This is a genomic window from Streptomyces sp. NPDC046859 (assembly GCF_040645135.1).
Taxonomy (GTDB): Bacteria; Actinomycetota; Actinomycetes; order Streptomycetales; family Streptomycetaceae; genus Streptomyces.
Genome location: NZ_JBEYXR010000043.1, coordinates 1 through 42,884, shown reverse-complemented (window position 1 = coordinate 42,884; position 42,884 = coordinate 1). Strand labels below are relative to the sequence as shown.

The 42,884-nt window shown below is 73.0% G+C and carries 40 protein-coding genes, 2 tRNA genes and 2 pseudogenes; 27 read left to right on the top strand and 17 right to left on the bottom strand.

Annotated elements, in window-relative coordinates; all coding sequences use genetic code 11:
- Both ABZ899_RS35280 and ABZ899_RS35275 read left to right on the top strand, forming a co-directional pair.
- Positions 1-170, top strand: a pseudogene (locus tag ABZ899_RS35280) (ABC transporter ATP-binding protein); the annotation flags it as partial.
- Positions 157-1,068, top strand: a complete 912-nt coding sequence (locus tag ABZ899_RS35275) for an ABC transporter permease (RefSeq protein WP_361354663.1) — start codon at positions 157-159, stop codon at positions 1,066-1,068. The pseudogene ABZ899_RS35280 and the gene ABZ899_RS35275, both read left to right, overlap by 14 nt.
- Positions 1,069-1,091: 23 nt before the next feature.
- On the opposite strand, the gene glpK is transcribed toward ABZ899_RS35275, so the two are convergent.
- Positions 1,092-2,606, bottom strand: a complete 1,515-nt coding sequence (gene glpK / locus ABZ899_RS35270) for a glycerol kinase GlpK (RefSeq protein WP_361354661.1) — start codon at positions 2,604-2,606, stop codon at positions 1,092-1,094.
- Positions 2,607-2,645: 39 nt separating this feature from the next.
- Complete coding sequence (locus ABZ899_RS35265) at positions 2,646-3,413, bottom strand: IclR family transcriptional regulator (protein ID WP_361354658.1); 768 nt, start codon at positions 3,411-3,413, stop codon at positions 2,646-2,648.
- 146 nt (positions 3,414-3,559) lie between these two features.
- Here ABZ899_RS35265 and ABZ899_RS35260 point away from each other — a divergent pair, with 146 nt between their 5' ends.
- Complete coding sequence (locus ABZ899_RS35260; RefSeq protein WP_361354655.1) at positions 3,560-3,976, top strand: ATP-binding protein; 417 nt, start codon at positions 3,560-3,562, stop codon at positions 3,974-3,976.
- Positions 3,977-4,067: 91 nt separating this feature from the next.
- On the opposite strand, the gene ABZ899_RS35255 is transcribed toward ABZ899_RS35260, so the two are convergent.
- Together ABZ899_RS35255 and ABZ899_RS35250 are read right to left on the bottom strand one after the other, a co-directional pair.
- Positions 4,068-4,141 (bottom strand) — tRNA-Pro (locus tag ABZ899_RS35255).
- Positions 4,142-4,183: 42 nt separating this feature from the next.
- Positions 4,184-4,435, bottom strand: coding sequence for a hypothetical protein (locus tag ABZ899_RS35250; protein ID WP_361354653.1), 252 nt, complete (start codon positions 4,433-4,435; stop codon positions 4,184-4,186).
- Between the two features lie 320 nt (positions 4,436-4,755).
- Between ABZ899_RS35250 and ABZ899_RS35245 the strand changes: the two genes are divergently transcribed.
- The gene (locus ABZ899_RS35245) at positions 4,756-5,100 is read left to right on the top strand and encodes a cupin domain-containing protein (RefSeq protein WP_361354650.1); all 345 of its coding nucleotides are present in this window, start codon (positions 4,756-4,758) and stop codon (positions 5,098-5,100) included.
- Here the strand turns inward: ABZ899_RS35245 and ABZ899_RS35240 are convergent.
- Positions 5,090-6,094, bottom strand: coding sequence for a LacI family DNA-binding transcriptional regulator (locus tag ABZ899_RS35240; protein ID WP_361354647.1), 1,005 nt, complete (start codon positions 6,092-6,094; stop codon positions 5,090-5,092). The two genes, ABZ899_RS35245 and ABZ899_RS35240, sit on opposite strands and share 11 nt — an antisense overlap.
- A 133-nt stretch (positions 6,095-6,227) precedes the next feature.
- Between ABZ899_RS35240 and ABZ899_RS35235 the strand changes: the two genes are divergently transcribed.
- The gene (locus ABZ899_RS35235) at positions 6,228-7,388 is read left to right on the top strand and encodes a Gfo/Idh/MocA family oxidoreductase (RefSeq protein ID WP_361354644.1); all 1,161 of its coding nucleotides are present in this window, start codon (positions 6,228-6,230) and stop codon (positions 7,386-7,388) included.
- Positions 7,389-7,775: 387 nt separating this feature from the next.
- On the opposite strand, the gene ABZ899_RS35230 is transcribed toward ABZ899_RS35235, so the two are convergent.
- Positions 7,776-8,804 carry a LacI family DNA-binding transcriptional regulator gene (locus ABZ899_RS35230; protein WP_361354641.1) on the bottom strand — a complete coding sequence of 343 codons (1,029 nt, stop codon included), beginning with the start codon at positions 8,802-8,804 and terminating at the stop codon, positions 7,776-7,778.
- Between the two features lie 106 nt (positions 8,805-8,910).
- Between ABZ899_RS35230 and ABZ899_RS35225 the strand changes: the two genes are divergently transcribed.
- The 4 genes and pseudogenes from ABZ899_RS35225 to ABZ899_RS35210 all read left to right on the top strand — a co-directional run.
- Complete coding sequence (locus tag ABZ899_RS35225; RefSeq protein WP_361354639.1) at positions 8,911-10,077, top strand: phytanoyl-CoA dioxygenase family protein; 1,167 nt, start codon at positions 8,911-8,913, stop codon at positions 10,075-10,077.
- 21 nt (positions 10,078-10,098) lie between these two features.
- Entirely contained in the window at positions 10,099-10,875 is a 777-nt protein-coding gene (locus tag ABZ899_RS35220; RefSeq protein WP_361354636.1) for an SDR family oxidoreductase, read from the top strand.
- A 51-nt stretch (positions 10,876-10,926) separates the two neighbouring features.
- The gene (locus ABZ899_RS35215) at positions 10,927-11,931 is read left to right on the top strand and encodes a Gfo/Idh/MocA family oxidoreductase (RefSeq protein WP_361354634.1); all 1,005 of its coding nucleotides are present in this window, start codon (positions 10,927-10,929) and stop codon (positions 11,929-11,931) included.
- Positions 11,928-12,321, top strand: a pseudogene (locus tag ABZ899_RS35210) (Gfo/Idh/MocA family oxidoreductase); the annotation flags it as partial. The gene ABZ899_RS35215 and the pseudogene ABZ899_RS35210, both read left to right, overlap by 4 nt.
- 2 nt (positions 12,322-12,323) lie before the next feature.
- Here the strand turns inward: ABZ899_RS35210 and ABZ899_RS35205 are convergent.
- The 5 genes from ABZ899_RS35205 to ABZ899_RS35185 are packed head-to-tail and all read right to left on the bottom strand — an operon-like array spanning position 12,324 to position 17,287.
- On the bottom strand, positions 12,324-13,349 hold the full coding sequence (locus tag ABZ899_RS35205; RefSeq protein ID WP_361354631.1) for a Gfo/Idh/MocA family oxidoreductase: 1,026 nt from the start codon (positions 13,347-13,349) through the stop codon (positions 12,324-12,326).
- A 24-nt stretch (positions 13,350-13,373) separates the two neighbouring features.
- On the bottom strand, positions 13,374-14,276 hold the full coding sequence (locus ABZ899_RS35200) for a sugar phosphate isomerase/epimerase (protein ID WP_361354628.1): 903 nt from the start codon (positions 14,274-14,276) through the stop codon (positions 13,374-13,376).
- A gap of 1 nt (position 14,277) precedes the next feature.
- Positions 14,278-15,186: an ATP-binding cassette domain-containing protein gene (locus ABZ899_RS35195; RefSeq protein ID WP_361354625.1), complete on the bottom strand. Its 909-nt coding sequence runs from the start codon at positions 15,184-15,186 to the stop codon at positions 14,278-14,280.
- Between the two features lie 5 nt (positions 15,187-15,191).
- The gene (locus ABZ899_RS35190; protein ID WP_361354622.1) at positions 15,192-16,271 is read right to left on the bottom strand and encodes an ABC transporter permease; all 1,080 of its coding nucleotides are present in this window, start codon (positions 16,269-16,271) and stop codon (positions 15,192-15,194) included.
- A complete protein-coding gene (locus ABZ899_RS35185; RefSeq protein WP_361354620.1) occupies positions 16,271-17,287 on the bottom strand; it encodes a sugar ABC transporter substrate-binding protein in 1,017 nt (338 codons plus the stop codon). The genes ABZ899_RS35190 and ABZ899_RS35185 overlap by 1 nt, the downstream gene beginning before the upstream one ends.
- A 296-nt stretch (positions 17,288-17,583) precedes the next feature.
- Here ABZ899_RS35185 and iolC point away from each other — a divergent pair, with 296 nt between their 5' ends.
- From iolC to ABZ899_RS35155, 6 genes are read left to right on the top strand one after another with little or no spacing between them, the layout of a single operon-like run.
- Entirely contained in the window at positions 17,584-18,543 is a 960-nt protein-coding gene (gene iolC / locus ABZ899_RS35180) for a 5-dehydro-2-deoxygluconokinase (RefSeq protein ID WP_361354617.1), read from the top strand.
- Between the two features lie 34 nt (positions 18,544-18,577).
- Positions 18,578-19,456, top strand: coding sequence for a deoxyribose-phosphate aldolase (locus ABZ899_RS35175; protein WP_361354614.1), 879 nt, complete (start codon positions 18,578-18,580; stop codon positions 19,454-19,456).
- Between the two features lie 27 nt (positions 19,457-19,483).
- Positions 19,484-20,389, top strand: a complete 906-nt coding sequence (iolB, locus tag ABZ899_RS35170; protein WP_361354611.1) for a 5-deoxy-glucuronate isomerase — start codon at positions 19,484-19,486, stop codon at positions 20,387-20,389.
- A gap of 8 nt (positions 20,390-20,397) precedes the next feature.
- The gene (iolD, locus tag ABZ899_RS35165) at positions 20,398-22,275 is read left to right on the top strand and encodes a 3D-(3,5/4)-trihydroxycyclohexane-1,2-dione acylhydrolase (decyclizing) (protein WP_361354609.1); all 1,878 of its coding nucleotides are present in this window, start codon (positions 20,398-20,400) and stop codon (positions 22,273-22,275) included.
- Positions 22,276-22,312: 37 nt separating this feature from the next.
- Positions 22,313-23,806, top strand: coding sequence for a CoA-acylating methylmalonate-semialdehyde dehydrogenase (locus ABZ899_RS35160; RefSeq protein ID WP_361354606.1), 1,494 nt, complete (start codon positions 22,313-22,315; stop codon positions 23,804-23,806).
- A gap of 22 nt (positions 23,807-23,828) precedes the next feature.
- Complete coding sequence (locus ABZ899_RS35155) at positions 23,829-24,614, top strand: GntR family transcriptional regulator (RefSeq protein WP_361354603.1); 786 nt, start codon at positions 23,829-23,831, stop codon at positions 24,612-24,614.
- On the opposite strand, the gene ABZ899_RS35150 is transcribed toward ABZ899_RS35155, so the two are convergent.
- The 3 genes from ABZ899_RS35150 to ABZ899_RS35140 form a co-directional block, all read right to left on the bottom strand.
- The gene (locus ABZ899_RS35150) at positions 24,604-25,407 is read right to left on the bottom strand and encodes a DUF427 domain-containing protein (protein ID WP_361354600.1); all 804 of its coding nucleotides are present in this window, start codon (positions 25,405-25,407) and stop codon (positions 24,604-24,606) included. The genes ABZ899_RS35155 and ABZ899_RS35150 overlap by 11 nt on opposite strands.
- Before the next feature lie 157 nt (positions 25,408-25,564).
- Entirely contained in the window at positions 25,565-26,227 is a 663-nt protein-coding gene (locus ABZ899_RS35145; protein ID WP_361354597.1) for an NUDIX domain-containing protein, read from the bottom strand.
- Positions 26,228-26,367: 140 nt separating this feature from the next.
- Positions 26,368-26,441, bottom strand: a tRNA-Pro gene (locus ABZ899_RS35140).
- Positions 26,442-26,555: 114 nt separating this feature from the next.
- Here ABZ899_RS35140 and ABZ899_RS35135 point away from each other — a divergent pair.
- Together ABZ899_RS35135 and cobF are read left to right on the top strand one after the other, a co-directional pair.
- The gene (locus tag ABZ899_RS35135) at positions 26,556-27,080 is read left to right on the top strand and encodes a DUF309 domain-containing protein (protein WP_361354595.1); all 525 of its coding nucleotides are present in this window, start codon (positions 26,556-26,558) and stop codon (positions 27,078-27,080) included.
- A 55-nt stretch (positions 27,081-27,135) separates the two neighbouring features.
- Positions 27,136-27,909, top strand: coding sequence for a precorrin-6A synthase (deacetylating) (gene cobF, locus ABZ899_RS35130; RefSeq protein WP_361354592.1), 774 nt, complete (start codon positions 27,136-27,138; stop codon positions 27,907-27,909).
- Positions 27,910-28,029: 120 nt separating this feature from the next.
- On the opposite strand, the gene ABZ899_RS35125 is transcribed toward cobF, so the two are convergent.
- Positions 28,030-28,785, bottom strand: coding sequence for a cobalt-precorrin-6A reductase (locus ABZ899_RS35125; protein WP_361354589.1), 756 nt, complete (start codon positions 28,783-28,785; stop codon positions 28,030-28,032).
- Positions 28,786-28,970: 185 nt separating this feature from the next.
- On the opposite strand from ABZ899_RS35125, the gene ABZ899_RS35120 reads away from it, so the two are divergent.
- Entirely contained in the window at positions 28,971-30,437 is a 1,467-nt protein-coding gene (locus ABZ899_RS35120; protein WP_361354587.1) for a hypothetical protein, read from the top strand.
- Between the two features lie 15 nt (positions 30,438-30,452).
- Here ABZ899_RS35120 and ABZ899_RS35115 read toward each other — a convergent pair whose 3' ends face one another.
- Positions 30,453-31,226: a sulfite exporter TauE/SafE family protein gene (locus tag ABZ899_RS35115; protein ID WP_361354584.1), complete on the bottom strand. Its 774-nt coding sequence runs from the start codon at positions 31,224-31,226 to the stop codon at positions 30,453-30,455.
- An 86-nt stretch (positions 31,227-31,312) separates the two neighbouring features.
- Positions 31,313-32,500 carry a thiolase family protein gene (locus tag ABZ899_RS35110; RefSeq protein ID WP_361354581.1) on the bottom strand — a complete coding sequence of 396 codons (1,188 nt, stop codon included), beginning with the start codon at positions 32,498-32,500 and terminating at the stop codon, positions 31,313-31,315.
- 271 nt (positions 32,501-32,771) lie between these two features.
- Between ABZ899_RS35110 and ABZ899_RS35105 the strand changes: the two genes are divergently transcribed.
- The 9 genes from ABZ899_RS35105 to ABZ899_RS35065 form a co-directional block, all read left to right on the top strand.
- Positions 32,772-33,254, top strand: a complete 483-nt coding sequence (locus ABZ899_RS35105) for a DNA starvation/stationary phase protection protein (RefSeq protein ID WP_361354578.1) — start codon at positions 32,772-32,774, stop codon at positions 33,252-33,254.
- Positions 33,255-33,293: 39 nt separating this feature from the next.
- Positions 33,294-33,626 carry a DUF3140 domain-containing protein gene (locus ABZ899_RS35100; protein ID WP_361354576.1) on the top strand — a complete coding sequence of 111 codons (333 nt, stop codon included), beginning with the start codon at positions 33,294-33,296 and terminating at the stop codon, positions 33,624-33,626.
- A 276-nt stretch (positions 33,627-33,902) separates the two neighbouring features.
- Positions 33,903-34,772, top strand: coding sequence for a hypothetical protein (locus tag ABZ899_RS35095; RefSeq protein ID WP_361354573.1), 870 nt, complete (start codon positions 33,903-33,905; stop codon positions 34,770-34,772).
- A 133-nt stretch (positions 34,773-34,905) separates the two neighbouring features.
- The gene (locus ABZ899_RS35090; protein ID WP_361354570.1) at positions 34,906-35,715 is read left to right on the top strand and encodes an SAM-dependent methyltransferase; all 810 of its coding nucleotides are present in this window, start codon (positions 34,906-34,908) and stop codon (positions 35,713-35,715) included.
- A 53-nt stretch (positions 35,716-35,768) separates the two neighbouring features.
- Positions 35,769-37,172 (top strand): glutamine synthetase family protein, encoded by a 1,404-nt coding sequence (locus tag ABZ899_RS35085; protein ID WP_361354567.1) that lies wholly within the window; start codon positions 35,769-35,771, stop codon positions 37,170-37,172.
- A gap of 1 nt (position 37,173) precedes the next feature.
- Complete coding sequence (locus ABZ899_RS35080; protein WP_361354564.1) at positions 37,174-38,358, top strand: amidohydrolase family protein; 1,185 nt, start codon at positions 37,174-37,176, stop codon at positions 38,356-38,358.
- A gap of 16 nt (positions 38,359-38,374) precedes the next feature.
- Positions 38,375-38,902 carry an NUDIX hydrolase family protein gene (locus ABZ899_RS35075; RefSeq protein WP_361354668.1) on the top strand — a complete coding sequence of 176 codons (528 nt, stop codon included), beginning with the start codon at positions 38,375-38,377 and terminating at the stop codon, positions 38,900-38,902.
- 1,116 nt (positions 38,903-40,018) lie between these two features.
- The gene (locus ABZ899_RS35070; protein WP_361354666.1) at positions 40,019-42,169 is read left to right on the top strand and encodes an RICIN domain-containing protein; all 2,151 of its coding nucleotides are present in this window, start codon (positions 40,019-40,021) and stop codon (positions 42,167-42,169) included.
- A 104-nt stretch (positions 42,170-42,273) separates the two neighbouring features.
- Positions 42,274-42,884, top strand: a 611-nt coding sequence (locus ABZ899_RS35065) for a lectin (RefSeq protein WP_361354561.1), incomplete at its 3' end; no start/stop codon positions are given.

The window sequence follows — 42,884 nt, the reverse complement described above, 5'->3', positions numbered from 1 at the left end:
AGCTCGCCCAGCGGGTCGTGCTGCTGTCCTCGCGCCCCGGCCGTATCGCCCGGGAGTGGACGGTCGGCATCCCGCAGCCCCGCCGCATCGAGGACACCGCGGTCGCCGAACTGTCCGCCGAGATCACCGAAGAACTGCGTGGGGAGATCCGCCGCCATGGCCGGCACTGACAACGGCGTCGACACCAAGGTCGACACCGGCAAGAACGACACCGAGGACCTGGCCGGGCTGGAGGCCGGGCTCGACGCCCTGGACTCGGTGCGGGTCCGCCGGACGTCGCTGCGCGAGACCCTGATCCGCAAGGTGCTGCCGCCGGTCACGGCGGTGGCGCTGGTGCTGGCGGTGTGGCAGGTGCTCGTCTGGGCGGAGGTCGTCCCCGCCTACAAGCTGCCCTCGCCGTCCGAGGTGTGGGACGAGGTGCGTGACGCCTGGCTCCAGGGCACCCTGCTCGACTACATCTGGACGTCGGTCTCGCGCGGCCTGCTCGGCTTCCTGCTGGCACTCGCGATCGGCACCCCGCTCGGACTGCTGGTCGCCCGGGTGCGGTTCGTCCGGGCCGCCATCGGCCCGATCCTGTCCGGACTGCAGTCGCTGCCGTCCGTGGCCTGGGTGCCGCCCGCCGTGCTGTGGCTGGGCCTGGACAACTCGATGATGTACGCCGTGATCCTGCTGGGCGCGGTGCCCTCGATCGCCAACGGGCTCGTCGCGGGCGTCGACCAGATCCCGCCGCTGTTCCTGCGGGCCGGCCGCACCCTGGGCGCCACCGGGCTGCGCGAGGCGAGGCACGTGGTGATGCCGGCCGCGCTGCCCGGCTACCTGGCGGGTCTGAAGCAGGGCTGGGCGTTCTCCTGGCGGTCGCTGATGGCCGCGGAGATCATCGCGTCCTCCCCCGACCTGGGCGTGGGCCTCGGCCAGCTCCTGGAGAACGGCCGCAACAACAGCAGCATGTCCCAGGTGTTCCTGGCGATCCTCCTGATCCTGCTCGTCGGTATCGCCATCGACCTGCTGATCTTCAGCCCGCTGGAGCGCCGGGTGCTGCGCAGCCGGGGCCTGCTGGTCAGCGGCTGACGCGGGGCCCGCGCCCCGCGGGCTCACGGACGCCGGGGAGTACGGACCCAGCCGAGCGACCGCTCGACGGCATGCTGCCAGGACTCGTACTCCCACTCCCGGCGCTCGGCGTCCATGTCGGGCAGCCACTGCGCGGCCCGGTGCCAGTTGCGGCGCAGGACCGCCAGGTCCGGCCAGTACCCGGCGGCGAGCCCGGCCGCGTAGGCGGCGCCCAGCGACACCGTCTCGGCGACCAGGGGCCGTACGACGGGGACGTCGAGGACGTCGGCGAGGATCTGCATGAGCAGGTGGTCGGAGGTCATGCCGCCGTCGACCTTGAGCTGTTTGAGGGCGAGCTCGGAGTCGGCGTTCACCGCGTCCACGACCTCGCGGGTCTGCCAGCCGGTGGCCTCCAGGACGGCCCGGGCGAGATGCCCCTTGGTGATGTAGGAGGTGAGGCCGACGATGACGCCCCGGGCGTCGCTGCGCCAGTGCGGGGCGAACAGGCCCGAGAACGCGGGCACGATGTAGCAGCCGCCGTTGTCCTCGACGGTGCGGGCCAGCGTCTCGATCTCGGGGGCGCTGTGGATCAGGCCCAGCCGGTCGCGGAACCACTGCACCAGGGAGCCGGTGACGGCGATCGGGCCCTCCAGCGCGTAGACGGTGGGCTGTTCGTCGATCTTGTAGGCGACCGTGGTGAGCAGCCCGTGCTCGGAGCGCACGAGGTCGGTGCCGGTGTTCATGACCAGGAAGCTGCCGGTCCCGTAGGTGCACTTCGCCTCGCCCGGTGAGAAGCAGGTCTGGCCGAACAGGGCAGCCTGCTGGTCGCCGAGGGCGGCCGTGATGGGGACGCCGGGCAGCACGGCGCGGGCCTCGCCGTAGCGCTCGGCGGAGGGGCGGATCTCGGGGAGCATGGTGCGCGGCACCCCGAAGAAGTCCATGAGCGCCCGGTCCCAGGTGAGCGTCCGGATGTCCATGAGCATGGTGCGGCTGGCGTTGGTGGCGTCGGTGATGTGCAGTCCGCCGTCCGTGCCGCCGGTCAGGTTCCAGATCAGCCAGCTCTCGATGGTGCCGAACAGCACCTCGCCGTCCCGGGCGCGCCGCTCGAGTCCGTCGACATGGTCGAACAGCCAGCGGATGCGGGGCGCGGAGAAGTAGGTCGACGGGGGCAGGAGGCAGTGGTCGAGGAAGAAGTCGTCGCCCGGGTCCCGGCGCAGTTCCTCGACGAACGGGGCGGTGCGGGTGTCCTGCCAGACGATGGCCCGGCCCAGCGGGACGCCGGTGCGCGGATCCCACAGGACCGTCGTCTCGCGCTGGTTGGCGATGCCGATGGCGGAGATCTGGTCCGGTGCCACCTGGGCGTTGGCCAGGGCCTCGGGGACGACGCGCTGGAGGTTGCGCCAGATCTCGACGGCGTCGTGCTCGACCCAGCCGGGCTGCGGGAAGTACTGCTGGTGCTCGCGCTGGGCGACGGAGACCAGCCGTCCTCCGTGGTCGAACAGGATGCACCGGGTGGAGGTGGTGCCCTGGTCGATGGACATCACATACCGCTCCACCATGATCGGCCCTCCTTCCGGTGTGTCGTGGGGTGCCCCGGCCTACCAGCGGGCCGCGCCGAGGTCCCTGGAGATCGCGCGAGCCGCCTCGCGCAGCACGGTGATCAGGGCCGGCTGGGGCCGGCCTCTGGTGTCGCAGAGCCGCTCGACGGCGCCGGACACGCCGATCGCCCCCACGACGAGCCCTCCCTGTCCTCGGATCGGCGCGGCGATCCCGGCCTCGCCCATGCTCATCTCCTGCACCTCGGCGCCCCATCCCAGGTCCCGTATCTCGGCGAGCGCCCGGTGGAGGTCGGCGAAGTGGACCAGGGTGTGCCGGGTGTACGCCTCCAGGGTGGTCTCCAGCAGCGGCTCGACGGGGGCGGCGCCGAAGGCCAGCAGGACCTTGCCGAGCGAGGACGCGTGCAGGGGCAGCAGCGCGCCGACGTCCAGGGTCTGGAGGGTGTCGTCGGGCCGGAAGACATGGTGGATGACGAGCACCCTGCCCTCCAGGGGGGTGCCGAGCCGGACGGCCTCACCGCTGCGGGCGGCGAGCGCGTCCGCCCAGTTGATCGAGCGGGACCGCAGTTCGTTGACGTCGAGGTAGCTGGTGCCGAGGTGCAGCAGCGCCGCCCCGAGCTGGTACTTGCCGGTCGCCGGGTCCTGTTCCACGAAGTCGACGTGCTGCAGGGTGCGCAGGATGCCGTGGGCGGTGCCCTTGGCGAGGCCCAGGGAGGAGGCGACCTCGCCGAGTCCCAGCCGCCGGGAGCCACCGGCGAGCAGCCGGAGGATCGCCGCGGCCCGCTCGATGGACTGGACGGGGCCGGCCATGGCATGAGCCTAGTCCGATTTATCCCCTTTGGGACTCTCGTTCGGTAATGCCGACCCAGGTTCGTTGACCGGGTTTGCTTGGCTTTCTACCGTTTTTCATCGACCCAGCTTTTTCACCGGAGGGCTTTCCCCGAGGAGGAGGACCGATGATCACTGCGCTGCCGTGTGCCGCGCCCCAGGGGGAAGTCGAGCACGTGTTCAGCCTGCCGCACGCGCCGGAGACCGCGGGCGGTGTACGCCGCAGGGTACGCGGCGTACTGGCGGACTGGAACCTGACGGCGGACGCCGCCGCGGACGTCCTGCTGGTGGTCTCCGAACTGGTCACGAACGCGATCGTGCACGCCCTGCCGCCCGCGACCCTGCGGGTCTCCCGCGACCCGGGGGAGGCGTGCGTGGCGGTCCGCGTCGAGGTGACCGACACCGGTCCCGCCGCCCTGCCGTCCGCCGTCGACCCGGACGAGCACGGCCGGGGTCTGGAGATCGTCAGCACGCTGGCCGAGCGCTGCGGGGTGCGGGTGCAGTCCGGCAGCACGTGCCGGTGGGCGGAGCTGCGGGTGGACTAGGGGGTGACACCCGCGACGAGGGCCGGCTCCTCGGCGCCCGCCATGCGAAAGGGCCCCCGCGGACTGCTGCCCGCGAAGGCCCTGCACACCGTCGGGACGACAGGATTTGAACCTGCGACCCCTTGACCCCCAGTCAAGTGCGCTACCAAGCTGCGCCACGTCCCGGTGCCCACCACACGGGGAACCGTGTGATCACGCAGGTCAACCCTACCGCATGGGCGGCGCGGCACCGACGGGCGCCTCGTCCGGGGGCACCGCCGCATCCCGGTCGGCCATGGGGTACGCGGGTCGGCCCGCCGGACCCCGGGGGGCGCTGCCGTGCTGCCCCCGGCCGGGACTCCAGGACATGCCCCCGACGAACCCCGCCATCAACACGGTCACCAGCGCGACCACCCACCACGGCAGACCCGCCGTCGCCATGTAGGCGACGACCGCCACCAGCGCGAGAAGTGCCACCACGTCCCGCTCCCCCTTCACCCGTACCTCACCAGCCCCCGGTGTCCCGAAAGCAGCCACGCGTCACAGCGGGCATATGACGCAACAATACGCGAGACCGTCGTACAGCCCACTTCGGACGATCGGTACATATGACAGAGCGGTTCATATGACGGGCGGACCGGGGGGCGCTCGGGTGCGTGGACGCGGTCCAGGCGCCCGACGCCGTTCGCGCGGTCTCGCCCGTCCGCGCCCCGGGCGCGACGGAGTGTCCGTCCGGCGCCTTCGCCACCCCACACTGTGTACGGACCGCACGGTCACCACCCCCGACTAGGGTCGGCCGCATGACGCACAGCTTCGCTCTCCACATCCCCGACGCCGAGCTCGAACCCGAGCCCCTGGCCCCGGAGCAGATCGTCTCCGGGACGCCCGAGGTGACCGGGAAGGTGGTGTGGGAGTCCGCCGACGGACGTCAGGTGCGGGGCATCTGGCAGATCACGCCGGGCGTGGTCACCGACACCGAGGCCGACGAACTCTTCGTCGTGGTCAGGGGATCGGCCACCATCGAGGTGGAGGGCGGACCGACGCTCCGGGTCGGGCCCGGCGACATGGCCGTGCTGCGCGAGGGCGACCGTACGACGTGGACCGTGCACGAGACGCTGCGCAAGGCGTACGCGATCAGTCTGTGAGCGGGGGGCCCGTGGTGCCCCGGATCTCCAGCGCGGGCGCGGCGAGCCGGACCCCGCCCGCTCCCCCGGTGCCGGCGAACCGGTCCAGCAGGCACCGGGCGGCGCGCCGGCCGACCTCGTGGCCCGCGTTGTCGACGGTGGTCAGCCAGACGTGGCGGAGCCGGGCGATGCTGGTGTTGTCGTAGCCGACGACCGACAGGTCGTGCGGCACCCGCAGCCCCGACTCCTCGGCCGCGGACAGCGCGCCGATGGCGCAGATGTCGTTGACCGCGAAGACGGCCGTCGGCCGCCGCGCACGGCTCAGCAGCCGGACCGTCGCCCGGTAGCCGCCCTCCTCGGTCATGTCGCTGCCCTCGACGACCGCCCCGTCCGCCAGGCCGTGCTCGCGCATCACCGCCTCGAAGCTGCGCCGGCGCAGCCCACCGACCGCCCCGTAGCCCGCGATGTGCGCGATGCGCCGGTGGCCGAGGCCGATGAGGTGCTCGGTGACCAGACGGGCGCCGCGCTCGTCGTCGTTGGCCACCACGTCCACCCCTGCGGGCGCCGGTTCGCGCGCCCCGGCGACCACCACCGGCAGCCGCTCGGCCGCCTCGGCGAGCGCCGCCGGATCGGGCAGGGTGCCGACCACGACCAGCCCGTCCACGCGCAGGTCCAGCAGGGGACCCGCGGGGTCCTGGCCGGTACGCCGGTTGAGGCGGGCGTCGGCCAGCAGCATGTGCAGGCCGTTGTCGTGCAGCAGGGAGTTCAGGCCGTCGAGCAGCTCGACGAACCAGGGGTTGCGCAGGTCGTTCAGCAGGACGCCGACCGTACGGGTGCGCTGTTCGCTGAGGCTGCGCGCGGCGGCGTTGGGCCGGTAGCCGAGCTCGCGCACGGCGCGCAGGACGGCCTCGCGCTTCTCCGGGCGCACCTGTTCGGAGCCCCGCAGCACCAGCGAGACCAGCGACTTCGAGACGCCGGCGCGGTCGGCCACGTCGCGGATGGTCGGGGGTCTCATGGGGATGGACCGTTCCATGCGTCCAGGGCGCTTGTCAAAGGCGGACGCCGCGCGGGAAGAGGGTTGACACGGGTCACGGCGGCGACCGAAGGTGACCCGGACAGAGAATGGACCGGTCCAATGAGGGGCTGCAATGGTGGACACGCTCGGCGTCGCCGTCGTCGGATTCGGCTGGATGGGGCGCGTGCACACACAGGCGTACGCCCGCCTCGCGCACCACTACCCGGACCTGCCCCTGCGCCCGGAGCTGGTGACCGTGGCCGAGGAGGTGCCCGGCCGGGCCGAGGAGGCCGCCGCGCGCTTCGGGTTCGCCTCGGCGACCCGGGACTGGCGCGAGGTGGCCGCCGACCCGCGCGTCCGGGCGGTCAGCGTCACCGCGCCGAACTTCCTGCACCGGGAGATCGGGGTGGCGATGGCCGAGGCCGGCAAGCACCTGTGGATCGAGAAGCCGGTCGGGCTGACCGCCGGGGACGCCCGGGCCGTGGCCGACGCGGCCGCCCGGGCCGGGGTGCGCTCCGCGGTCGGCTTCAACTACCGCAACGCGCCCGCCGTCGAGACCGCCCGCGACCTCATCGCGTCCGGTGACATCGGCACCGTGACCCATGTGCGCATCCGCCTGTTCAGCGACTACGCGGCCCATCCGCAGGGGGCGCTGACCTGGCGTTACGAGCGCGAGCGCGGCGGCAGCGGCGTGCTGGGCGACCTCGCCTCGCACGGCGTGGACCTCGCCCGCTTCCTGCTCGGTGACATCGCCGCACTGACCGCCGACACCGCGGTCTTCGTCCCCGAGCGGGCCCGGCCGACCGGCGCCACCGCCGGGCACACCCTCGCGACCGGCGAGCTCGGCCCGGTCGAGAACGAGGACTACGTCAACTGCCTGCTGCGGTTCGCCTCCGGGGCGCGCGGCGTGCTGGAGGCCTGCCGGGTCTCGGTCGGCGAGCAGAACAACTACGGCTTCGAGGTGCACGGCACGCGGGGCGCGGTGTTCTGGGACTTCCGGCGGATGGGCGAGCTGAGGGTCAGCCGCGGCACCGCCTACCAGGACCAGCCGGTCGCCACCGTCCATGTCGGGCCTGGTGACGGCGAGTTCGGCGCGTTCCAGCCGGGTGCCGCGAACGCGATGGGCTACGACGACCTCAAGGTCGTCGAGGCGTACCGGTTCCTGCGTTCGATCGCCGAGGGCACGTCGTACGGGGCCACCCTGGACGACGCGGTGCACAGCGCCGCCGTACTGGACGCGATGGTGCGCTCGGCGGGCAGCGGCACGTGGGTGGACGTGGTGGCGGAGGGCTGAGGGCGCGCCTCGGCGTGCCCGCCGAGGCGCCTCCCGATGGCCACCTCGACGGGCGCCGTCACCAGCCGGAGCCACACGGCGGCCTGGCCGTACGCCGGGGCGAGGGGCACACCGGCGACGAACACCACCACCGTCACCGCGGGGTCGACGAGGAACGGCCGGAAGCCCTCCGGCGGTCCCGCCGTGCCAGGCGGCCAGGGGCGCCGGGCCGGGACGAGGACCACAGCGAGGCCGGCGGCGCCGAGGGCGGCGACCGTCGCCGCGTACCCGGCGACCGACTCTGGCTCCCCGCCGTACTCGGAGAGGAGCTCGGTGGGAGAGGGCAGCAGGACCGCGACCCCCAGGCCGGCCCGGGCGGCGTACGCGCCCGGCCCCGTCCCCCGTCCGTCACCCGACCGGCGCCGGCATGTTGTACGGCGTCACCACCTGGATCGCCGACGGCACCGTCGGGCCGGCCAGCGGCAGCGCGCCGTGCGCCCGCATCACGACGTGGCACACCTCGCGCAGATCGTGCCGCAGATCGTGGTGGAGCACGACGGACAGCCGGTGCTCGCGCAGCAGCCGGGTGTTGTCCCCGTCGAGATCGTGGGCGACGAACACCGCGCACTCGCGTCCGAGGTCCTCGAAGGCGCGCAGGGTGGCGATGTTGCCGCCGCCGATGGAGTAGACGGCGCGGATCTCCGGATCGCGTTCCAGCGCGGCCCGGACCAGGTCGTACTGGGTGGCGTCCAGTCCGTGGCCCTCGGCGATCTCCACGAGGGTGCGCTCGGGGTGCAGGGTCCGCATGGCGCTGCGGAAGCCCATCTCGCGCTCCTCCTCGTTGCGGAAGAACCCGCTGCTGAGGCTGGTCAGCACATTGCCGGGCCGGTCCCCCAGCCACTGGCCCATGAGATAGGCGGCGGTGGCGCCCGCGGCCCGGTTGTCGATGCCGACGTAGGCGAGGCGGGCCGTGGCGGGAAGGTCCGTCACCAGGGTGACGACCGGGATGCCGGCGTCCACGAGCCGGGCGACGGCGGCGGTGACCTCGGGGACGTCCGGGGCCTTGAGGATGACGCCCTGTGAGCCGCGCCGGGCGATGCGGTCGAGCGTGCCGGTCAGTTCCGCGACCGGACCCGTCTCGCGGAAGTGGAAGCGGGAGCGCACCACGGCCGGGTGCAGGGACGGCAGTTCGGCCTCCAGGGCCGCGCGGACGGCCGTCGTGAACCGCTGCGGGGCCTGCACGACCATGTCGACCATGAAGGTACGGCCCTGGAGGCGGACCTGGGTGCGCTGGCGGTCCAGGTCCGCGATGGCCTGGTGGACCTCGCGCGCGGTGCTCTCGCGCACGCCTTTGCGGCCGTTCAGGACCCGGTCGACCGTGGCCTCGCTCAGACCGGCCTGACGTGCGATCTCCCGGATCGGGAAGGGATGGCCCATGCGACGGCTCCTGAGGGGTTTTTGATGGCTTCCTGCTGGTTGTTCGAGGGGATTGTCAGGACAAGAATGGCATCACCGAGCCGCCCCTGTCATCGAGAGGACGACGATGTCTCTCACCTCCTCGCACCGCCCGGTCCGGCTGTCCGAGCGCGACTGCGATCTCGCGGACTTGCGTGAGCTGGTCGAACGGACCACGGATCACGCCGACTACCCGTACGCCCGTGCCGTGGAGCAGGGCGTCCTCGTGTACGACAGCGACCGCCTGCGCGCGGCCGGCGACCCGCGGGACGTGCGGGCCGAGCTGGTGCACGCCCTCGCGGACGGGCCCGGCATCGTGGTCCTGGAGGGCGCCTTCCCCGACCCGGCGGTCGTCGACCGGCTGACCGCTGTGTTCGACGCGCTGATCGCCGAGCAGCGCGCCGCGGGCACCGCCGCAGGCGACCACTTCGCCCGGCCCGGCGCCAACGACCGGGTCTGGAACGCCCTGGAGAAGTCAGCCCTGTACGATCCCGCCGCGTTCGCCGACTACTACGCCAACGACATGCTCGCCCTGGTGTCGACGGCCTGGCTGGGTCCGGGCTACCAGGTCACCTCGCAGGTGAACGTGGTCAACCCGGGCGGCGCCGCGCAGACCGCGCACCGCGACTACCACCTGGGCTTCCTGTCCGCCGAGGCCGCGGCCGCCTACCCGGCGCACGTGCACAGGCTGTCCCCCGCGCTCACCCTCCAGGGCGCCGTCGCGCACTGCGACATGCCGGTGGAGTCCGGGCCGACGATGTACCTGCCCCACTCGCAGCGCTACGAGCCGGGCTACCTGGCCTGGCGGCTGCCCGCGTTCCAGGAGTACTTCGAGGCGCACCACGTGCAGCTCCCGCTCGCCAAGGGCGACGCGGTCTTCTTCAACCCGGCGCTGTTCCACGCCGCCGGCACCAACCGCTCGGCGGACATCCGGCGCACCGCCAACCTCCTGCAGGTGTCGTCCGCGTTCGGGCGGGCCATGGAGACGGTGGACCGCGAGGCCGTGGCCAACGCCGTCTACCCCGTGCTGCTGGACCGGGTCGCCGAGGGCGCCGGCGCGGCCTGGGCGGAGAACGTGATCGCCGCGAGCGCCGAGGGCTACCCGTTCCCCACCAACCTGGACAACGACCCGCCGGTCGACGGGCTGGCCCCGCCGTCCCAGGCGGACGTCGTGCGGCGGGCGCTCGCCGAGGGCCGGACGCCCGAGGCGCTGCGCGCGGAGCTGCGGGCCGGCGCCGAGCGGCGCAAGAGCTGACTGAAAGGACCCGGAACACCCATGGGACTTCTCGACGACAAGGTCGTCCTCGTCAACGGCGGCAGTCAGGGCGTCGGTGCCGCCGTCGCCCGGGCCGCCGTGCGCGAGGGGGCGGTCGTGGCCGTCACCGGGCGCCGCGCGGAGCCCGGTGAGGCCCTGGTGGCCGAGCTGACGGCCGCCGGGGGCAAGGCGCTGTTCATCCGCGCCGACCTCGCGGACGCCGAGCGGGCCAGGTCCTCGGTCGCCGAGGTCGTGGCCGCGTACGGCCGGATCGACTGCCTGGTCAACTCGGCGGGGCTGACGTCCCGGGGCACGCTCCTGGACACCACGCCCGAACTGTTCGACCAGCACATCGCGATCAACCTGAAGGCGCCGTTCTTCGCCATGCAGGCCGCCGTGGCCGACATGGTGGCGCGCGGGGCGCCCGGCACCGTCGTCAACATCATCACGTCCTCCGCGCACGGCGGGCAGCCGTTCCTGGCGCCGTACGTCGCCGCCAAGGCCGGTCTCGTGGGCCTCACCCGCAACGCCGCGCACGCGCACCGCTGGGACCGGATCCGGATCAACGGCCTGAACATCGGCTGGACGGCGACCGAGGGTGAGGACGTCACCCAGCGGACGTTCCACGCAGCGTCGGACGACTGGCGGGAGCGGGCCGCGGCGAAGCTGCCGATGGGCAAGCTCGGACAGCCCGACGAGATCGCCGACTTCGTGGTGCTCCTGCTGTCGGAGCGGTCCGGGGTGGTCACCGGATCGGTGATCGACTGGGACCAGAACGTCCTCGGCGGCCTCGACTAGCAGCGCGGCTCCTCCCCCCTCACTCACCCTGCTCGACAAGGAAGTTGAAGCATGCGTATCGGAATCCTCGGCCTCGGCCGTATCGGCGCCTTCCACGCCGAGACCCTCGCGGGGCTCGACGTGGTGGACTCCCTCGTCGTCACCGACCCGTTCGCGGACGCCGCCAAGGCCGCCGCGGAACGGTTCGGCGCCGAGGTCGTGGACTCACCGCAGGCCCTGCTGTCGGCGGGCGTGGACGGCATCGTCGTCGCCGCCGCGACCGACGCCCATCCCGCGCTGATCCTGGCCGGCGTCGAGGCGGGCGTCCCCGTCTTCTGCGAGAAGCCCGTCGCCCGCACCATGAGCGAGGGCGTCCAGGTCCTCAAGGCCGTCCAGGACAAGGACGTGCCCATCCAGATCGGCTACAACCGGCGCTTCGACGCCGGCTTCGTCGCCGCCCGGGCCGCCGTGCGCTCCGGTGAGCTGGGCGAGCTGCACACCGTGCGGTCGACGACGCTGGACCCGGCGCCGCCGCCGGCCGCGTACATCGCCGCCTCCGGCGGCATCTTCCGCGACTGCTCCGTCCACGACTTCGACATCATCCGCTGGGTGACCGGACGCGAGGTCGCGGAGGTGTACGCGGTCGGCGGCAACAAGGGCGCCGAGTACATCGCGGACGCGGGCGACGCCGACACCACCGGCGCGATCCTCACCCTGGACGACGGCACCATCGCGGTGGTCTCCAACTCGCGCCACAACGCGCGCGGCTACGACGTCCGTATGGAGATCCACGGCTTCGCGGACTCCATCGCGGTCGGCCTGGAGGACAAGCTGCCGCTGCGCTCGGTGGAGCCCGGCGTGACGTTCCCCGCGGGCACCCCGCACGACTTCTTCATGGACCGTTTCACCGACGCCTACCGCGCCGAACTCACGGCGTTCACCGAGGTCGTGGCCGGTTCCCGGCCGTCCCCCTGCACGGTCGAGGACGCCCTGGAGGCGGGCTGGATCGCGGACGCGTGCACGCTGTCGCTGCGCGAGCACCGCCCGGTGACGATCGACGAGGTGCGGCAGGGGTGACCGGGCCCGGACCCGAACCGCTGCGCGTCGGCGTCCTGGGTCCGGCCCGCGTCACCGGGCGCGCCCTCGTGGGTCCGGCCCGCGCGCCCGGCCACCGCCTCGTGGCGGTGGCCGGGCGCGACCGGTCCCGCGCCGATGCGTTCGCCCCCGCCCACGACGTCGAGCGGGTGGCCGCCTCCTACGCCGACCTGCCGGCCGACCCGGCCGTCGAGGTCGTATCCGACCCGCTCGTCAACGGCCTGCACGGCCCGTGGAACCTGGCGCCCTCGCGGCCGGCGAACACGTCCTGACGGAGAAGCCGTCGGCGAGCCAGCCGAGGAGGCCGCCGAGGTGGGCCGGGCGGCGGCGTCCCCGGGCACGGTCTTCACGGAGGCGTTCCCCTGCCTGTTCGGTCAGCGGGCGTACAGCCCCGGCCGCTCCACCAGTTCCACCGGCACCCGCCCGCCCTCCTCCAGTGCCCGTACGCCCGCCGCCGACACCGCCGACACCGCGTAGCCGTCCCAGGCGCTCGGGCCGGTGACCTCGTCCCGGCGGGTGGCGTCGACCCACGCCTGGACCTCGCGGTCGTAGGCGTCGGCGAAGCGTCGCAGGTAGTCCTGGGCGATGGTGCCGCCCCAGTGGCCGGCGGTCTGGGTGACCACGGCGTGGCCGTCGCCGACGCGGGCGGTGCCGCGTTCGCAGACGACCTCGGCCTGGACCTGGTACCCGAAGCCGCAGTTGACGAAGATCTCGACGTCGACGACGGCTCCGCCGTCCGTCTCGAAGACGACGAACTGGGGGTCGCGGACGCCGTCCGGCGCGTCGCCGGACGGCGTCGGGGTGAGCACGGTGACGGCCGTGATCTCGTGGCCGAGGAGCCAGCGGGTCACGTCCATCTCGTGCGCCACGGAGTCCTCGACAAGCATCGCGGACGTCCAGCCGGGCGGGCTCGCCACGTTGCGGTGCCGGTTGTGCAGCAGCAGCGGGCGGCCCAGCCGGCCCGTGTCCAGCAGGGCCTTCAGTTCCCGGTACTCGCTGTCGTAGCGCCGCATGAAGCCGACCTGGACCCGGCGCCGGCCGAGGGAGCACTCGGCCCGGACCACCCGCAGGGCGGCGGCCGGGTCCGGGGTGAGCGGCTTCTCGCAGAGCACCGGCAGGCCGTGCTCGAACGCCGCCATGAGCGCCGCCTCGTGGGCGGGGCCGGGCGAGGCGACGATCACCGCGTCGACGTCGGGCGACGCCATTGCGGCGGCCGGGTCGGTGTGCACGGCGCAGCCGTCGACCCGGGACGCGACGGCCTCGGCGCGTTCCCGGTCGACGTCCACCACGGCGGTCACGCGGGCCCCGCTGACAGTCTCCTGGACGCGGCGCACATGGTCGGCGCCCATCCTCCCGGTGCCGATGACGGCGACGCCCAGGTCGTCCCGACGGTGGGGCATGGAGATCGGCGTCCTCTCGGGGCGTCAGGCGCCGCAGGACCTCAGGAACCTGCGGGTGCGGACCGCGATGGGCAGGGGCTTGTCCGGCTCGCAGGGGTACATGTCCTGCTCGACGATCGCGAACAGGTCGACGTCCAGCTTCTGCGCGGCCTGCAGGACCGAGCCGAGCTCCGGCACACCGGCCGGGGGCTCGCACATGACGCCGCGCGCCACGGCCGGTCCGAACGGGATCCCGTTCTTCACGACGTCCGCGAGGATCTCCGGATCCACCTGCTTGAGGTGCAGATAGCCGATGCGCTCGCCGTAGGTCTCGATCAGTTTGACGCTGTCGCCGCCGCAGTAGGCGTAGTGCCCGGTGTCCAGGCAGAGGTTGACGAGGTCGGAGTCGGTCGAGTCGAGGAACCGTTCGACGTGCGCCTCGGTGTCGATGTGGGTGTCGGCGTGCGGGTGCACGACGATGTCCAGCCCGAACCGCTCGCGCACCTCGCGGCCGAGCCGCTCCATGCCCTGGGTGAGGTGCCCCCACTGCTCGGCGGTGAGCTCGGAGGGCTCCAGGATCTCCGCGGTCTTGTCGTCGCGCCAGAAGGACGGGATGACGACGAGGTGCTTCGCCCCCATGGCCTGGGTGAGCGAGGCGACCTCGCTGACGTGCTCCCAGGTGGAGTCCCAGACGGCGGGGCCTCGGTGCAGCCCGGTGAAGATCGTGCCGGCCGAGACCTTGAGGCCGCGCCGGGCGATCTCGTCGGTCAGCCGGGCCGGGTCGGTGGGCAGATAGCCGTACGGTCCCAGCTCGATCCAGTCGTAGCCGGCCTCTGCGACCTCGTCGAGGAAGCGGTCCCAGGGCACCTGGGCCGGGTCGTCGGGGAACCAGACGCCCCAGGAGTCGGGGGCCGAGCCCACCCGGATACGGTCCAGCGCAGGGGGCATGTCAGGACTTCCCTTCCGAGGGGGCCACGGGTGCGGTGAGGGCGTCGGCTTCCGGGAGCTCCTCCACGTCGACGCCGCGGACCTGCGACAGCTCGTGCTTGAGCGCGGCGAGTTCGGTGCCGCCGGCCATGTGGTTGGTGAGCTCTTCGAGGCTGACCTCGTCGCGGGAGGCGCTGAGCTCCATGGTGCCCAGGCGCAGGACGCTGAAGTGGTCGCCGACCATGTAGGCGTGGTGCGGGTTGTGGGTGATGAAGATGACGCCGAGGCCGCGGTCGCGAGCGGCGGCGATGTACTTCAGGACCACGCCGGACTGCTTGACGCCGAGAGCGGCGGTGGGCTCGTCCAGGATGAGGACGCGGGCGCCGAAGTAGACGGCTCGGGCGATGGCCACGCACTGGCGCTGGCCGCCGGAGAGGGTGCCGATGGGCTGCTCCAGGTCGTCCAGGACGATGCCCATGTTGCGCAGTTCCTCGTCGGCGGTCCTCTTCATCCGCTGGATGTCGAGCCGGCGCAGGGGCCAGGGGCCCTTGGTCATCTCGGAGCCGAGGAAGAAGTTGCGCCAGACCGGCATCAGCGGGACGACGGCGAGGTCCTGGTAGACGGTGGCGATGCCCTTGTCGAGGGCCTCGCGCGGGGTGGAGAAACGCACCGGTGCGCCGTCGACGAGGAACTCGCCCTCGGTGTGCTGGTGCAGCCCCGAGATGATCTTGATCAGGGTGGACTTGCCGGCCCCGTTGTCGCCCAGGACGCAGGTGACCTGGCTGGGGAAGACCTTCAGGTCGACGCCGTGCAGGGCACGGATGTTGCCGTAGGACTTGCCCGCGCCGCGCAGTTCCACGAGCGGGGCGTCCCCCTCGGGGGTCCGGTCCTTCATCACGGCACCCTCGGTGCCGGTTCCTTCGGTGGTCATGTCGGTCACCTCCTGGTCGCCGTGCGCTGGACCCACTGGTTGATGAGGACGGCGCCGAGGAGCATCACGCCGAGGAACGCCTTGAACCAGTCGGGGTTCCAGCCGGCGTAGACGATGCCCTGCTGGACCATGCCGAACATGAAGGCGCCGAAGACCGGGCCGATGGCCGAGCCCGCTCCGCCGGTGAGCAGGCAGCCGCCGATGACCGCCGCCGCGATGTAGATGAGCTCCTGGCCGACGCCCTCGCCGGACTGCACGGTGTTGAACGAGAACAGCTGGTGCATGCCGACGAACCAGGCTCCGAACCCGACCAGCATGAACAGGGAGATCTTGGTGAAGGTGACGGGCACACCGACAGCCCGCGCGCTGTCCTTGTTGCCGCCGACGGCGAAGATCCAGTTGCCGTACCTGGTGCGCAGCAGCACCCAGGTGGCCAGGGCCGCGAAGACCAGCCACCAGACGACGGTGATCTTCACGTTGACGCCGCCGACCTCGAAGGACGAGGCGAAGAGCGCCTTGGCCTGGTCGAAGCCGTCCATGTCGCTGATGTCGTCCGTGGCGACGTTCCCGGTGACCAGCTTGGTCACCGCGAGGTTGACGCCCTGGAGGATCAGGAAGGTGCCCAGGGTGACGAGGAAGCTCGGCAGCCCGGTCTTGACCAGCATCCAGCCGTTGAAGAGGCCGACCGCCAGGGAGACGACGAGGGCGACGATCACACCGACCCAGACGTTCATCGTCAGCTGGTAGCTGACCATGCTCGCGGTCAGGGCCGAGGTGATCACGGCGACGCCCGCCGAGAGGTCGAACTCGCCGCCGATCATCAGCAGGGCCACGGGCAGCGCCATGATCCCGATGGTCGACGACTGGTACAGGATGTTCGCCATCGAGCTGCCGTCGCGCACGGCGGGTGCCGCGATGAGGAAGAAGACCAGCACCGCGACGGCGCCGAGGAAGACGCCCACCTCGGGCCGGGCCAGCAGACGCAGCGCCAGCGGGCGCCGGGCGGTCCGCCCGTCGGTCTCCTTGCCCGGGCCGGGGGCCGGCGGTGTGGTCACCGCCGGCTCAGCCTGTCGGGTCATGCTCATCACCGGGTGCCCTTCGCGGCGAACTTGTCGATGGTCTCGACGTTCGACTTGTCGACGAACGCCGGGCCGGTCAGCACCGGCGCCTCGCCGCCGCCCATGTAGTTGCCGTTGTTCTTGTACAGCCACAGGGAGTCGATCGCCAGGTAGCCCTGGAGGTAGGGCTGCTGGTCGACCGCGAACTCGATGTCGCCCTTGCCGATCGCCTTGGTCAGGTCCTTGTTGAGGTCGAAGGTCGCGACCTTCGCCTTGCTGCCGGCCTCGGACACCGACTGCACCGACGTCAGCGCGAACGGGGCGCCGAGGGCGACGACGTAGTCGATGTCGCTGTCCGTCTTCAGTTTGGCGGTGATCGTGGACTTCACGCTCGGCATGTCCGTGCCATTGACGTTCAGCGTCTCCAGGGAGCCCTCGAACGTCTTCTTCACACCGTCGCAGCGCTGGGTGAGTCCGATGTTGCCCTGCTCCTGGATGACACAGACGGCCTTCTTGGCGCCGGACTCGTTCAGCCGCTTGCCGAGGGCCTCGCCGGCCACCGTCTCGTCCTGGCCGAAGAACTCCGTCAGGCCGAGCTTCTGCCACTCGCTGACGCCGGAGTTCAGGCCGACGACGGGGATGTTCTGCGCCTTGGCCTTGCCGACGACCTCCTTGAGGGCGTCCGGCTTGGCCAGGGTTATCGCGATGCCGTCGACCTTCTGGTCGATGGCGTTCTGCACCAGGTTGGCCTGGCTCCCGGCGTTGGGGTCGGCGGAGTAGATCAGCTTGATGTTGTCCTTGGCGGCGGCCGCCTCGGCGCCCTTGCGGACGATGTCCCAGAAGGTGTCGCCGGGCGACTGGTGCGTCACCAGGGCGACCGTCATCCGGGGCGTGTCGGCCTTGCCCGCAGAGGCGTTCGCCCCGCCCTCGTCGGCCTCCTTGCCGCCGGAGCTGCTGGAGCAGCCTGCGAGGGTGAGCGCGGCCGCGGCGGCCACGGCCACGACGGAGGCCAGCTTGCGCGAGCGGGGGTAAGAGCGGTCCATCTTTCCAGCACCTCACTGTGCGACGGGTGTGCGACGGGGGGAAAGGGTGATCACCGGGTTACACGGTCCGGGCCTTCCCTGGGCCGGGCAGTGTGCCGTGGAACACGACGGTTGCGCTGGGACGGGATCAAATCCCTAGATGCGCCCGCTGTCAATACTTTGTTAAGACATTATTTCAGGCTCAGGTCCGAATGTAAGTACAAAGTATTGACAGCATCGGTCTCCGCGTCCTACACCTGGGAGGCGGCAGGCCCCTCGGGACCCGCACCCCCTGTCCAGCTCTAGGAGCGTCACGCATGGCCGAGACAGCCAAGCCCTTCGACTTGATCACGATGGGAAGAATAGGAGTCGACCTCTACCCCCTGCAGTCCGGCCTCCCTCTGGAGCGGGTGGAGACGTTCGGCAAGTTCCTCGGAGGGTCGGCCGCCAACGTCGCCGTCGCCGCCGCCCGGCTCGGCCGCCGCACCGCCGTGATCACGCGCACCGGAGCCGACCCGTTCGGCGCGTACCTGCACGAGGCGCTGAAGGACTTCGGCGTGGACGACCGCTGGGTGACCCCGGTCGCCGCCCACCCGACCCCCGTGACGTTCTGCGAGATCTTCCCGCCCGACGACTTCCCGCTGTACTTCTACCGGCAGCCCAAGGCGCCCGACCTGGAGATCCGCACCGACGAGCTGGACCTCGACGCGATCGCCGCGGCCCGGGTCTTCTGGATCACCGGCACCGGCCTGAGCGAGGAGCCCAGCCGTACGGCGACGCTCGCGGCCCTCGCCCACCGCGCCAAGGCCGGCGTCACGGTCTTCGACCTCGACTGGCGCCCCATGTTCTGGCGCGACCCCGACCAGGCGCGCCCGTACTACGCCGAGGCCCTGCGGCACGCCACCGTCGCCGTCGGCAACCTCGACGAGTGCGAGGTCGCCACCGGCGTCCGCGAGCCGCAGGCATGCGCGGAGGCCCTGCTCGCGGCCGGCGTCGAGCTGGCGGTCGTCAAGCAGGGCCCCAAGGGCGTGCTGGCGGTCCACCGCGACGGCACCCGCGCCGAGGTGCCGCCGGTGCCGGTGGAGGTCGCCAACGGGCTGGGGGCGGGCGACGCCTTCGGCGGCTCCCTGGTCCACGGCCTGCTGGCCGGCTGGGACCTGGAGCAAACCGTGCGGCACGCCAACGCCGCCGGGGCCCTCGTCGCCTCCCGCCTCGCCTGCTCCTCCGCCATGCCCACCGGGTCCGAGGTCGCGGACCTCCTCGCCCGGGCGTCGTGAGCGCCCGCCGAGCCACCCCTGAACGGAGCTTTCGTTGAGTCTCTCCATCCCCGACCTCACCGCGGTCAGAGCCCGGCACCCCGAGGCGATCGCGGAGGCCGCCGCCCGGCGGGTGCGCCGCCCGCTGATCGGCGCGAGCGGGCGCCTGATGATCGTGGCCGCCGACCATCCGGCCCGCGGCGCCCTCGGCGTGGGCGACCGGCGCCTCGCCATGGCCAACCGGGCCGAGCTGCTGGAACGTCTCTGCATAGCGCTGTCCCGGCCCGGCGTCGACGGGGTCCTGGCCACGGCCGACATCCTGGAGGACCTGCTGCTCCTCGGCGTCCTCGACGGCAAGGTCGTCATGGGCTCCATGAACCGGGGCGGCCTGGCCGGCGCCTCCTTCGAGATGGACGACCGCTTCACCGGGCACCGCGCCGAGGACATCGAGCGGATGCGGTTCGACGCGGGCAAGCTGCTGGTCCGCATCGACCTCTCCGACCCCGGCTCCCTGACCACGCTGGAGGCCTCGGCCCGCGCCGTCGACGCCATGGCCGCGCGCAAGCTGCCGATGTTCGTCGAGCCCTTCGTCTCCCGGCGCGTCGACGGCAAGGTCCGCAACGACCTGTCCGCCGAGGCCGTCACCCGCTCGATCGCCATCGCCTCCGGCCTGGGCGGCACCTCCGCCTACACCTGGCTGAAGCTGCCGGTCACCGACGACCCCGACCACATGGCCGAGGTCCTGGAGACCTCCACGCTGCCCGTGGTCCTGCTCGGCGGCGAGGTGGGCGGCGACCAGGAGGGGGCGTACGACCGCTGGCGCAAGGCGCTCCGGCTGCCCACGGTCCAGGGCATGGTCGTCGGCCGCTCGCTGCTCTACCCGGCCGAGGGCACTGTGGAGACGGCGGTGGACACGGCCGTCGGCCTGTTGTGACACGCACTGCGACGCGGAGGAACGACTGTGACGCTCGATGACGCGACGACGTACCACCTCCCCGCGGGAAAGGCGCTCGGCGGCCCGTACGTCGTCGACGTCACCCCGGAGAAGGCCCGCTGGGGGTACTCCAGCCTGCGGGTCCTGGAGCTGCCGCCCGGCGGCACGCACACCTTGGAGACCGGCGACAGCGAGTGGATCGTCCTGCCGCTGGCCGGCGGCTGCACGGTGACGGCCACCGACGACTTCGGCCACGACACCTTCACGCTCACCGGCCGTGAGAGCGTGTTCGGCGCCGTCACCGACTTCGCCTACGTCCCGCGCGACGCCCGGGCGACCGTCTCCTCCGCGGGCGGCGGGCGGTTCGCGCTGACCGGGGCGCGCTGCGACCGGCGGCTGCCGGCCCGCTACGGACCGGCCTCAGCGGTCCCGGTGGAGCTGCGGGGCACCGGCAGCAGCAGCCGCCAGGTGAACAACTTCGGCGCGGCCGGGGTCTTCGAGTGCGACAAGCTCATCGCGGTCGAGGTGATCACGCCCGGCGGCAACTGGTCGTCGTTCCCGCCGCACAAGCACGACGAGCACCGGCCCGGCGAGGAGTCGGTCCTCGAGGAGATCTACTACTTCGAGTTCGCCGGCCACGAGGGCACCCCCGGCCTCGGCTACCAGCGCGTCTCGCCGTCCGGCCGCGGCCGCGGCACCGACGTCCTCGCGGAGGTCCGCGACGGCGACGTCGTACTGATCCCCGACGGCTGGCACGGGCCGTCCATGGCGGTGCCCGGCCACCACATGTACTACCTGAACGTCATGGCGGGCCCCGAGGACGAGCGCGCCTGGCTGATCTGCGACCACCCCGACCACGCCTGGATCCGCGGCACCTGGCCGGACCAGCCCGTCGACCCCCGTCTGCCCCTCTACACCGCCCCGTCCCAGTGAGGTCACCGATGAGCTCAGCCACCGTCCGCCTGACCGTCGCCCAGGCTCTGGTGCGGTTCCTGTCCGCCCAGTACACCGAGCGCGACGGTGTACGTCACCGGCTGATCGCCGGCACCTGGGGCATCTTCGGGCACGGCAACGTGGCCGGCGTGGGCCAGGCGCTGCTGGAGGCGGGCGAGGACACCATGCCGTACCACCAGGGGCGCAACGAGCAGTCCATGGTGCACGCGGCCGTCGGCCACGCCCGCCAGCTCAACCGGCTCTCCGCGCAGGCCGTGACGACGTCGATCGGCCCCGGCGCCACCAACCTGGTCACCGGGGCGGCCCTCGCCACCATCAACCGCCTGCCGGTCCTGCTGCTGCCCGGCGACTACTTCGCCTCGCACGCCCCGGACCCGCTGCTCCAGCAGCTGGAGCACCCGACCGAGGCGGACGTGTCGGTCAACGACACACTGCGCCCCGTCTCCCGGTACTTCGACCGGATCACCCGCCCCGAGGCCCTGATCCCGTCCGCGCTGCACGCCATGCGGGTGCTCGCCGACCCCGCCGAGACCGGCGCGGTGACGCTGGCCCTCCCCCAGGACGTCCAGGCGGAGGCGTACGACTGGCCGCGGGAGTTCCTCGCCGAGCGCGTCTGGCCCGTACGGCGTCCCGCGCCGGACCCGGCCGAGCTGGCGGCGGCCGTCGAGGCGGTCCGCTCCGCGCGGCGCCCGCTGCTCGTCGCGGGCGGCGGCGTGCACCACAGCGAGGCCGAGGAGGCGCTGCGGGCCTTCGCCGAGGCGACCGGCGTCCCGGTGGCGTCGACGCAGGCGGGCAAGGGCTCACTGCGCTACGACCACCCGGCCGACCTCGGCGGCATCGGCCACACCGGCACCTCGGCGAGCGACGACATCGCCCGCACCGCGGACCTGGTGATCGGCGTCGGCACGCGGTACACCGACTTCACGACGGCGTCCGGCACCCTCTTCCAGAACCCGGACGTGCGGTTCCTGAACGTCAACATCACCGGCTTCGACGCGCACAAGCTGTCCGCGCGGACGCTGGTGTGCGACGCGCGGTCCGGGCTCACGGCCCTCACCGAGGCGCTCGCCGGGCACCGGGTGGACGCCGCGTACGAGGCCGAGTACCGGGCCGGCCGGGAGCGCTGGGACGCGGTCGTCGAGGCCGCCTACCGCGCCGGCGACGACACGGCCGTCCCGACGCAGACGCAGGTGCTGGGCGCGCTCGACGCGGTCGTCGGCGACGACGACGTGGTGATCAACGCGGCCGGTTCGCTGCCGGGCGACCTGCACAAGCTGTGGCGCGCGCGCTCGCCGCGCCAGTACCACCTGGAGTACGGCTACTCCTGCATGGGCTACGAGATCCCGGCCGCGATCGGCGTCCAGCAGGCCGCGCCGGGCACCCCGGTGTGGGCCCTGGTCGGCGACGGCACGTATCTGATGATGCCGACGGAGATCGTGACCGCCGTGCAGGAGGGCCTGCCGGTCAACGTCGTCCTGATCCAGAACCACGGCTACGCCTCCATCGGCGGCCTGTCCGCCGAGACCGGCGGCGAGCGGTTCGGCACCGCCTACCGCTACCGGGCCGCCGACGGCACCTTCACCGGCGCCCCGCTGCCCGTGGACCTGGCCGCCAACGCGGCCAGCCTCGGCATGGAGGTGCTGCGCGCCAAGACCGTGGGCGAGCTGTGCGAGGCACTGGCCGCGGCCCGTGCCTCGGACCGGCCGACCTGCGTGTACGTCGAGACGGACGTGACGCGGTCGACCTCGCCGGGCGCCGAGGCGTGGTGGGACGTCCCCGTCGCCGAGGTCGCCGGACGCGAGGCCGCCGTCGAGGCCCGCGAACGCTACGACCGGCAGGTCACCGCCCGCCGCCACCATCTCTGAGCCCCTTCCCCGCTCCCCCCGAAAGGCCCCGCAACCCATGAAGACCCTCACCCACTGGATCGACGGCAAGCCCGTCGAGAGCACGTCCGGCCGCTACGGCCCCGTCTACGACCCCGCCACCGGCGCCCAGGAGAAGCAGGTCGGCCTCGCGACCGTGGAGGAGGTGGACGCGGCGGTCGCCTCGGCGAGGACGGCGTTCGAGAGCTGGGGGCAGTCGTCGCTGGCCCGGCGCACCGCGATCCTGTTCAAGTACCGCGAACTGCTCGACGCGCACCGCGACGAGCTGGCCCGGCTGATCACCGCCGAGCACGGCAAGGTGCACTCCGACGCGCTCGGCGAGGTCGCGCGCGGACTGGAGATCGTCGAACTGGCCTGCGGGATCTCCGTGCAGCTCAAGGGCGAGCTGTCGACGCAGGTGTCGAACCGGGTGGACGTGGCGTCGATCCGGCAGCCGCTGGGCGTGGTCGCCGGCATCACGCCGTTCAACTTCCCGGCCATGGTGCCGATGTGGATGTTCCCGCTGGCGATCGCGTGCGGCAACACCTTCGTGCTGAAGCCCAGCGAGAAGGACCCTTCGGCGTCCCTGCTGCTGGCCCGGCTGGCCGCCGAGGCGGGGCTGCCGGAGGGGGTGCTGAACGTCGTGCAGGGCGACAAGGTGGCCGTCGACCGGCTCCTGGAGCACCCCGACGTGGAGGCGGTGTCCTTCGTCGGCTCGACGCCGATCGCGAAGTACATCCAGCTCAAGGCCGTCGAGCACGGCAAGCGCGTGCAGGCGCTCGGCGGCGCCAAGAACCACATGCTGGTGCTGCCCGACGCCGACCTGGACCTCGCCGCCGACCAGGCGATCAACGCGGCGTACGGTTCGGCGGGCGAGCGCTGCATGGCGGTCTCGGTCGTGGTCGCGGTCGGCGGCACCGGGGACGAGCTGGTCGCGAAGATCGCCGAGCGGGCGCGGAACCTGCGCGTCGGCCCGGGCGACGACCCGGCCTCCGAGATGGGCCCGCTGATCACCCGTGAGCACCGCGACGCGGTGGCGTCGTACGTGGCGTCGGCCGCCGCGCAGGGCGCGGAGGTCGTCGTGGACGGCACCGGCCACACGGTCGAGGGGCACGAGGACGGCTTCTTCCTCGGCGTCTCGCTGCTGGACCGGGTGCCGCTGACGGCGGACGCGTACCGGGACGAGATCTTCGGCCCGGTGCTGTGCGTGGTGCGCGCGGAGACGTACGAGGACGGCCTGAAGCTGATCAACGACTCGCGCTGGGGCAACGGCACCGCCATCTTCACCCGCGACGGCGGCGCGGCCCGCCGCTTCCAGCTGGAGGTGAAGGCGGGAATGGTCGGCGTGAACGTGCCGATCCCGGTGCCCGTCGGCTACCACTCCTTCGGCGGCTGGAAGGACTCCCTCTTCGGCGACCTGCACGTCTACGGCAACGACGGCATCGCCTTCTACACCCAGGGAAAGGTGATCACCACCCGCTGGCCGGACCCGTCCGACGGCGGTATCAACCTCGGTTTCCCCAGCAACTCCTGACCCGGACAGGGAGGTTCGTCCGATGGCGAGGACCCGCGGCGCCGCCGGTGCCGGATCCGTCTCCGCGCTGGACCCGCTGGGCTTCGTCCTGGACCGGGGCAGTCCGGTGCCGCTGTACCACCAGCTCGCGCAGCAGCTGGAGGCGGCGATCACCCGCGGGTCGCTCGCCCCGGGCGACCTCCTGGGCAACGAGGTCGACCTGTCGGTGCGGCTGGGCCTGTCCCGGCCCACCGTCCGGCAGGCCATCCAGTCGCTGGTCGACAAGGGGCTGCTGGTCCGGCGGCGCGGGGTGGGCACGCAGGTGGTGCACAGCCAGGTGAAACGCCCCCTGGAGCTGAGCAGCCTCTACGACGACCTGGAGGCGGCCGGGCAGGGCCCGACGACGGGGGTCGTCCGCAACGAACGCGTCCCGGCGCCCGCCGACGTGGCCGCCGCGCTCGGTGTCGCGCAGGGCGCCGAGGTCACGGTCCTGGAGCGGCTGCGCAGCACGCACGGCCAGCCGGTGGCCATCCTGTGCAACTACCTGCCGGCGGATCTGCTCGACCTGGACACGGCCCGGCTGGAGGCGACCGGCCTGTACCGGATGATGCGGGCGGTCGGCATCACCCTGCACAGCGCCCACCAGACGGTGGGCGCGCGCCGCGCCACCGCCGAGGAGGGCGCCCGCCTCGGCGAACGGGAGGGCGCGGCCCTGCTGACGATGCAGCGCACGGCGTACGACGACACCGGGCGGGCGGTGGAGTACGGGAGGCACATCTACCGGGCGTCGCGGTACGCGTTCGACTTCCAGTTGATGGTCAGGTCCTGAGACCCGCGGTGAAGGGCGTGACCGGCCGCTGCAGCGGCCGGCCGTCCACCGTGATGTCCACGGCCTCGTTGTAGAAGGCCAGGAGCCCCTTGACGGGCGCGACCGCCGCCAGCGGCTCGGCGTAGCTCCACACGATGTTCCGCGGCACGTCGCCTTCGGCGCGCCAGGTCCAGTACCCGGCGATGCCCTTGTACGGGCAGCGGGTGCTGTGGTCGGTGGGCTCGAAGAGGTCGAGGCGGACGTCCTCGCGGGGCAGGTAGTAGCGCGTCGGGAGGCCGGTCTCGAAGAGCAGGACCGGGCGACGCGTGTCCGCGACGACCGTGCCGTCGATCTCCACCCGTACATGGCGGCTGCTGGGCATGGCGTCCACCCGTTTGTGGGGGTCGCGGGGGTGGACGAAGATCTCCTCGTCCTCCTCGTACCAGTGGTCCAGCCCGCTCCGCCTCCGCAGGAACCACTCGAACGCGATGTGTCCGGCCAGGTCCCCGGCGGGGAAGGTCCACGCCGCGTTCTCGACCGGCTCGCCACCGGTGTCGAGGTCGTAGAAGATCTGTGAGCCGGTGTGCCTGCCCGGCGTCGGGTGCCTCGCCGGGCGCAGGAGGTCCGTGCGGACCTCCTCACGGGGGAAGGCGTAGCACGGCACCGGAAGATCCGGTTCCCAGACCAGGACAGGGTGCCGGCTGTCGACGACGGTGACGTCGCCCTTCCGGCCGCGGACCCAGCGCTCGCTGGGCTCCCAGAGGAGGCCTTCGGGGGTCGTCCGCACGGACCGCTCGGTGGGGAACAGGGGCATGGCCCACTCTCCTTCGGCTCCTCCCCCGGAGCGTACCTCCGCCGTGGCCGGTCGGCAGGCGGCCGCCGCATCACCGCCGGACCGGGTCTCGCGGCACGGGCCCCATGAACCGCACCTCCCGTCCCACCCCGACGCGACCGTCAGCGGCGAGGGCGGTTCACTTCGCGAACGGCCCCTCCAGCGCAGCCCACTGAAGCAGCATGATCGTCTTGGCGTCGGCGATCTCCCCCGTGCGGATCATCTCCAGGGCCCGCCGGAAGGGCACTTCGACGATCTCGATGTCCTCGCCCTCCTCCTCCAGCCCCCCGCCCTCGTGGGTACGGGTCGACGGGCCGTACTCGGCGGCGTAGAAGCTCACGCGTTCGGTGACCGAACCGGGGCTCATGTAGACGTCGAAGACGTGCTGGACGGCGCCGATGGTGTGCCCGGTCTCCTCGACCACCTCGCGGCGCACGGCGATCTCCGGGTGCTCGTCGTCCTCGTCGAGCAGTCCGCCCGGGGTCTCGACCAGCATGCCGTCGGGGTGGCCGTTGACGTAGACGGGGAAGCGGAACTGCCGGGTGAGCAGGACGGTCTCGCGCGTGGCGTCGTACAGCAGCATGGTGGCCCCGTTGCCCCGGTCGTGGGTCTCGCGCTGCTGGGTCGTCCAGGTGCCGTCGGCGTGCCGGAAGTCGAAGGTGGTGGTGCGCTCGACGTACCAGTGGCTGGACAGCAGCTGCACGTCGCGGACCCGGACCCGGGGGTTGCCGGTGAGGTCCCGGCCGGCCTGGTCGAGTCCGGTGCGGCCGCGGCGGTCGGGGGTGTCAATGCCGGCGGTCATCGGGCACCGGCCGGATGGCTGAGCGAGTTGGTCATAGCCCGATTCCACCATCCCGGCCCCACCCGCGCCGCCGGACCCGGCACACCGCCGAAAGCGGTCAGCGGGCCCGCCGCGAACGGCGGACCCGCTGATCGAAACCGTCGGGACGACAGGATTTGAACCTGCGACCCCTTGACCCCCAGTCAAGTGCGCTACCAAGCTGCGCCACGTCCCGGTGCCTGCCGCGCGGAGCACCGCGCGCTCGGGCGGACAGCACTTTACCCCACTCCGTCCCCCGCGCCGAAGCGGCCGTCCGTGTCGGACGGGCGGGGGGGGGACAATCGGGTGCATGAGCAGCACATCGTCGGGACGAGGACAGGCCACGGCGCGGGACCGGGACGCGGAGGGCCGCGCACGCAACGCACGGCCCCGGGACGGGCTGGGGCGCCCGCTGCCGTACGGCGCGGACGGGGTCGCCCGGCAGCCCGAGGGGGTCGTGCGCACGCCCGGGGAGACCGTCGTCGAGGCGCAGGAGCTGCTGGACGCGGGAAAGCCGTTCCACGCGCACGAGGTGTTCGAGGACGCCTGGAAGTCGGGTCCCGAGGCCGAGCGGGCCCTGTGGCGGGGGCTGGCGCAGCTCGCCGTGGGGCTCACGCACGCGGCCCGCGGGAACGTGACCGGCGGGGCGCGGCTGCTGCGGCGCGGGGCCGGTGCCGTGGAGGAGTGGGGAGCGCGGGCCGGGGTGGAGCGGCCGTACGGGCTGGACCCGGCGGCCCTGGCGGCGTGGGCGCGGGAGCTCGCGGACGACGTGGAGCGGGACGGCCGTCCCGTCGACGCGCGGGAGCGGGCGCCGAGGCTGCGGGGAGCGGCGTAGCGGGCGGCGCGGACGCGGTGTCGGGGCTCCCGGCGGGGTGCGGCAGACTTCGGGCGTGCGAACCATTCATGTGATCGGCATCGGCGCGGGCGATCCCGAGCAGCTGACGCTCCAGGCGGTCAGGGCGCTGCGGGACACGGACGTGTTCTTCATCCTCGACAAGGGCGAGGTGAAGTCGGACCTCACCGGGCTGCGCCGGGACCTGCTCGACGCGCATGTGCCGGAGGGGACGTACCGGGTCGTCGAGGCGCGGGACCCCGAGCGGGACCGCTCGGCCGGCGGCGCCGCGTACTCCCCGGCGGTCGGCGACTGGCGCAGCGCGCGGGCCGGGATCTACGCGCGGCTGATCGCCGAGGAGCTGGGCGCGGAGGAGACGGGCGCGTTCCTGGTGTGGGGCGATCCCGCGCTGTACGACAGCACGCTCGCGATCCTGGAGGAGGTGCTGGCGTCGGGGACGGTCGCCTTCGCGTACGACGTCGTGCCCGGCATCAGCAGTGTCTCCTCGCTGGCCGCCCGGCACCGCACGGGCCTGAACCGGGTGGCGCGGCCGGTGCAGATCACCACGGGGCGGCGGCTGGCCGAGGGGTTCCCGCAGGGCGTGGACGACCTGGTGGTGATGCTCGACGCGCACCAGGCGTTCCGGCAGTACGCCGGTGAGGACATCGACATCTACTGGGGCGCCTACCTGGGGACGCCCGACGAGATCCTGGTCTCGGGCCCGATAGCCGAGGCCGCGCCCCGCATCGAGCGGTTGCGGGCGGAGGCGCGGGAGCGCAAGGGGTGGATCATGGACACCTATCTGCTGCGCAGGAACCCGAGGGAGCGGTAGGGCGCTCCGGCTCCCGCGATGTCCGTTGCCTGGGGGCCTGCCGGCGCCAGTAACTCCTCCGAGGGCCAGGCGGTGGACCACTGCGACGGCGCGGGCTTCGAGACGCTGTCCCGGTGACGGTCACGTGGTCCGGTCGTCCAGGCCGAGTCGTTCCAGGACGCTCCGCACATCCGGTACCGCCTCCACTCCCTCCGGGAGCGCGGGGCGGCGTACGACCACCACGGGGAGGCCGAGCCGGCGGGCGGCCGTGAGTTTGGGCGCGGTCGCCGTGCCGCCGCTGTCCTTGGTGACGAGCACGTCGATGCGGTGGCCGCGCAGCAGGTCCGTCTCGCCGGGCACGGTGAACGGGCCGCGCGCCAGCAGCACTTCGGTGCGCGGCGGCATGGGCGGCTCGGGCGCTTCGACGCAGCGGACGACGAAGCGCAGGTCGGTGAGGTGGGCGAAGGCGGCCAGGCCCAGGCGGCCGGTGGTGAGCAGCACGCTCGGTCCGAGGTCCGGCAGGAGCACGGCGGCGTCGTCCAGGGAGGCGGCCTCGTGCCAGCGGTCGCCGGGCTCGGGGCGCCAGCCGGGACGGCGCAGCACCACGGCCGGGACGCCGGTGGCGCGGGCGGCGCGCACCGCGTTCGCGGTGATCGACACGGCGAAGGGGTGGGTGGCGTCGACGACGGTCCCGACGTGTTCGGCGCGCAGCCAGGCGGCCAGACCGTCGGCGCCGCCGAAGCCCCCGACGCGTACGTCCCCCGCGACCGCGCCCGGGCGGGACACGCGTCCGGCGAGCGAGGTGGTGACACGCACGCCGGGGTGTGCCGCGAGCACGGCGGCGAGTTCGCGGGCCTCGGTGGTGCCGCCGAGGACCAGGATGTGACGGAAGGACATGGGGCGAGCGTACGAGGCGGGCCGCCGGGGCCGGTCGGCGCCCGCAGCGGGCGAACAGCCCTGACCTCGGACGAACACTATGAACACAACGGCCGGACCGTGGTGGACGCGCCCGCCCGCTCCCTAGCATCGCCGCGCACGGCTCGACGAGGCGTCGACGAGGACGAGGGCGAGGGAGCAGCGTCGTGGACAGGACGAGAACCCAGGCAGTGAGCCGCAGGTCGGTGCCGATGGCGGCGGCCGGACGCACGGCGCTCGCCGCCGCGCTCGCGGCCGTCCTCGCCGCCGGGCTGCTGGCCGGCGCCTCCCACGCGCGCGGGGAGACCGCGGGGCCGGTCCGCACCGCGTGCCCGGACACCCTCGCCGGGCGCGCCGACTGCTACTCCGGCCGGGACGCGAACGGCGCCCACTACGCGCTCGCGGTGCCCGCGGACTGGAACGGTTCGCTGGTGGTGCACGCGCACGGCGGCCCGGACCTCGGCGCGGAGTCCGACCCGGCGCGCAGCCTGGACGACCTGGGCCGCTGGTCGGTGATGGTGAAGGAGGGGTACGCCTGGGCGGGCTCGTCGTACCGGCGGGGCGGGTACGGGACGCGGATGGCGGCCGCCGACACGGAGAGCGTGCGGCGGGTGTTCGTCGGCGCGTTCGGCAAGCCGCGGCGCACGTTCGTGCACGGGCAGTCGTGGGGCGGTGACGTCGCGGCGAAGGTCGTGGAGACGTACGGCCGCCGGGGCGGGGCCTACGACGGGGCGCTGCTCACCAACGGGGTGCTCGGCGGCGGTTCGCGCGGCTACGACTACCGGGTCGACCTGCGCGTCGTCTACCAGTACTACTGCGGCAACCACCCGCGCCCGGGCGAGCCGCAGTACCCGCTGTGGCAGGGGCTGCGGGCGGGGTCGGCCATGACGTCGGCGGGGCTGCGCGCCCGCCTCCAGGAGTGCACCGGCCATGCCTCCGCGCCGGGCGAGCGCACCGCGCTCCAGCAGCGCAACCTCGACGACATCCTGGCGGTCACCGGCATCCCGGAGCGCACGCTGGAGTCCCATCTGCGGTTCGCGACCTTCACGTTCCGCGACATCGTGCACGAGCGCCTCGGCGGCCGGAACCCGTTCGGGAACCGGGGGGTGCGCTACTCCGGTTCGCACGACGACGAGGCGCTGAACGCGGGCGTCGAACGCTTCTCCCCGGACCCGACGGCGGTGCGCGACCTGTCGTACGACAGCGATCTGACGGGGCGGGTCGGCGTGCCGGTGCTGACGATGCACGCGATCGACGACCCGACGGCGTTCGTCGAGCACGAGGCGGCGTACCGGGACACCCTCCGGGGCGCCGGACGGGACCGGTTCATGGTGCAGTCGTTCACGCGGGAGCACGAGCACAGCGCGCTGAGCGACGCCGAGTACGCCACCTCCGTCGCGGCGCTGGACACCTGGGTTCGCACGGGGCGCAGGCCGACGGCCCGGTCCCTGGCGGCGTCGTGCGGGGCGTTCGACCGGACGTACGGCACGGGCTGCTTCTACGATCCGGCGTTCCGTCCCGCGCCGTACGCCTCGCGGGTGGAGCCGCGTCCGGGCGGTCTGCGGTGGCCGGCGATGACGGCGGCCCAGGAGCGGGCGTGGAGCAGGGTCGAGGGGGTCGGGATCGCCCCCTGAGCGCGGGGGCGGGTGTCAGCGCAGCAGGAGTTGGAGCCCGCCCACCACCGTCGCCGCGATCACCAGTTGCTCGAACAGCCGCTGGTTGATCCGGCTGACGGCCCATCTGCCGAGCAGCGCGCCGGGGACGACGAAGACCACCAGCGCGGCGTCGAGCAGCAGCGAGGAGCCGTCGATCAGGCCGAGCCCGGCGCTGAACGGCACCTTGGAGGTGTTGACGATGAGGAAGAAGAAGGCGGAGGTGCCGAGGAAGCCGAGTTTGCGGAAGCCGGCCGACAGCAGGTACATCGACATCACGGGGCCGCCCGCGTTGGCGACCATCGTGGTGAAGCCGCCGAGGACGCCGTAGGAGCGGGCCTTGAGGCGGCCGGAGCGGGTGGTGACGGCGTCGGGGTCGTCCTCCCGCTCGGTGGCCCGGCGGCGCCAGACGGTCACGGCGGCCATCATGAGCAGGATCGCGCCGATCGAGGTGCGGACGATCCCGTCGTCGGCCCACACGAGGAAGAGCGTGCCGAGGGCGACGCCGGCCGCGACCGCCGGGAACAGGCGCCAGAGCGTGGGCCAGTGGGCGTGCCGCCGGTAGGTGAGGACGGCGAGGACGTCGCCGGCGATCAGGATGGGCAGCAGGACCCCGGTGGAGGCGCGGGCGGGCAGTACGGCGGCGAAGACCGCCAGACTGACCGTGTTGGCGCCGCTCACGGCGGTCTTGGAGAAGCCGACCAGGAGGGCCGCGCCGGCGAGCGCGGCGAACTCCCAGCCCGTTATGTGCCACAGCGTCATCGTGTCCATGCGGGGACCGATGGTATGTGCGGACATCAGGTCCTGGTAGGTCCGTCTCGCCTGCCGGGAGATGGCCGGCGGGTGCGCCGGGCTCCTCAGTGCCGTTCGACCAGCACCGCGCTGCCCTGGCCGACCCCGACGCACATCGTGGCGAGGCCGCGCTCGGCGCCCGTGCGGCGCATCCGGTGCAGGAGGGTGGTCAGGATGCGGGCCCCGGAGCAGCCCAGCGGGTGGCCGAGCGCGATGGCGCCGCCGCTCGCGTTGACCAGGTCCGGGTCGATGCCGAGGGCGTCGACGGCGGCGAGGGCCTGCGCGGCGAACGCCTCGTTGAACTCGGCCTCCTGGAGGTCGGCGACGGCCCAGCCGGCCCGGTCGAGGACCTTGCGGGTGGCGGGGACCGGTCCGATGCCCATGACGTCGGGGTGGACGCCCGCCGAGCCGCCCGCGACATAGCGGCCCAGGGACTCCAGGCCGAGGTCGTTCAGGGCCTCCTCGCTGACCAGGAGGAGACCGGCGGCGCCGTCGTTCATCGGGGAGGCGTTGCCCGCGGTGACGGTGCCGTCCGCACGGAAGACGGGCTTGAGCCGGGCCAGCTTCTCGTAGGAGGTGTCCTCGCGGATGCACTCGTCGCTGTCGACGAGCACGCCGTCGGGCCGTTCCACCGGCAGGATCTCGTCGTCGAAGTGCCCGTTCCTGCGGGCTTCCGCGGCCCGCTGGTGGCTGCGGAGCGCGAATTCGTCCTGCCGCTCGCGGGAGACGCCGTGGCGCCGGGCGACCTCCTCGGCGGTCTCGCCCATGGACAGCAGGCCGTGCAGGTCCTTCATGGCCGGGTTGACCAGCCGCCAGCCCAGGCGGGTGTCGACGGTCTCGATGCGGTGGGGCAGGGCCTCGTCGGGGCGGGGCAGGACGAAGGGGGCGCGGCTCATGGACTCGGAGCCGCCGGCGAGCACGATGTCGGCCTCGCCCGCCGCGATGGTGCGGGCGGCCGTCGTCACCGCTTCCAGGCCGGACGCGCACAGCCGGTTCACGGTGGCGCCCGGCACCGAGTCGGGCAGTCCGGCCAGCAGGGCCGCCATCCGGGCCACGTTGCGGTTGTCCTCGCCGGCCTGGTTGGCGGCGCCCCAGTAGACGTCGTCGACACGCGCCGGGTCCAGCGCGGGGACGTCGGCGACGATGCCCCGGATCACGGCGGCGGCGAGGTCGTCGGGGCGGACGGACGACAGCGCTCCACGGAGCTTGCCGATGGGGGTGCGGCGGGCGGCCGCGAAGTGGACGGGACGCACGACTGGACTCCTGACCGGGCGGGTGGGATCGGCACTCCGTTAATTAGCACCGCTAGTTTTGGACTATAGACCGACCTCCGCCCCGCTGGGAAGATACGCCGCCCCGGGGCCGCCGGACCACGGCGGCGACCGGCCGGGCCGCCTCAGCGCCGTACGTTTTGCGCCGGTTCGCTCTGGGCACCCGCGCAGGCAAGGAGTGGTCGCGGCACCGCTGTGACGGACGGCGCCGCACCGCTCCGCCGGCCTCGACCGCGCCAGAGAGGGGCTCGACATGACCGTGATCACCAGCACGCTTCCGGAGGCTGCCCGCAAGATCGCGGGGGACGCCCTGCAGGACACCCTCGTCGATCTGCTCGGGCTGTCGCTGATCGGGAAGCAGGCGCACTGGGCCATCGTGGGCCCGCGCTTCCGCTCGATCCACCTCCAGCTCGACGAGGTGGTGACGCTGGCCCGGACGCACGCCGACACGGTCGCCGAGCGCTGCGCCGCGATCGGGGTGGCCCCCGACGGCCGCCCGGAGACCATCGCATCGGCCTTCGCCCTGCCCGGCCCCGAGGCGGGCTGGCTGCGCGACACCCGCGTCGTGCAGCTGGTCGTGGACGCCCTCGGCTCGGCCGTCGCACGGCTGCGCGAGCGCGTCGCGGCGACCGCCGAGCCGGACCCGGTGACGCAGGACCTGCTCATCACCATCACCAGCGACCTGGAGAAGGAACGCTGGATGTTCGACGCCGAGAACTGGCCGCGCGAGAGCTGAGACACACGACGGACGAGACAGAGAAGAAGGGGAACCCCCGTGACCGACGCCCTCGAACTCGACGCCCTGTGGGAGGACTTCCACCGCGTGGTGAACATGACCTCGCAGGAGCTCGCCGCCTGGCTGCGGGTCAGCGACGCGAGCGAGGCGGCCGAGCCGCTGCCGGACCAGGCCGGCACCCCGACCGGGCAGCACGTCCTCGCGATCCTCCAGAAGCGGCGCACCGATCTCACGGAGGACGACGTACGGGTCATGTACGACGTCGTGGACACCGTGTCCGAGCGCGCCGACCTGGAGAACGAACCCGAACCGGAGCAGACCCGCCACCGGCACCAGCTCATGACGATCGGGCACGACCCCCTGAAGCCGTGAGGCCCGGCGGGTGGCGGGCCGGCAGCCGGCCCCCGTCCCCCGCGAGTTCCACCACGGCGGAAGCCCACCGCGGCCACGACGCCCGGTGGGCGTCCGTGCGTGGAGCCCGTCCAGCACCGGCTCCGGCGTCGGAGTGTGCACCGGCCCCCGGAGCCCGGTGATCACCGTGACCCGTCCGGGCGCCGGTCACCCGATCGGTCCGTGGCCGATGGTGGGCCCGTGGGGCCGGTGATGGGCTGAGCGGGACACGCGTCCCCTCTCCAGGAGGCACTCCCGATGACCCGTCGCACCGTCCGACTCGCCCACGTCCTGTCCACGGCCCTGACGGCGGGCACCCTGCTCGCCACCGCCGCCTGCGCCCAGGAGGGGAGCCGGGAGACCGGGGCCTCCCGCGTCAGCGCGTCCCCCGCGGCGGCCCGGCAGCAGACGGAGTCGCCGACGGGCTCCCCGACGGGCTCCTCCACGGACTCCCCCAGCGGTTCGCCGACGGGCACCCTGTCCGAGTCCGGCGCCGAGACCGCGCTGATCACCGCGGCGGACATTGAGGACGACTGGAAGCAGGTGAAGGACACGGAGGCGGAGAACTGGCACGACGGACTGCTGATCGGCAAGGTCGACGTCTCCGACTTCCTGTCCGCCAAGACCGACGCCGCCGACTGCCGGCGGCTGATGGACTCGCTGTTCGGCGACGACCTGCTGGGCAGGCCGTCGGGGGCGAACGCGTTGCGCGGATTCACCGAGGACGACTCGCGGCTGCTGTACCAGGTCGCCGCCTACGACCGGACGGACGTCCAGGACTCCCTGGACTGGATGGGCAGACTGCCGCAGAAGTGCGACCAGTTCACGATGACCGACAACGGCGAGAAGCGGACCGTCCAGGTCACCGAGAGCAACCTGCCCTCGGTGGGCGACGCCCGTGAGGGCGTGCAGGTGTCGGTGCGCGGTCCCGTCGACGGCATGGACGCGACGCTGACCCTGGACGTGGCCGCGGTCCGGGTGGGCGACAACGCGATCACCGTCACGGCGGGCGGCCTCGACGGCGACGAGCACGACTCGGTGGAGTCGGCCGTGAAGCTCGGCACCCAGCGGCTCCAGGACGTCCTGGCCGGGAAGTCCCCGGCGGCCTCGCCCAGCCAGTTCGACTGACGCGTCCGCGGCGCCCCGCCCGCGCGCCGACGACCGTACCGGCTGTGCCGATTCCCAGGACAACGTGATCAACGGGGCGGCACAATGGCGGTGATGGCCGGTTTCGGTCGTGCGTGCGAGGAGAGGACGAGTCGTGAGCGATGGCCACACCCCGTCGAGCGGGTCGGCGAGGCTGAACACCGGTGTGGCACACAACGCGCGTGTGTGGAACTACTGGATCGGCGGCAAGGACAACTACGAGGTCGACCAGCAGGTGGGCGAGCACGTGGCCGGGATGTTCCCGATCATCCGTGACATCGCGCGCGCCGACCGCGACTTCCTCGGCCGCGCGGTGCGCTTCGTGGCCGGGGAGCGCGGCGTACGGCAGTTCCTCGACATCGGCACCGGACTGCCGACGGCCGACAACACCCACGAGATCGCCCAGCGCATCGCGCCCGAGTCCCGGATCGTGTACGTCGACAACGACCCGATCGTGCTGGTGCACGCCCGGACCCTGCTGACCGGCACCCGGGACGGCGTCACCGCGTACATCGACGCCGACGTGCACGACCCGGACGCCATCGTCGAACGGGCCTCGCAGACACTGGACTTCACCGAGCCGGTCGCCGTGATGATGCTGGGCATCCTCAACTTCGTGCTGGACTACGACCAGGCCCGGGACATCGTGCGGCGCGTCATGGCCGCCGTCCCCTCCGGCAGCCTCCTGGTGCTGACGCACCCCACCTTCGACGCGGAGCTCGGCGGCGAGGGACAGATCCCGGCGATGACGTTCTGGAACGAGAACGCCACTCCGCCGATCACGGCCCGCAGCGGCGAGGACATCGCCGCCTTCTTCGAGGGACTGGAGCTCCTGGAACCGGGGATGGTCTCCTGCGCCCAGTGGCGGGCCGACGGCTCCCCCGCCCCGGTGCCGCAGTACGGCGCGGTGGCAGTGAAGCCCTGACGTCCCCAGCACGCACCGCCCCGCCCGGCGGCCGAGTTCGTCGAGGAGACCGTATGACCACCCTTGCCGATCCCGTCCCGGGAGGGCGTCCCGGGGACGTCGAACGGGCCACCGCGCTGAGCGGCGAGCTGGCCGGCCGGGGCGTGCACGGAGTGGTGCTGGCCTACGTGGACACGGCCGGGATCGGCCGGGTGAAGACGGTCCCGACGGCCAAGCTGCCCTCCGCGGCGGCCTGGGGCGTCGGGATGTCACCGGTGTTCGACACGTTCCTGGCGGACGACTCCATCGTGACCACGGACGTCCTCGGCTCCCCGGACGGCGATCTGCGCCTGTACCCGGACCTGACGGCGCTGGTGGAGCTCGCCGCCCAGCCCGGCTGGGCCTGGGCGCCGGTCGACCGGACGACCCAGGAGGGCGAGCCGCATCCGGCGTGCGCCCGCACGTTCCTGCGGCGCACGGTCCGGGAGGCCGCCGAACGGCACGGGGTGACCTTCCGGGCGAGCATCGAGATCGAGTGGGCCTTCGCCCACCCGCCGGGCCCCGACGGCGCCTTCGTGCCCGCGGTCACGGGTCCCGCGTACGGCGCCACCCGGCAGGTGGAGCTGAGCGACTGCGCGGCGGAGCTGCTGGCGGCGCTGGCCCGGCAGGGCGTGGAGGCCGAGCAGTTCCATCCCGAGTACGCGGCCGGGCAGTTCGAGCTGTCGGTGGCCGCGCTGGACCCGGTCGCCGCGGCCGACCGCAGCGTGCTGGTGCGGCAGACGATCCGCGCGGTGGCCCGGCGCCACGGGCTCGCGGTGTCCTTCGCGCCCGCGGTGCTCGGGCGCGGGGTCGGCAACGGCGGTCACGTCCATCTCTCCGTCTGGCGCGACGGCGTCAACCTGCACGCGGGCGGCGACCGCCGGTACGGCCTGCGCTCCGAGGCCGAGTCCTTCGCGGCCGGGGTGCTCGGCCGGCTCCCGGCCCTCACCGCGGTGACCGCGCCGAGCCCGGCGAGCTATCTGCGGCTGCGGCCCTCCCAGTGGGCCGGGGTATTCACGGCGTGGGGCCGCGAGACCCGCGAGGCCGGGCTGCGGCTGGTGACCGGCACGGTCGGCCGGCGCGCGCAGACCGCCAACATCGAGGTCAAGCCGGTCGACCTGGCCGCCAACCCCCATCTCGCGCTCGGCTGCCTGATCGCCGCCGGTCTCGACGGCATGGCGTCGCAGGCGCGGCTGCCCGAGGAGATCACCGGTGATCCCGCGCACCTGGGCCCGCGGGAGGCGGCGGCCCACGGGGTGCGCCGGCTGCCCGTCTCCCTGGGCGAGGCCGTCGGGGAGTTCCGAGGGGACGAGGTGCTGCGCGCCGCGCTCGGGCCGGTCCTCGCCGACGCCGTGATCGCCGTACGGGAGGGCGAGTCCGCCCGAGTCGCCGGGCTCGACGACGACGCGGTCGCGGCGGCCTACCGGTGGGTGTACTGAGGTGGGCGGCACCGGGCCGGTCCACGAGGCGCTCGCGGAGCTGCCGCTGGTCGACCACCACTGCCACGGGGTGGTCACCGCCGACCTGGACCGCGGCGCGTTCGAGTCCCTGCTCACCGAGGGCGAGCCCGGCGCCGGCTGGTCCGCCTTCGACACCCCGGTGGGGGTGGCCGTGCGCCGGGACTGCGCGCCCCTGCTCGACCTGCCCCGGCACGCCCCCGCCGACGCCTACCTGGCCCGGCGCGCCGAGCTGGGCGCGCGGGAGGTGAACCGGCGGTTCCTGCGGGCGGCTGGTGTGGCGGCGCTCTGTGTGGACACCGGACACACACCGGTGCCGCTGACGACGCCCGCCCAGCTCGCGGAGCCGGCCGGGGCGACCGCCCACGAGGTCGTCCGCCTGGAGGCGGTCGCCGAGTCCGTCGCGGCTTCGGGGGTGGAGGCCGACGGATACGCCGAGGCCTTCCGGGAAGCAGCCGAGAAAGCCGTACGACGGCCCGGTGTGGTGGCCGTGAAGTCGGTGGCCGCGTACCGCACGGGCTTCGACCTGGACCCGGCGCGCCCGGCGGACGCGCTGGTCACCGCCTCGGCCCGGCAGTGGCTGGCGAACGGCGGCCGGCTGTCCGACCCGGTGCTGACCCGGCATCTGCTGTGGACGGCGGTCGGCCTCGGCCTGCCCCTGCAACTGCACACCGGGTTCGGCGACGGCGACCTGCGGCTGCACCGGGCCAACCCGGCCCTGCTGACCGACTGGCTGGATCTGGTCCGGGGCACGATCCCGGTGCTGCTCCTGCACTGCTGGCCGTACCAGCGTGAGGCCGCCTATCTCGCCGCCGTCTTCGACCACGTGCACCTGGACGTCGGTCTCGCGCTGCACCACGTGGGCCCCGCCCGGGCGCGGGCGGTGCTCGCGGAGGCCCTGGAGATCACCCCGTTCCGGAAGCTGCTGTACAGCTCCGACGCCTTCGGCCTGGCCGAGTTCCACGCCCTGGGGGCCCTGGCGTTCCGCCGGGGCCTGGGGGAACTTCTCCAGGACCGGGTGGACACCGACGACCTGAGTCTGCCGGACGCGCTGCGCATCGCCGCGTGGACGGCCGGCGACAACGCCCGGCGCCTGTACGGTCTCTCCCCCGCCGATCCGTCCGCCGTCCCGACCACGACCGAGCGTCCGCACTCCCGGAAAGTATGATCAAGCAATGTCTGACATGACCGAAACCACGCCCGGCTGGCTGTCCACGGACGACCTGGAGCAGGCGCGCGCCCGCATGCCGATCCTGTACGTCGAGGCGGTGCCCGTGCGCGTCGACGACAGCGGCGAGGTCACCAGCATCGGGCTGCTGCTGCGCATCGGACCCGACGGAACGGTCAGCCGGACCCTGGTCTCGGGCCGCGTGCTGCACCACGAGCGCGTCCGCGACGCGCTGCTGCGCCACCTGGAGAAGGACCTCGGACCGGTGGCGCTGCCCCGGGTGCCGACCTCGCTGCAGCCGTTCACCGTGGCCGAGTACTTCCCGACGCAGGGCGTCACGCCGTACCACGACCCGCGTCAGCACGCGGTGTCCCTCGCGTACGTCGTCCCGGTCAGCGGCGACTGCCGGCCCCGGCAGGACGCCCTCGATCTGGTCTGGTTCAGCCCTCAGGAGGCCCTGTCGCCGGCCGTGCAGAGCGAGATGCCGGGTGGACACGGGGTGCTGCTGAAGCAGGCGTTGGCCCATGTGGGATGCGTGGTCTGAGGGGTCGCGCCGGTAGGGCCGGCGCGTGCGGTGGGCGGCGCCGGGCGGGGCGAGCCGCCAGGGGCCGTTGTCCCGTCCCGGGTGCCCAGCGAGTCGGGGCGGGGCGGGCACAGCCGGTCGACGGAGCCGCCCGGCCGACGAGCGCCGCTGGCCCCGGCGGCTCCGCGGCTGGTCGACCGGGAGGGCCGGTCGTCGCCGAGCCCGCGCCGGCTCGGCGGTGAACTCGGTGTCGGGGCGATGGCGTCGTACCGCTGCGCCGCCTCCGAGGAGGCCCTGCCGGGCGGGCTGGTGGAAGCCCCGCACGCGGTGCCGGAGGACCGGCCGGCGGCCGGCGGGTGGCGCTGGCGACGTACGACGTCTGCCTGGACCACCCGCAGGCGGTGCCGCCGCTCGCGCGGAAGAACCGTGCGGAGTCGGCCGTGTCGAACCCGGCCCCCTCGACCAGCGCGAGCACGCTCGCGGTGACGCGGCGTCGTCCGCGGGCGCCGGGCGAGCGGCACCGCCGGCCTCCGCGTGCCCTCACCGGCCGGGTGCCCGGCTGTGTGCCGGTGGAGCTCCGGGCCGTGGTGGGCAACCCCCAGGAGGCGGAGTCCGGTTCCAGCTGGGCCTTCACCCCCTGGACTCGCGGGAGCTGCCGCGGCTGCGCGCCACCGCCCCGGCCCCGGCCTACGGGGCCGGGCCGCGCGACCTGACGGACGGCCCCGGACGCGCTGGTGGACCGGTTCACGCGGCCGGACCGAGCCGTCCCACCCTTTCCGCATCCCGGCGGTCCGTCACCCCGCACAGCCAAGTCCGCTGTAGCCGTGCTTACTTCATGCCTTGACGAAAGTGGTCCATACCTTTAGGTTCACGGGTCAGCCAGACCGGCACGTGTCACGTTCACCGTTCATGACCTGAACGCGGCACCGTCCGCACACCCCCCACGAAGGGCCACCCGCATGCCCGGAATCCCCGCCCCCCGCACCGGCTGAGCCGCCTTCTCACCAGCGTCGCACCCACCCGGGCCCCGGCCCGGCCCCCCAACCCGCCTTCGCTCGGCAAGGAGCGCCCGTGCACACCTTCCTGCCCCCCGCGCTGCGCCGTCTGCGCAGATCCGGCGCGGCCACGCTCGTCACCGTGGCCGCCGCCTCCCTGCTCACCTCGGCGCCCGCGCCGGCGAGCGCCGCGGACAGCGCCGCCGCCGCGCTGCCCACCGGGTTCGCCACCGTGATGAACGCCGCGAGCGGCCGCTGCCTGGACGCCAGGGCGGCCGCCACCGCCAACGGCACCGCCGTGCAGCAGTACGCCTGCAACAACACGACGGCCCAGCAGTGGAGTTTCACCACCACCGGCGACGGCTACGTCCGCATCGGCAACCGGAACAACACCGCCCAGGTCGTGGACGTCGCCGACGTCTCCAGCGCCGACGGCGCGCCCGTGCACCTGTGGGCCTACGGCGGCGGCGCGAACCAGCAGTGGCTGCCGGTCGACCTGGGCGGCGGCGCCTACCGGTTCGTCAACCGGCACAGCGGCAAGTGCCTGGACGACCCGGGCGCCTCGCTCGCCGACAGCGTGCAGTTCGTGCAGTACGCGTGCAACGGCAGCGCCGCCCAGCGGTTCCAGGTCGTGCCCGTGAGCCAGTCGGCACCGGCCCCGGACCTCGGGCCGAACGTCGCCGTGTTCGACCCGTCGATGTCCGCGTCGGCCATCCAGAGCAAGCTGAACTCGATCTTCCAGCAGCAGGAGACCAACCAGTTCGGCACCCAGCGGCACGCGGTGCTGTTCAAGCCGGGCTCCTACGACGCCGACGTCAACGTAGGCTTCTACACGCAGGTCTCCGGTCTCGGCCTCACCCCGGACGCGGTCACCGTCAACGGGGCGGTGCACGCCGAGGCGGACTGGTTCCCGCCGCAGAACGCCACCCAGAACTTCTGGCGCGGCGCCGAGAACCTGTCGGTCAACCCGGCGGGCGGCCGCGACCGTTGGGCGGTCTCGCAGGCGGCCCCGTACCGCAGGATGCATCTGCGCGGAGACATCGCCCTGGACGACGGCGGCTGGGCGAGCGGCGGCCTGTTCGCCGACACCAAGGTCGACGGACGGGTCGACTCCGGCAGCCAGCAGCAGTGGCTGACCCGCAACTCCCAGGTCGGCAGCTGGACCGGCTCCAACTGGAACATGGTCTTCGTCGGCAGTCAGGGCGTGCCGAACACGACGTTTCCGACGCCGCCGTACACCACGGTCGCGCAGTCCCCGGTGACCCGGGAGAAGCCGTTCCTCTACGTCGACGGCGACAACTCCTACAAGGTGTTCGTGCCCTCGGTCCGGACCAACTCCTCCGGCGTCAGCTGGGCGAACGGGGCACCCTCCGGCACCTCGCTGTCGCTCGACACGTTCCACATCGTCAAGCCGGGCGCGAGCGCCGCCTCCCTCAACGCCGCGCTGGCCGCGGGCAAGAACCTGCTCGTCACCCCGGGGGTCTACCACCTCGACCAGACGCTCCAGGTGAACCGCCCCGGCACGGTCGTCCTCGGTCTGGGCCTCGCCACGTTCGTCCCGGACAACGGCGTCACCGCGATGAAGGTCGCCGACGTCGACGGGGTGAAGGTCGCGGGCCTCCTCTTCGACGCGGGCACCACCAACTCGCCCACGCTCATGGAGGTCGGCCCGGCGAACTCCTCGGCGTCGCACGACGCCGACCCGACCTCGCTGCACGACGTGTACTTCCGGGTGGGCGGCGCGGCCGTCGGCAAGGCGACCACCAGCCTGGTGATCAACAGTGACGACGTCATCGGCGACCACATGTGGATCTGGCGCGGCGACCACGGCAACGGCATCGGCTGGAACAGCAACACCGGTGACACCGGCCTGATCGTCAACGGTGACGACGTCACCGCGTACGGCCTGTTCGTCGAGCACTACCAGAAGTACCAGACCATCTGGAACGGCAACGGCGGCCGCACGTACTTCTACCAGAACGAGATGCCGTACGACCCGCCCAACCAGGCGGCCTGGATGAACGGTTCCACCCAGGGCTACGCCGCCTACAAGGTCGCCGACTCCGTCACCAGCCACCAGGCGTGGGGCCTCGGCAGCTACTGCTTCTTCAACGTCAACCCGAGCGTCACCGCCGAGCGTGCCATCGAGGCGCCGAACCGGCCGGGGGTGCGCTTCACCAGCATGGTGACGGTCTCCCTCGGCGGCACCGGCACCATCCGGCACGTCGTCAACAGCACGGGCGGGCCGTCCAACTCGGCCACGAACGTGGCGAATCTGCCCAGCTACCCGTAGAGCGCCACCGCCGTTCGCACAGTGCCACCGCTCAGCGTCATCCGGCCGTCCCTCGCCCGGGGGACGGCCGGTCCACCCCCGACACCCGAGGAGTGAGCTCCCCCATGTCCTCTTCCGTGCACAGACCCCGTCTCGCCGTCCTCACGGTCCTCGCCGCCGTGCTGGCCGCCCTGTTCACGGCGGCGCCCAGCGCCCGCGCCGCCCAGGGCACCGTCACCGGCCTCGCCGGCAAGTGCGTCGACGTGGCGGGCGCGAACAGCGCCAACGGCACGCCCGTACAGCTCTACGACTGCAACGGCACCAACGCCCAGATCTGGTCGAACTCCGGTGACGGCACCCTGCGCGCGCTCGGCAAGTGTCTGGACGTCTCCGACCGGAGCACCGCGGACGGCGCGGCCGTCCACCTGTGGGACTGCACGGGCGGTGCCAACCAGCAGTGGGTGGTCTCCGGGGCCCGGGACATCGTCAACCCGGCCGCGAACAAGTGCCTGGACGTCCGGGGCAACAGCAGCGCCAACGGCACGCCGTTGCAGATCTGGACCTGCACCGGCGGGGCCAACCAGAAGTGGAACGCCCCGGCGAGCGGGGGCGGGGGCGGCAACCCGTCCGGATTCGTGGTGAGCGAGGCCCAGTTCAACCAGATGTTCCCGGGCCGGAACTCGTTCTACACCTACAGCGGCCTGGTCGCGGCGCTCAGCGCCTACCCCGGCTTCGC

What these genes read in the sequence shown, in the direction of transcription:
- ABZ899_RS35275 (WP_361354663.1), top strand. Translation starts at nt 157, where the DNA reads ATGGCCGGCACTGACAACGGCGTCGACACCAAGGTCGACACCGGCAAG.
- glpK (WP_361354661.1), bottom strand. Translation starts at nt 2,606, where the DNA reads ATGGTGGAGCGGTATGTGATGTCCATCGACCAGGGCACCACCTCCACC.
- ABZ899_RS35265 (WP_361354658.1), bottom strand. Translation starts at nt 3,413, where the DNA reads ATGGCCGGCCCCGTCCAGTCCATCGAGCGGGCCGCGGCGATCCTCCGG.
- ABZ899_RS35260 (WP_361354655.1), top strand. Translation starts at nt 3,560, where the DNA reads ATGATCACTGCGCTGCCGTGTGCCGCGCCCCAGGGGGAAGTCGAGCAC.
- ABZ899_RS35245 (WP_361354650.1), top strand. Translation starts at nt 4,756, where the DNA reads ATGACGCACAGCTTCGCTCTCCACATCCCCGACGCCGAGCTCGAACCC.
- ABZ899_RS35240 (WP_361354647.1), bottom strand. Translation starts at nt 6,094, where the DNA reads ATGAGACCCCCGACCATCCGCGACGTGGCCGACCGCGCCGGCGTCTCG.
- ABZ899_RS35235 (WP_361354644.1), top strand. Translation starts at nt 6,228, where the DNA reads ATGGTGGACACGCTCGGCGTCGCCGTCGTCGGATTCGGCTGGATGGGG.
- ABZ899_RS35230 (WP_361354641.1), bottom strand. Translation starts at nt 8,804, where the DNA reads ATGGGCCATCCCTTCCCGATCCGGGAGATCGCACGTCAGGCCGGTCTG.
- ABZ899_RS35225 (WP_361354639.1), top strand. Translation starts at nt 8,911, where the DNA reads ATGTCTCTCACCTCCTCGCACCGCCCGGTCCGGCTGTCCGAGCGCGAC.
- ABZ899_RS35220 (WP_361354636.1), top strand. Translation starts at nt 10,099, where the DNA reads ATGGGACTTCTCGACGACAAGGTCGTCCTCGTCAACGGCGGCAGTCAG.
- ABZ899_RS35215 (WP_361354634.1), top strand. Translation starts at nt 10,927, where the DNA reads ATGCGTATCGGAATCCTCGGCCTCGGCCGTATCGGCGCCTTCCACGCC.
- ABZ899_RS35205 (WP_361354631.1), bottom strand. Translation starts at nt 13,349, where the DNA reads ATGCCCCACCGTCGGGACGACCTGGGCGTCGCCGTCATCGGCACCGGG.
- ABZ899_RS35200 (WP_361354628.1), bottom strand. Translation starts at nt 14,276, where the DNA reads ATGCCCCCTGCGCTGGACCGTATCCGGGTGGGCTCGGCCCCCGACTCC.
- ABZ899_RS35195 (WP_361354625.1), bottom strand. Translation starts at nt 15,186, where the DNA reads ATGACCACCGAAGGAACCGGCACCGAGGGTGCCGTGATGAAGGACCGG.
- ABZ899_RS35190 (WP_361354622.1), bottom strand. Translation starts at nt 16,271, where the DNA reads ATGAGCATGACCCGACAGGCTGAGCCGGCGGTGACCACACCGCCGGCC.
- ABZ899_RS35185 (WP_361354620.1), bottom strand. Translation starts at nt 17,287, where the DNA reads ATGGACCGCTCTTACCCCCGCTCGCGCAAGCTGGCCTCCGTCGTGGCC.
- iolC (WP_361354617.1), top strand. Translation starts at nt 17,584, where the DNA reads ATGGCCGAGACAGCCAAGCCCTTCGACTTGATCACGATGGGAAGAATA.
- iolD (WP_361354609.1), top strand. Translation starts at nt 20,398, where the DNA reads ATGAGCTCAGCCACCGTCCGCCTGACCGTCGCCCAGGCTCTGGTGCGG.
- ABZ899_RS35160 (WP_361354606.1), top strand. Translation starts at nt 22,313, where the DNA reads ATGAAGACCCTCACCCACTGGATCGACGGCAAGCCCGTCGAGAGCACG.
- ABZ899_RS35155 (WP_361354603.1), top strand. Translation starts at nt 23,829, where the DNA reads ATGGCGAGGACCCGCGGCGCCGCCGGTGCCGGATCCGTCTCCGCGCTG.
- ABZ899_RS35150 (WP_361354600.1), bottom strand. Translation starts at nt 25,407, where the DNA reads ATGCCCCTGTTCCCCACCGAGCGGTCCGTGCGGACGACCCCCGAAGGC.
- ABZ899_RS35145 (WP_361354597.1), bottom strand. Translation starts at nt 26,227, where the DNA reads ATGACCGCCGGCATTGACACCCCCGACCGCCGCGGCCGCACCGGACTC.
- ABZ899_RS35135 (WP_361354595.1), top strand. Translation starts at nt 26,556, where the DNA reads ATGAGCAGCACATCGTCGGGACGAGGACAGGCCACGGCGCGGGACCGG.
- ABZ899_RS35125 (WP_361354589.1), bottom strand. Translation starts at nt 28,785, where the DNA reads ATGTCCTTCCGTCACATCCTGGTCCTCGGCGGCACCACCGAGGCCCGC.
- ABZ899_RS35115 (WP_361354584.1), bottom strand. Translation starts at nt 31,226, where the DNA reads ATGGACACGATGACGCTGTGGCACATAACGGGCTGGGAGTTCGCCGCG.
- ABZ899_RS35105 (WP_361354578.1), top strand. Translation starts at nt 32,772, where the DNA reads ATGACCGTGATCACCAGCACGCTTCCGGAGGCTGCCCGCAAGATCGCG.
- ABZ899_RS35095 (WP_361354573.1), top strand. Translation starts at nt 33,903, where the DNA reads ATGACCCGTCGCACCGTCCGACTCGCCCACGTCCTGTCCACGGCCCTG.
- ABZ899_RS35085 (WP_361354567.1), top strand. Translation starts at nt 35,769, where the DNA reads ATGACCACCCTTGCCGATCCCGTCCCGGGAGGGCGTCCCGGGGACGTC.
- ABZ899_RS35075 (WP_361354668.1), top strand. Translation starts at nt 38,375, where the DNA reads ATGACCGAAACCACGCCCGGCTGGCTGTCCACGGACGACCTGGAGCAG.